This window comes from Ignavibacteriota bacterium (assembly GCA_016218045.1).
GTDB lineage: Bacteria > Bacteroidota > Ignavibacteria > SZUA-365 > SZUA-365 > JACRFB01.
Window position 1 is genome coordinate 1 of the sequence record JACRFB010000059.1, and the last position, 57,671, is coordinate 57,671.

Genomic DNA, 57,671 nt, shown 5'->3' on the forward strand with positions numbered 1-57,671 from the left:
GCTGTACTATCAGTACTACGTGATGAAGGACGGCCAGGACATCCGCGAGTCGTTCTACAACTTCGAGTACACGGGCAGCGACAACTCGCTGGCCGAGCGCCGCGCGGTGACGCCGGCGGCCGCGACCTTCACGGTCGAGGACATCGTCGACAGCAAGACCGTGATGAACCGCATGCCGACCTTCCGCAACCTCTCCGTGCTCGCGCGGAACGTGCGTGTCACGTGGGTCTGTGATCTGCGTCCGGCCTATTACCAGACGCTGAAGGGCGACACGTTGTTCGACATCCAGGGCAGCGATCACATCTACGATCCCGCAACCGTGTACACATCGGGCCTGTGGATGAACGGTCCGGCAACCGGCGGTTGGACGACGTGGGGTCAGACGCTCCGTGACGATGCGCCGAAGCGCATGTACGACGACGGCACCAACGGTGACGCCGTCGCGGGCGACCACTTCTACACCGTGCAGTTCTTGTATGGACCCGATTCCACCGGCAGCAAGAAGTTTGTCGGCCAGGAATTCAAGTTCGGCATCAAGGGCGGCGACAACGAAGGTGGTCAGGGCGGATTCGGTAACAACCACTACGAGAACATCGACGACTCGCAGGCCGAGGTTACCATCAACACCGCGTTCGGATCCATCAATCCGAAGTACTACGACGGTTGGGATTACAACACCGGCACACCGACTTCGGTAGACCGCCTCGGCGGCGCACCTGTCGTGTACCGTCTCGACCAGAACTATCCGAACCCCTTCAACCCGAGCACCAACATCACGTACTCCGTGCCGGCTTCCGGCTGGGTGACGCTGAAGGTGTTCAACGCCCTCGGGCAGTACATGACCACACTCGTCAGCGGTCCCGCCGAAGCGGGCGATTACCGCGTGCAGTTCGACGCCTCCGGCTTCGAGAGCGGCGTGTACATGTACGAACTCAGCGTGAACGGCTTCCGCCAGACACGCACGATGACACTCGTGAAATAAACGAGTCCATCACCGATCGACACTGGCGCCCCGGCAACGGGGCGCCTTTTTTTTCAGTCCCCTACCCACCTGCCAATGTCACGCCTGCCATCAGCCTTTTACCCGTCCACCTTTTGAAGCTCCGCCCAGGCCCGCGCGATATGTTCCGGTGTTGTACCGCAACAGCCGCCGACATACGAGGCGCCCGCATCGACGAGGGCACGGATACCAGCAGCGAAAGATTCAGGCGTCGCGGAATACAGGATACGTCCATCCGATATTTCGGGCAGACCCGCATTGGGTTTCATCCACACGGGGCGTGTGGTACCCGCGCGCAGGATACGGCACACGGGCAGCGCATCGGTGATGCCGGTGCCGCAGTTTGCGCCGATAATGTCGGCTCCCGCGCGTTCGAGTTCCGCTGCGGCATCACGCGCATGCAGGCCCATCATGGTGGACGCGCCGTCCTCGCCGCTGTCGAACACCATGCTCACAGCGACCGGCAGCCCCGTGCTTTTTGCCGCCGCGAGGGCGATGAGCGTCTCGTCGAGATCCGTCATGGTCTCGAGAAGGAGTGCATCAACGCCGCCCTCGGCGAGTGCGCGCGCCTGCGTGAGATAGACTTCCGCCAGTTCCACCTCCGACACTTCCCCCATTAAAAGCAGGGCACCCGTCGACCCCATGGAGCCGAACACGCGCACTTCCGAGCCGGCTTCCGCGCGGCTGATCTCGGCGCCCGCGCGTGCAAGTTCCGCCGCCCTATCGCTCAAGCCGTGACGCGCGAGCACGATGGCATTCGCGCCGAACGTATTTGTCAGAATGATGGCACTGCCCGCCTGCACATACGACCGCGCCACACCCGCGACAAGCTCGGGAAATTCCACATTCCATAGATCGGGACATGCGCCGACAGGCAAGCCGCGCTTCTGCAGTTCCGTGCCCCACGCGCCGTCGAGAAGGACGGGGCCGCTGTTGGATTGAGTGTTGAGGTTCATGCCCGCAATGTAGCAGGCATGACACCGAAAGGCCAATGACGGACAGCGGGAGAGCGGGACAGCGGGAGAGCGAGACAGCGGGACAGCGGGAGAGCGGGACAGCGGGAGATCGGGACAGCGGTGTACGTGTGGCCGCGTAGCACGTGCAGTTCACATGTCAGGATACTCGTACATCAATTGTCTGGTGTATGACCAGCAGGAAATCTGTATGCGCACTTCTTCGCTTTCTTCCACCTTCGTTGTGTTCACCTTGTTGTGGCTGTGTATCGGATCCCAGTCCGGGAACCTGCACGCGCAGCCGAAACTGCGTGTCATGCGCATTATCAACAACTGGCCCACGATAGAAGTATATATTCGGTCGACGTGCAACGGCGAACGTATCTTTCCGAGCAACAGTAAGCAGTTTCGGATATCCGAAAACGGTAGGGATATCCGAGATTTCGAGCTCTGGTGCCCGGAACCCACAACACGCGACCCTCTGACCTGCGTGATACTGCTGGACGTGGATCCCAGGATGGACGCGAATGCACAACGGCTGATGAAACAGCGCGCCAGGGAACTCATCTCGTCGCTCGATCTGAAAAGAGATAACGCCACGATTCTCGCCGTCAGCGCGACACCGTCCGTCGTGCAATCGAAAACATCAGATACGACACTCCTTTTCGCTGCAGTGGAATCGGTACAACCGGCTGCAACGGCACGACTTTGGGACGGCCTGTTCCAGGCCATGGACCTGCTTCACGCTGAACGGTTGTACCCCGCCGCCGTCTACTATTTCGGATCAGGCCGGGACAGCGCGTCTCAAAAAACACCCGGCGACTGTTTGCAACATCTGTGGGCCCTCTGGCGCACGATGTTGTACTCCTTCACATTCGGTACACCGCATGCTCATGATTCCCTACGCATCCTGACGGAGCGAAGTTCCGGAAGAGACCTCCACAATCCCGCCGCCGGCTGGATGCAAACGGCAGTCACAGAAGCAGCCACGATCGTCTCCCGTTGGATAGAAGATTGCCTCATCACGTATCAGGCGACGTGTATGGACCGCACTGAGCGCATCGTTCGCGTGACGCTGCTGGACACATGCAATGGCACCGATACCGAAGTGAAATCTTACAGGGCTCCAGTCGATACCAGCACGTTCACTCCACTGCGTGTTGGTCCGGGAACCGTGTTTCATGCCCTCGAAGGAAGCGTGGTGGAAGTACCAGTTCTCCTCCATGATTACCCGAGTGCATATCCCGGCAATCTCGTGGGTGCATGTACATTTTCAATCCTATTCAATGACACGCTGCTTTCGTGGCGTGGCGCCGATATTCCCGAGGGTAGCATCTACAGCGGAGTTCCGGTAAGAACCACGCTTGATGAGGGGCGTGTCATCATTTATCTCGACGGGCCCGCCACCGCCTGGCCTCAGACGATGCCCACTACGCTTTTGCTACTCCGCTTCCGTGTCCGCACCGCTCAAGACCGGAGCGTCGTACGAACGCCGGTACACCTTGTCGATTGGAAATTCCATGAGGGCTGTCACTCCGCGTGGACGCGCGATGGTGCGGTGTTAATTCCGCAACGCCGGCCTGCACCCGTGCACACGCTCGCGATAAATGGACAGAGCATCCGCTGGGATGAAGCACTGGCACGCTACACCCCGTCGCCACTTCAGTTCTCATGCCTGGTCGCGAACAATGGAGCAGAAACAGCACGTCATGCAATGGTCACCCTGTCCTTCACGGATTCGCTCATCACACCGACTGCACCACGTTTCTTACACACCGCGACTTCACCGCCAAACATCGAATTCAACACCGTCAGTGAGGCCCGATGGGATCTGTTCCTGCATCCGCGCACAACCGGCGACACAGTGTTACTCTCTGCTGAAATGATATTCGATAATGCCGACACACTCCGCGGATCGCTCAAGCTGTGGATACCGCCCGCGCGCGTAACAGGAATCGATGTCGCGGAGAAGGCCGCGGCGCGGCTGTTTTCCGTGTATCCCAATCCCAGCGATGGATTCGTCACACTTCGCTTTCCAGATACGGATGCCACATACCCCGTATCGGTACACGACGCACTCGGACGACTGGTTTACACCGTCACCTCCGCACAACACGGGAGCAACACACTGGATCTCTCCGCAGTGCCGCCGGGGCTGTACATCATTAATGCCGGCGGCTTCCGACAGACACTGCTGCTCACACGTTGAACAGCGGGACAGCGGGACAACGGTACAACGGGACAGCGGGACAGCGAGACAACGGGAGATGACCGACACGCCTCCCGCTACATAGAGTCTCCATTTTTTCGCACATTGCCGCATGTTCCACCTCACACCTGCGAGAAGATGAGCCGCACGAACCGACTCCCCAGCCCTCTTGCCTCCGTGGAGGCCTATAAGACTCCCGGAGAAACGTTACACACATCCACGTTCCTCGCGACACTGCGCTTTTACCCGCGGCTCGCGGTGGTGGTTGTACGTGCATCGCGGCGGGCGAAACACGGACGGTACGGACGCCAGGACTGGGAGGACAGCAGCATCGCCACCATGCTCTGTCTCGAAGCCGCGGGCTGCCGCTTCAACATCGAGGGACTGCGCAACATCACGGCGTGTGAAGGTCCGGCGGTGTTTGTCGGCAATCACATGAGCACACTCGAGACGTTCTCGCTACCGGGCATTATCGATCCCGTGAAACCCGTGACCTTTGTCATCAAACCGAGCCTGATGGACTACCCGCTCTTCGGTCACGTGATGCGCTCACGGAATCCCATCGTCGTCTCACGCGACAATCCGCGGCAGGATCTCGTCACCGTACTCGAAGAGGGACGGCGGCGACTCGAAGAGGGCATCAGTATCGTGCTTTTCCCGCAGACCACGCGACGGCTCGACTTCGATCCCGCGCAGTTCAACTCCCTCGGCGTCAAACTCGCAAAAAGTGCCGGTGTCCCCATCATCCCTGTCGCCCTCAAAACCGACGCCTGGGCCAACGGCCGCATCGTCAAGGAATTCGGACCCATAGATCCGAAAAAGACCATACACCTCGCTTTCGGCTCCCCCATACACATCGAAGGCAACGGCCGCGCCGAGCACGAATCCGTCATCGCCTTCATCGAGAAACACCTGCGGCAGTGGCGGTGAGCGGGACGGGGGAGTAAGGAATTGGGGGTGGGGAGTAGGGAGCAGAACAACAAAGTGGGGTCACGCTGAGTCCCGCGAAGCGGGAAAGCACGACGAGAATCGGATCGATGGGGCGTTTTATCGTCCAATCGTCTGAGCGTCCGATCGTCTAATCGTCTAATCGTCTGATCATCCAATCGTCTAATCCAGTCATCGCGTATGGTGTTGCTGTTGTACGGGATGGGTAGTAGTTTGCACACCTTATGCAGTAATACGCGGAGGTAAGTGATGGCGAAGCGAAGGGGTGAAAAAGCGGCGGAAACTGCGTCAGCACCTGATTTGAGTGGACGAAGCAGGATGTGGATAGGCCATACGACTGCAGTGATGACAATGGGTATGATCGTCCTTCTCCTCGCGGGATGCGGAAAAGACAAGAACGAGGATGGCATCGTCGCCCCTCAGGACGGCCTCCGCATCACGAGCGTTCATGCGACAACGGCATGGCCGCGCGATAGCATCGTCTTGAGCGGTCAGCTTCCTCCGAACCCCGGCCTGATCCGCGTGCTCTTCGAGGTTGGAGGCGTTCTCGCCCCCGACACGGCGCTGCCACTCTGGTACACGCCCACCACGGGTTTCGCAATCCGTATACCCGTCGCTGCAATGCACTGGACGCAGCCGGTAACCGTCGTGCTCCTCTGCGACGCCGCGCGCTTCCGTGCCCCGAGCGCCATCGAGATCATGCACATGCCCCCCTACCGCGCCCTGCAATGGAAGGTTTCCGGCGTTGTCGCACGTGTACAGATTACCGATTGGATCGACGTCGACGGCGTGCGCACTGAGAAGACCAAGGACTCGGTGATGACGATCCCCGACTTCTCGTCCACGGCCTACGGCTCGAACACGATCGCGGTGAACGATACACAGCGGACCTTTGCCGACTCGGTAACCAGTCAGCCGTATCAGGTGCCACCTTATACTCTGATGCTCCAGGGATACTTTTCCACGCCTCGCCGTCTGGGTCGGCTATACGGGTACTCCGCCACCTACACCGTGACGGGACGGCCACGCCTTATTTTGAGTACGACTATTGCGACACTCACAATACACGACGTCCCCCTCGCCGAGGCAGCGCCGTGGCTGGATACAGTCACCAAGCTGAACCACGATCAATTCACCGCATGCGCCCCGTCCCTGTCCTATCGCGCCGAGTACTGGAACTACATCAACGGGGGGTTGCTGAACGGGGGGCGTCTCATCACGCTGACCGAGGTCCTGAGCTATGTGCCGGGCACGGTTTGCACAATCGTTGCCTGGAAATGACCGCACAATGCGCGGCATGATCGAGGCCGCGGCGCCTTCATCGCTTCCGGGCTGACGACTCCCGTGACCGCACGCATAGGAACATCGTCGCGGCGGTTCTAACTTCCGCGCTGTGACACCGCGAGGAAATATCATCCGACGCTTCGCACGGCCGCTCGCGCGCGGCGTGCTCCTGTTTGCCGCACTCCTGCCCTTGCTCGCACGGGCGCAGAGCGACACGGCACGTTTCCGTGCAACGGAGTACACCGAGACGCTGGCAGTGACAGATACGCTGCGACTTGCGCGGCAGTTCGTGGAACTCGGAAGTGTGTCGATCGGCACGGAGAACGGGACCATCCTGCCAGACAGCGGATGTTTCAGTCTCGATTTGCGCCTTGGAATCGTTGTATTGACGGCGCGTGGACGCGGCATAGTCGATTCGTTACACACGACACGGCTGCGTGTCACCTATCGTGCCCTGCCCTTCCGCTTCCCGCCGGTGTACCGCGCACGCGAACTGGTGCTGCGCACCGATACCGCGCGCGGCGACACGCTGCGTGTGTTTGCTCCGTCGGCGCCGCTGACGATGGAGAATATTTTCGGTGCGGGACTGCAGAAGAGCGGGTATATCGGACGCGGCTTCACTGTGGGCACGAATCGCGACCTTACCCTCAACAGCGGCTTCCGGCTGTCACTCGCGGGCAAGCTTGCCGAAGACATCGACATCATGGCCGCGCTCACCGACGAGAACACTCCGATTCAGCCCGAGGGCAACACACGCACGATACAGGAACTGGACAAGGTGTTCATCCGCATTTCGAGCGGTCCGCTTGCGGCGACACTCGGCGACTTCTCCCTCTCCTTCAGCGGCACGGAGTTCGGATCATATAACCGCAAGTTATCGGGCGTGCTCGCGGAGGGCAGCTCGCCGCTCGGCAGTGCGGCCGCGTCGTACGCAACCATGAAAGGCAGCTATCGCACCGTACAATTTGCAGGTATCGACGGCGTGCAGGGGCCCTACCGCCTCACCGGAAAAAACGGCGAACAGCGCATCGTAGTGCTGGCCGGCACCGAACGTGTGTATGTGGACGGTGTCGAAATGACACGCGGCGAAACCTTCGATTACATCATCGAGTACGCAAGCGGAGAGATCACCTTCCGGCCGCGACGGCTCATCACCGCGGCGTCGCGGATCACGGTGGACTTCGAATACGCCGACAGGCAGTACGCACGCGCGCTCTTCGCTGCCAACGCCACGGCCGACATCATCCCGAAAGCGCTCGCGGTGACAGCACGGTACATGCGCGAGGGTGATGATCCCGATTCGCCCATCGACTTCGAATTGAGTGCGGAAGACCGGCGCGTGCTGGCCGATGCGGGCGACGATCCGCGCAAGGCCGCGACATCGGGCGTGGTGTACGCGGGCATCGACACCGCGCGCGGCAATGGCGCGGGCCAGTACGTGCGCATCGATACCACCATCGGCGGCGCTCCGATGGCCGTGTACCGTTACGCGCCTGGCGACGACAGCGCGACGTACACCGTCACATTTTCCTATGTGGGAACAGGGTCGGGCGACTATTCACGGAAGACGCTGGGCTCCTTCGCTTTTGTCGGCGTCGGTCAGGGCGACTATGCGCCGCTGCGCCTGGTGCCCGTGCCGCAGTTGCATCAGACGGGCAATCTGCTGCTCGCGGCAACACCGTTCGAGGGCCTCACGGTGCGCGCGGAGGGAGCGGTGAGCGACCTGGCGCGCAACCGCCTCTCGGAGGTCGATGCCGCCGACAATGCCGGCAGCGCCGTCAACACCAGCGGCGTGTGGACCTTCGGCACACCCGTCGGAGATGTGGAAGTCGCCGGGCGTTTCCGCGCGACGGCCTCGACCTTTGCTCCGATCGACCGCATCAACGACATCGAATTCTCGCGCCGCTGGGACGTGGCCGCCACCACGTCCGCAACGGAGACAATACGCGAGGGCAGCTTCGCGCTGAAACCCGCGTCCTTTGCGCGCGCGTCCGTCGGCGCGGGCAGTTACACACGAGGCGATTTTTCATCGCGGCGCATTGAAACACAACTCACACTGTCGGAGAGCGCGGCCGAAGCGTGGATCCCGCAACTGTCGTGGCGCGGCGAACACATCACAAGCGACGACCGCGCGGCGCGCGGCAGCGGCACATGGCTGCGGCAGCGCGGCGAGGCGCGGTACACGAAGGGATTCATACAACCGACGCTGCGTTTCGAAAGCGAGGACCGCTCCGCATCCGCAGCCGACACCCTTCTGCCCGTGAGTCTGTCGTTCGTCGACGTGCGTCCCGGCTTTATCCTGCCCGCGATCGGCGCCATGAGTTTTGCCGCCGAGATCGGCTACCGCAGCGACAACGCGTGGCAGCGTGGATCCGTCGTGAAACAGTCCGACGACATATACCAGCAGTACACCTTGACGCTGCGACCCTGGAACGACCTCAGCGCCAACGCGGCCGTGACATTGCGCGACAGGCGCTTCAGCGAGAGTTTCCGCAGCGCGGGCAACAGCGATCTGCAGACCATCCTGACCAAGACCCAGATCCAGTACACGCCCTTCAATCGCGCCCTGGCGGCGGATGTGCTGTACGAAGTGTCCACCGAAAAGACGTCCAAACTCGAACGCGCCTTTCTGAAGGTTCCCTTCGGACAGGGCAACTACGTGTACAAGGGCGACGTGAACAAGAACGGTGTCGAAGACGAGAGCGAATTCGAACCAACACGCTTCGATGGCGACTACGTGGCCATCACCGTGCCCACCGACCGACTCTTCCCCGTGATCGATCTGCGCAGCAGCGTGCGCCTGCAGGTGCGTCCCGCGCGCGTCCTGGGCCGCGACGGCGGCGGCTTGCTCGCCGCGCTGGGACGCGCGCTGTCGAGCGAGACCTCGGCGCGCATCGAGGAGAAAAACAGCACGGCCAACACGGCCGACGTGTACCTCCTGCGTCTCGCGCGGTTCCTGAACGACACGCTCACACTGCGCGGCTTCCAGAATTTGCGCCAGGACTTTTTCCTCTTCGAGCAAAATTCGGAGCTGTCGCTCCGATTCCGCTACGAACAGAACCGCGGCTTCAGCCAGTTCGCGCTTGCGAACGAGCGGAGTTTCCGCGCCGAGCGGTCGCTGCGCCTGCGCACACAGCCCGTGCGTGAAATCGGCGTGCAGGCCGATCTTGCCTTCACCAACGACAACGTATCGACCACGCAGGCCAGCAATCGCGCGCGTGCGCTCGACGCCGTGGTGTTCACCGCCGATTTTTCATACCGGCCCGCGGCGCGCGTCGAGGTGGGTTTTGTCCTCGGCGCAAAGGACGCGCGCGACCGCTATCCCGGCCAGGAGACCGAGGCCAGCATCAATACGCAGGCCCTTCGCACCACGGTGACCTTCGACGGACCCGGCCGTCTGCGCATTGAGGCCGAGCGCGGCGAGGTGCTGTTTTCGTCCGCCGTCGCCCGCTTTCCGTTCGAACTCACCGACGGCAAGGCCGAGGGAAAAAACTGGGTGCTGCGCAGCAACTTCGACTACCGCATCACGGCCTTTCTTCAAGCCACGCTCAGTTACCTCGGACGCAGCGAAGGCGGCGGAACGTTTGTGCATACTGCACGAGCCGAAGTGAGGGCGTTCTTTTAACGAGGAGATGGGAGAGAGGAGTTAGAAGTTGGGAGATGAAATATGGGCCGTGAACCAATTCAGTCCGCAATGGGAGAGTCAACTGTTCAAAGACACAATTCTACCAGATTCTCACTCCCAGCTCCTAGCTCCTCATGCTTCACATCCAGTTATTTCCCTGCATCGGCGGTCATCGGAGCCCACGTCATACCCATCTGCTCCATCATCTTGCCCATGTCGAAGTAGCCCCAATGCTCGACACCCTTTCCATCCTTGAAGCGGACGATGTCGACTCCTTCCACATCCATGGCCTTGCCGGTGGCGGGCATGCCTTCCACTGACCCCGTGTTTGTGCCGGTCCATCGATAGTGCGACATGACCAGATCACCCTCGGCGATCATCCAATTGACCTGCACCTTGAAATCCGGAAGCATGGTTTCCGTGGCTCTCATGGACTCGAGCAGTCCTGCGAGACCTTTGCTCTTCATCATGGGATCAGGCGTGTGTTCCGTGTAATTGACGTCGACAAAGTCGCCAAGTTTGTCGAAGTTCCGATTGTTCATGGCGTCGACGAAGGCCTGCATGGTCTTTTTATTCTGTTCCTCCATTGCGGCATTGGGGTCGGCCGGCTTGCAGGCCGACAATAACGACACGATCGCGACAAGCGCGCACAGCGTGGTGGTGCGATGCATGAGATCACTCCTCAGAATATATGTGAAGGGAATTATGGTCGGAAAGTAGCGGACAGACTGACATAATGCAACAAGTTTCATCCGAATTATATATACCGATTTTTCAAGATGATCGAACCGTCCCTCCGTAATCCTGACCCCATGTCGCCGATAAAGGAATAGAGGATAATGGGATTGTTTTATCCCATTCCTCAATGCCGACCTCTTCTCCCCTTCCCCGTACACCGTTCACGTTCCCCGTTCCTCGTTCACCGTTCCCCGTTCCTCATCCCGCGCAACTGGAGCACAGCCAGACCGAGCATGTACGCCGCGAAGAGAAACGACACAGCCATGGACCCGTAGGCAACAGGCAGCCCAAATGAAGGTTTGGACAGTTCGTTCAGACCCAGAGGGAAGATCACAAAAAAGCCGAGCAGCATGATGGCGGGACCTAGCAGCGTGCCGATCGGCTTTCCACGCAGTGTCATTACACCCGTTATGAAGAAGGCGGGCATGATGAAACACAGGTCGAGTATGTAAATCGAGTACAGATATTCGATACGTATATGCTCGCGCATGATCGGCACGAGGGCGGCTGTCCACAGTGCGGTGAAAATAACCGCGATGACGATGGACGACCATGCGGTGACACGCCCGATGCCCCTGGGCAGCGTCCACCCAGCAAGGTTTTCCTCGCGCAAGGTCGAGAGACCGTACACCAGCGACCAGAACGACGAGGCGAAGATGAGAGCATACACCAGGTACAGGGCGTTATACACACGTTCGATGGTGAAGATGCCGTAGAGATACAATAGCGAACCGATCAGCCCGGCGATCACCACCTGCCTCCGCAGTTCGCTGCGCTGCACGCGCACAATGTGCAGAAAGAGGAAAGGACAGAGCAGCAGCGTCAGAATATCCTGCGGCAGCGCGCCCGGCAGGAACTCCGGAGCAAAGAGACCGACGTAGATGTCGCGCCAGATCACGCCGCACAGAGAAGCCACAAATGCTCCCGCGACGGGGATGGTCCAGAATATTTTTGCAAGACGGAGGTTCGGCATCATGATTTATTGCTCTTTTTTGGACTAATATACGGACATCGGTCCGCTTAGCACACATCTCCTGTCTCCTTCCTCCGGTATCCTCACGCGCATGAAAGGAGACAGGATGCAGGAGACAGGAGACATCGGTCCGCTCAGCGCAGATCTCCCGTCTCCTTCCTCCTGTATCCTCACACGGATGTAAGGATACAGGAAGGCGGTATGTCACTTCGCAATATTCGAAGGCACAGGAAACGGATTCCCTTTACGTGGCACACGCTGCGCCATCGCTTTTCCCTCGGGCGTCGTCCAGGGGAGCCCGTAGAATAACGACGTTGAAGGCCCCGCAAGACGTCCATCGAGCGGACTGCCGCCCGCCGGTATCTCCATCTCGACCAGATAGGTGTTGTACCCGAGATTCACATTGGCGCGCTGTTCGGGATGGAGGTTCGGCCGTCCGTCCTGGCCCACCGTGAAACGCCAGGTGCGCCACACCTCGCCATTGTTCATCAGTGCGCACTCCCATTCGCCCGGATAATCCTCGAGCGCGATGCGGTTCTCGTCGCGGTTGGCTTTCTCTCCCCAGGTGAGGGGCGCGTGCACCTTCACCATACGAAAGCCGATTTCGTCGCGATACTCAGTGCCGCGCTTGTACTGCGCCGCGATGCGGTCCTGATGAATGACCACATACGAGTGTTTCACCTGGCTCACCACCTGATCCGCATACGGCATCGGACCGGGAAGCGACAGGCGCTTCCCGTTTACCGTGACGCGCATGTAACAGTGCGGCAATTCCTTGCCCTTCTCCGAGGGCGAAAGACTGTAAAAGAACTCCACGTGGTTGGCGCCGAGCCGCTCGGGGCTCGAAGTCCAGTCGAAGTATCCGGCGTATTCACGCGGACGCAGCATCATAAAACTCGCGGCCGCCTCGTTGTGCCGGTTGATGTAATACTGCGGCGGCGCGAGACCCGCCTCCTGCCCCGAACGCACGCGGTTCACGGTCCGTACCTCGAAACGATATGTGCGTACGAGCGCCTCCGCGTCGGTCTGTCCGTCGACGGTGTACACCTGCACCTCGAAGTCGCCCGTCTCCTTTGTTGCGGATTCCTTGTTCCAGCAGTCGGCTGTCATCATAAAACTTTCATCGAGCGCATTGTTCCGGTTCACGTACACGTACGTCTCGCAACGGGTGGTGGCAATGGTTTTACCGCCTTTGCGAAGCACCAGCTTGATCGCGCTCCGGTTCGGATATTCTCCGAACACACGAACGAACGACTTCAGATACCATCCCGTGCTGACAGGGACGTTGTTGGGTCCGAGCGCCTCCCCATTGACCGCCTCGAACCAGGTGAAGCCGTCGTCCACCACCCCTTGGCGCGCCTTCTGCGCAATCATGTCGCCCGTGACGGCCAGCATTGACAGCAGCAGAATCGCGTGTATTGTCAGTGTCCTCATGAATCGTCTCTTTGATAATGAATGATGGATGTTCGTATCGTATCCATCCGGCGGATGTATGCGGACCGCTCGGACTATACTCGGCCATGCCGGGCAGATTCCTGCGCGGCAATATTAAGACCCCGTGATCCGATACTATGGGGGAAGTCGCTTGGTGTATTGCGGCAAGTATACGATGCGGCGGGATGTGATGCCACACCAGAGCGGTTGGGGTGGAGCCGTGCGCCTCAGCCGTCCATGCAGCCGCGTCCGCATGCGTGTCACTTTCTTCTTCGCCAAGTTTTACGCAGATTCTGAAGACCATACAGTGAGCATCGACATGAGACTTGTATACGGAACCATTGCAGGATTACTGCTGCTCGTCGGATCCGCGGCGGCACAGCTCGAGGAAGTGCTTGTCCCTTCCTTCTCGCCCGAACTCCCCTACGCCGCGATCGAGTGGGCCGATTCGAGCACGGGCTTCGTGTTCGACGAGGGCGGCAGGTATATCAAGACCTCCGACGGAGGAGCGACATGGAAGGCGGATTCGCTTCCCTTCTCCTTCATCGGTCCGAACACCATCGGCTACCGAAAAGTGCACGAGGTAGATTTCCGCACGCGTGATTTCGGAGTCGTCGTTTTTTCGCGCAGACATGACACTCTCTTTTACGCGTGGACAGAAAACGGCGGCAGCACTTGGACGCCGATGCAGACGCGCATTCCCGGACGTTACGGCGGCTGGGTACGGCCCAACGTGTACCTGCGTCCGTTGCACAGGAATCTCTGGTTTCTGCAGTACGGACTCGATTCGCTTTCGACACGCCTCTACAATCCCGCGCTGTTTCAATCCACCAATCAAGGCCAGAGCTGGGAACGCATCAGCGTGGATCCCGAGGTGGTGATCTCCTACCCCGATGTGGTCGAGATGCACACCTACGTGATGCTCGACGCCATGCGCCACATCGTGTTCATCGGCACCACCGGGCGGCTCAGCGAGGAGATCCCGCGCTTCTGGGCGCGCGGCACTTTCGACGGCGGGCGCACGTGGATCACGCAGGAGTGGAACAACGGGCAGTCCTCGCCACTCGAGTTCCGCGCCATCCGTATGACAAGCGACACAAGCTTTTCCATGATCTTTAATGCGGGCAGCGCCACAACGAGGGCCTGGACGCCCGGCCCTGACGCCGGCACCGCTCCCACCATCACCGTCGCGTGGCCCGACCGTTCGATCTGGACATCACGCGCCGAAGTGCTCCCGCGTCCCGGCCGGCTCATGCGCGACTTCCTGAGTGTCGCGGGAAACGACTACGCCATCATCAGCACGCAGGTGTTGCCGAACGTGTTCACCGATTCGTTGTACGCGCGGAAATCACTAGCGCCCACAGCGCCGTCACGCGTACTCGCGCTGCCCGGATTTGGTTGGCTTTTGAGCGCGCGCACCAACAGGGAGATCTGGATCGCAACCGCGAGCAAGCCGAAGCAGACCGCCGCGCCCGCACCCATTGCAGGAGTGGAAACAAAACTCCTCCGTTACCGCCACACACTCGTCGGAATCGACCGCCCCGTGTCACCCTCGCGCGGCAGCATCGACGTGTATCCTCAGCCCGCCCGCAGCGGAGCAGTCATGCACCTCAGCACCTCGATTACATCCGCCGACACACAGCTCTCCGTCCACGACGTACACGGCCGCACCGTCTTTGCGCAGACCATCGCCGCCTCCTCCGCGACGGAGGAAAACAGTTTCACCCTTCCCACGCTCCCCGCCGGCATGTACATGCTTCGACTCAGCAACAGCCACGACGCACGGATGGGAAGGGTGGTGGTTGTTCGGTAGATGGGTAGATGGGTAGATGGTAGATGGTAGCTGGTAGATGGGTAGGCGAGGGATCTGCGCTGCGACAGTGAGGACACAGGAGACAGGAATCAGGAGACAGTCATCCGGTTGATCAACCCGTGATTTCTGTCTCCTGACTCCTGTCTCCTTTCGCGATTTTCGTAGATCGATCTACCTATCTACTATCTACTATCTACTATCTACCCATCTACCCAGTGAACGGAAATCACGCGACCGTCCACAGGCCGTCACGCATGATCTCCTGCGTTGCGCCATCGGGATACGTGAGCGTGACGGATTTGACCACGATATCCGGCTGGAGTGATGCGACGTAGACGCGGTCGATATGAATGACGTTCTTGAGATCGTTGAAAGACGCGGGAGAGACGATGCCGCCGAAGTGTTCGCTGCGGCCGAAGGCCACATGCAGACCAAGCTTTTCGTCCATCAACAGACTCCCGACGGCGGTGCAGCCGAATTCGCCCAGCACGCCGTGACCGATTTCTGCGATATTGCCGTAGGCCGGTTCGAGCGCGAGCATGGCGCGTTCCTTTTCCGACTGCGGACCCTCACTCAGCACTTCCACCGCGCGGTTGTTTTCGATGCGGTACACAACGATCTCGCCGCCGAACTGCACGGGCAGCAGACCCGAGCTGCGGCTCGGATCGCCGTCCTTCTCGCCTTCGTACGGCACGATGTACGTTTCCCCTGAGGGAAGATTGCCCACGACCATATCGTCGTGAAACATTCCGCTGGAGGGCGTCGCGGTGCGATGACGCAAATCCACATCAAATACGTATTCGCTGCCGCGCGCCTCGAACACGATCACCTCGCGCTCGGCGCGATCGAGCAACACCTTTAACGCCATGATCCGTTCGTGCACCTTCGCATAGTCGAGATTGAGCGACGGCAGCATCGAGAGCACAAAGCCGGGCATGGTGGTGCCGCGGAAGTTGTATTTCTTCGCCAGCATCTTGCAGGGGGCTGTCGCGGAGAACTCCGTAAGCGCGATGATGAGATTTGTCCCGTTCATGATCTCGGCCAGACGTGTGGCCATTCCGTCGGCGCGCAGTGTATCGGCGTTCAGATCCCCGGGCCGACCGCCCCAATGGTACAGATCCGTGGGCAGATCGTTATTGTTACTGCCGACGTTCGGATAATAATAGATCTCGACGCGTTTGAGACCGAGTTCGTTCTTGAAGCTGATGGCCTTGATCCACCAGTCGTAGGCCAGCTCGCGCCGCTCGCGCCACTCCTGCGTGTCGGGCACCTTCGCGTCGGGGACATCCACAAGGATGGTCAGTACCTGGTCGCTCTCGCGAATCTTGTACACGGTGCGGAACAATGATTTTAATTCGTCGGCTGTGAGCATGTCCATGGCGATCCTTGGTATGTGATAATGTTCAAGATCGGTCGGATGTACGAGAGAAACAAAAAATGCACGATTTCGGCGGCTACGGGTGCATCCATATGTCTCGCCGCACCGACTGATTCATACCGCAATACTATCAATGCCTGTTTGAAGACGCCCGCCCGCGGAGCCGATCAGCCCGCCATCCTTCCTTGCGGCGGAGTTTTTTTCCTCCGGATATTATCGTAATTTCATGGACGAATTCGATAACGGATTCACGAACACGCACCTCCTGTCCCATGCCACACCGCCGAAGCGCGCACGGCGCTTCCCTTCCAGACTCCGACACAGCCGTTCTCCCGACTTCCCGGAAAGTATTCCGCCCCCGCCGGGTCGGCCAGTTTCATTTTTCCCGTCTTTCCCCCCTTCCTCACATCGCACAAGGACCGAGCGATGGCTCATCCATGATGCACCCCCTGTCTTTCACCTTCAGTGTTTTCCATATCTGATCCACGATACAAGGACCCACCATGAGCACGCGAAAGAAAATCACCATCGACGGCAACGAGGCGGCGGCATTCGTCGCGCACAAAACCAACGAGGTGTGCGCCATCTATCCCATCACGCCCAGCTCGAACATGGGCGAGTGGGCCGACGCCTGGTCGGCGGCGGGACACAAGAACATCTGGGGCACGGTTCCGACCGTCGTCGAGTTGCAGAGCGAAGGCGGCGCCTCAGGCGCGGTGCACGGCGCGCTGCAGACAGGCGCGTTGACCACCACGTTCACGGCCTCGCAGGGATTGCTCCTCATGATCCCGAACATGTACAAAATCGCGGGCGAGCTGACCTCGACCGTGTTCCACGTCTCTGCACGCTCGCTCGCCTGCCAGGCCCTGTCGATCTTCGGCGATCACAGCGACGTGATGGCAGTGCGTCAGACCGGTTGGGCGCTGCTCGCCTCGGCGTCGGTGCAGGAAGTGATGGACCAGGCGCTCATCGCGCAGGCCGCGACTCTCGAATCACGCGTGCCGTTCATGCATTTCTTCGACGGCTTCCGCACTTCGCATGAAGTGATGAAAATCGAGGAGCTGACCGACGACGACATGCACGCGATGCTGCCCTTCGAACTGATCGACGCGCATCGCAAACGCGGACTCACCCCCGAATCCCCCGTGCTCCGCGGCACCGCGCAGAATCCCGACGTGTATTTCCAGGGCCGCGAGACCGTCAATCCCTTCTACACCGTCTGTCCCGAGATCGTGCAGAAGGCGATGGACAAGTTCGCCACTCTCACGGGCCGCCAGTATAAGCTGTTCAGCTACATCGGCCATCCCGAAGCCGATCGTATCATCATCATCATGGGCTCGGGCGCGGGCACGGCCGAGGAGACGATCAACTATCTGCTCTCCAAGGGCGAAAAGGTCGGCATGATCAAGGTGCACCTCTTCCGTCCCTTCTCCGTCAAACATTTTATTGACGCGATTCCCGCCAGCGTGCGCAAGATCGCCGTGCTCGACCGCACGAAGGAGCCGGGTTCGGCGGGTGAACCGCTGTATCAGGATGTGCTCACGGCACTCGCCGAGACGATGGCAGAAGGCACGCTTCCGACGGGCACGTTCCCGCACGTGATCGGCGGCCGCTACGGCCTTTCGTCGAAGGAATTCACACCGTCGATGATCAAGTCGGTATTCGACGAAATGACGAAGAGCAACCCGAAGAATCACTTCACAATCGGCATCGTCGACGACGTGTCGCACACGAGTCTCGAGTGGGACCGCAACTTCTCGATCGAACCCGACGAAGTGTTCCGCGGCATGTTCTACGGCCTCGGCGCCGACGGCACCGTGTCCGCGAACAAGGACTCGATCAAGATCATCGGTGAAGAGACCGACAATTACGCGCAGGGATACTTCGTGTACGATTCGAAGAAGTCCGGCTCCATCACCACCTCGCATCTGCGTTTCGGCCCGCGCCCGATACAGTCGGCGTATCTGATTTCGACCGCGCAGTTCGTGGCCTGCCATCAGGCGGTGTTCCTCGAGAAGTACGACATGCTCCGCAACATCACCGAGGGCGGCACCTTCCTGCTGAACACGTCCTACGGACCCGACGAAGTGTGGAACACGCTGCCGCGCAAGGTGCAGAAGCAGATCCTCGACAAGAAGCTGAAATTCTTCGTGATCGACGGCTACAAGGTTGCGGAAGCGACGGGTATGGGCGCGCGCGTAAACCGCATCATGCAGACGTGTTTCTTCGCGATCTCCGGCATTCTTCCGAAGGAGGAAGCGATCGAGAAGATCAAGATTTCGATCAAGAAGACCTACGGCATGAAGGGCGACAAGATCGTGCAGATGAACTACCAGGCGGTGGACGGAACGCTCGCCGGGCTGCATGAAGTGAACGTGCCCGCTGCCGTGACAAGCACGCTGGAACTCGCGCCCACCGTCTCGCCGAAGGCCCCGGCGTTCGTGCAGGAGGTGACCGCGACAATCATCGCCGGCTACGGCGACGACGTGCCCGTAAGCAAGATGCCCATCGACGGCACATACCCGACCGCGACCGCGATGTGGGAAAAACGGAATATCGCACTCGAAATTCCGGAATGGGACATGGCGACCTGCATCCAGTGCGGCAAGTGCGCGATGGTGTGTCCGCACGCCACGATCCGTATCAAGGTGTACGAGGAGAAGGAACTCGCCGGCGCGCCCGCGTCGTTCAAGGCGAGCGACTACAAGGGTCGCGAGTATCCGGGCTGGAAGTACACGATACAGGTCGCGCCCGAGGATTGCACGGGCTGCGCGCTGTGTGTGGACGTGTGCCCGGCGAAGAACAAGTCGGAAGTGCGCCTGAAGGCCATCAACATGGTACCGCAGCCCGCGATCCGCGAGCAGGAGCGCGAGAACTGGGACTTCTTCCTCGGCATTCCCGAAGTGGACCGCCGCACCGCCAAGATCGACACCGTGAAGGGCTCGCAATTCCTGCAGCCGCTCTTTGAATTCTCGGGCGCCTGCTCGGGCTGCGGCGAGACGCCGTACGTGAAACTCGTGAGCCAGCTCTTCGGCGACCGCACGGTCATCGCGAACGCGACGGGTTGTTCCTCGATTTACGGCGGCAACCTTCCGACCACGCCGTGGGCGAAGGATGCGAACGGACGCGGTCCGGCCTGGTCGAACTCGCTGTTTGAAGACAACGCGGAATTCGGCTACGGCTTCCGCCTCACCATCGACAAGCAGAACGAATCCGCGCGTGAAATGCTCGTGGCCATGACCGACGCCCTCGGTGGCGACACCGTGCGCGCGCTCCTCGAAGCGGACCAGAGCAACGAGCAAGGCATCTTCGAACAGCGCGCGCGTGTCGCCGACCTGAAGGTGAAACTCGAAACGCTCGGCACACCCATGGCGGCGCGCCTGCTCTCGCTAGCGGACTATCTCGTGAAGAAGAGCGTGTGGATTATGGGCGGCGACGGCTGGGCATACGACATCGGCTACGGCGGTCTCGACCACGTGCTCGCGTCCGGCCGCAATGTCAACGTGCTCGTGCTCGACACCGAAGTGTACTCCAACACCGGCGGGCAGATGTCGAAGGCGACGCAGATCGGCGCGGTGGCAAAATTCGCCGCGGGCGGCAAGCCCATCGCGAAGAAGGATCTCGGTCTCATCGCGATGGCGTACGGCACCGTGTACGTCGCCACTGTGGCGATGGGGTACAGCGACCAGCAGACGCTGCGCGCCTTCATCGAGGCCGAGGCGTACGACGGTCCGTCGCTCATCATCGCATACAGCCATTGCATCGCGCACGGCATCGACATGGCGCGCGGCATGCAGAATCAGAAGGCGATCGTGGACTGCGGCATGTTCCCGCTGTACCGCTACAATCCGCAGCTCGCCGCACAGGGCAAGAGCCCGTTCAAGCTCGACTCGAAGGCGCCGAACATCAAGGTGAAGGATTTCACCTCGATGGAGACGCGCTTCAGCATGCTGCACAAGAGCAAGCCCGAGGAAGCCGAGCGTCTGAACCGTCTCGCGCAGGAACATGTCGACCGCAAATGGCGCTACTACTCGAATCTCGAGAAGATGTTCGCCGAGGCCGACCGTCCCGCGACCGAGATCCTCAACACACTCACGAACGGCTAGAAACGGAACGGGGAAGGAGCGCCGCGCTCCTTCCCGTTTCCCTTTTCCCTCTTCCCCACCCAGACGAACAGTACTTCCGACCCATACCAGGAACCCGCCATGGATCTCACCACAACCTACATGGGCATGACGCTGAAGAATCCGCTTGTGCCCTCCGCATCGCCTCTGTCGAAGGACATAGGCCACATCAAGGCGCTCGAGGATGCAGGCGCATCAGCCATCGTCATGTATTCGCTGTTCGAGGAGCAGATCACGCACGAGCAGATTGCTCTCGATCATTTCCTCACGCACGGCGCAGAAAGTTATCAGGAAGCCACGAGTTATTTCCCGCCGCAGAGCGACTTCAACCTCGGTCCCGACGAATATCTCGAGCACATTCACGTGGCAAAGGCCGCGACCGACATACCGATCATCGGCAGCTTGAACGGCGTCTCGCCGGGCGGTTGGATCGACTACGCAAAAAAGATCGAGCAGGCGGGCGCCGACGGTCTTGAAGTGAACGTGTACTACATCCCGACAGATCCGCGTTTCAACGGCGCGGAAATCGAGAAGATCTATCTCGAGGATCTGAAGCTGATCAAGTCGAGCATCAAGATCCCCGTGGCAATGAAGTTGAGCCCCTACTTCAGTTCGATGTCGCACATGGCCAAACAGCTCGACGAGGCCGGTGCCGACGCGCTCGTGCTCTTCAACCGATTCTATCAGCCGGACTTCGATCTCGACGCGCTCGAGGTGGTGCCGAGTCTGAATCTCAGCGTGTCATCCGAAGGCCGTCTTCCGCTGCGCTGGATCGCGATACTCTACGGGCACATCAAGGCGAGCATGGCGGCCACCACCGGCGTGCACACACACATCGACGCGCTCAAGATGCTGATGGCCGGCGCCGACGTCACCATGATGTGTTCGGCGCTGCTTCAGAACGGCATTCCCCGGCTCTCGCAGGTACTCGCCGATCTCAAACAGTGGATGATCGACCACGAGTACGAGTCCATCGCGCAGATGAAGGGCAGCATGAGCCAGCGCGCAGTTGCCGAGCCCGCGGCCTTCGAACGCGCCAACTACATGAAAGCGCTCAACAGTTGGAAAGTTCTCGTCTGATCTGATCTGCATCAATTGCGCCACAGAGCAAGCCCCTGCACATTGTGCGGGGGCTTTTTTTGTGGAAAGGAGAAAGTGGAAGGTCCGTCAGCGGCTGTTTCCACCGCAGAATTTTTCCAAGTGATCGACCACGGGTCCGACATGGAAAATAAACAGGCGGTTGCCGATTTCGAGCAGGCGTTCATCGAAGCCGGTTGCATCCTCTTCATAGACGTTGTCGCGCGACGCAACGGATCCCATTTGCGCGACGACCTTGTAGGCATTTACCGAGAGTCCACCGTCCATGTGCTGGGCCTCCACAAAGATCAGCGTGGGCCGACGGTTCGAGATTTCATCAACCGTCTGGATCTTTCGCGCAAAGGTGCGGAGATACCCGGAGTCCGGTAAAAATTGCTTCACAGAAAATCCCGATGCGATCACCGCGTTGCGCGCTTCGTTCATCACATCCGCGCGTGGACGGCCGCACGTGATGAACTGTGACTGCGGCAATGTTGACGCGCAGCCGGCCAACAGCATCGAACCCGCGAGAAAAAAGTATGCGCGGGGGTTGTTCAACAGAAATGATGGTCTCATCCCGAGAGTACTCCCGATGGTGTGTGTGATAGTTCCCTTCATGTGAACGTCACCTGCGGTCGACGCTGCACATGTCCGCTCAAACCTACAACGCTTCATCGAACATTTCAACCCACACAATCACACACAAATCTCACCCTTCACATTTCCACCTTCCACTATTCACTTTCCACCTTCCACCTTCCACCTTCCACTTTCCACCTTCCACCTTCCACCTTCCACTTTCCACATTCACGCAACGCACCATCGTCAGAAAAAAAAAGAGCCGCGTCTCATGACGCGGCCCGTGTCGTACATCGATGACGGCCGTGAGGCCGTGTGTGTTATTTCTTCTTTGCGGCCGGCTTCTTTGCAGGAGCGGCTTTCTTCGCCGGGGCGGCCTTCTTGGTCGCGGCCGGTTTCTTCGCTGCGGCGGGAGCTGCCTTCTTCGGGGCGGCCTTCTTTGCCGGAGCGGCCTTCTTCGCCGGGGCGGCCTTCTTTGCCGGAGCGGCCTTCTTTGCCGGGGCGGCCTTCTTTGCCGGAGCGGCCTTCTTTGCCGGGGCGGCCTTCTTTGCCGGGGCGGCTTTCTTTGCCGGGGCGGCCTTCTTTGCCGGGGCGGCCTTCTTTGCCGGGGCGGCCTTCTTTGCCGGAGCGGCTTTCTTTGCCGGAGCGGCCTTCTTCGCCGGGGCGGCCTTCTTTGTTGTTTCTGCCATGGTTGCCTCCATGATAGTGGGTGGATGAGTGATACCGGAGGTACGGTGAATCCGTCCCCCCGGATTTTATGCCTGATAGTGTGAGGAGATCAAACGTTTCAAATTTGCTCGCGATGTGATCGTGTTCTGCGCGAATGTGTCGCGGGGCTCGAAGTAAATCTGGTCGTCAATCAGCATGCGGGAGTATTGTGGTTCACCACGATCCGCTATAACTTTCCAAAGCTCCTGTTGCAGAGGCCGCGTTGCCGCGAAATGTTCTACGATGCTGACGCGTGTAAGACGATCACATGTTTCCATGCTTGATGCAAACTAACAAAAAAAAATCGCGCGCAACAAGTTTCGTACACAAATTCGCAGCATGCCTCGCGCATCCTTCCACTCACGCGATTCGTCCGCACTTCGACCACACCGCATGACACGACGTTTTCCGCGCACCCTCCTTCCCGCACTCGTCATCCTCGTCGCCGCACACGCGAGCGCACAACCTCTCGCGCACGATGCTCTGCCGCGTCCCGGCTACGGCGTGCTTGCGGGCATCTCCTTCAACACACATGGCGCAACATTCACGGGCCTCCCCGACGTGCCGAGCTGCTGCGGCGGCTACGACGGTGGAAGCGGCACGGGCTTCTACGCGGGCGCGATGTACGACGCGCGCATCAACACCACGCTCGGCGTGCAGATCGCGCTCGTGTACGCCGATCTCTCCGGCACACTGACGCGCAGACAGGCGATTGGTCCAGTGCTTACACCGACGGGTCCGCGCGAGGCCTTCGTCGAACACGAGATCGTCTCGACGACACACGCGCTGCTGCTGCGTCCGACTCTCGCGTATCAACTTGTCTCGTCGCTGCCCGTGTCGGTGTTCGCGGGCACGCAGCTCGGCCTGCTCACAACGAACGAGTACGCGCAGAAAGAGACACTGGTCGAGCCCGAAGGCGCGCTCTTCAACGACGGCAGCACGGTGCGCAACGCCTACACGGGCGCGGTGCCGGGCGCCTCGGGAATCTACGCGGCGTTCACCGTCGGTATGCGCGCCGCGCTATTTACGAGTCCGTCGTGGTCGCTGCAGCCGGAGGTGTCGTTCAACGCGTCGGTGAATTCGTTGAGCGGCGACGTCTCCTGGAATGCGAGCAGCCTGTGGGCCGGCGTCGCGATCCTGCATCATCCGCAGCCCGCGCCGCCACCGCCTCCTCCGCCGCCACCACCTCCTCCTCCGCCGCCGCCCGCGATCGCCGCGGCGCTCACGGCGCAGGCCCGTGCACTCGACGGCACGCCGCTGCCCGACGTGCGCATCGTGACGCAGCGCCTGACGCGCAGCGAACTTTTCCCGCTGCTCCCATACGTGTTCTTCGAGCAGGACCAGAGTGTGTTTCCGCAGCGCGGTATGCATCTGCTCGACGCGGCGGGCACGGACGCCTTCAACGAGACGGCGCTCCCCAACAACACGCTCGCGATCTACTACGACCTGCTCAACATCGTCGGCTCGCGTATGCGCGCGAAACCCAAGGCGCGCATCACGCTGACAGGATGCAACAACAGCAACGACAACGAGAAGAAAAATCTCGCGCTCTCACGCGCGCGCGCCGAGACGGTGCGCGACTATCTCGTGCACACGTGGGGCATCGAATCAAAACGCATCACCATCGCCTCGCGCAATCTCCCGAAGGAAGCGCCCGATCCGACGACACTCGAGGGTCAGGAGGAGGCGCGGCGCGTGGAAATCGGATCAACGGATCCTGATATCCTTTTCCCTGTCCGCTGGCAGGCGGCCGAGCAGCAGCTCTCGACGCCGCTCGTGGCGCTGCGTCCCGCGGTGACCGCCGAAAGCGGCGTGGCACGCTGGTCGCTCGCGCTCGCGCAGGGGACGCGGGCGCTGAAGGACTGGTCGGGCACGTCCATGCCGCCGCGGGAAGTCGTGTGGGCGATCGATTCGGCCACGATGCCCGTTCCGGGCAGCGCCGTGACGGCCACGCTGCGTGTGCGCGACGGCGCCGGACAGGACAGCAGCGCGGTCTACACACTTCCTGTCGAATCGGAAGTGCGGACAACCGAAATCATCGAGGAACAGGGCGGCCGGCGCATCGACCGCTTCAGTCTCATCCTCTTCGAATTCGAGAAGGCCGACATCGGACCCGAGAACGCGCGCATCCTCGACATCGTGCGCCGCGCCATCACGCCGCGCTCGCGCGTCACCATCTTCGGCTACGCCGACCGCACGGGCAACACCGAGTACAACCGCAACCTCGCGCGGCTCCGCTGCGAGGCCGTGACACGCGTCCTCGGGCGCACGCTCGACGGCATACCAGTAAAACTCGAAGCCGTGGGCAGCGACCGCCTGCTCTTCGACAACGCACTTTCCGAGGGAAGAAATTACTGCCGCACCGTACAGATCGTCGTTGAAACAGGACTGACACAATGAGACAGACCCGCCTTATGATCCGCCTCATCCTCCCCGCGCTCGCGGTGCTCCTCTCCGTGCAGACGCAGGCGCAGATCACGCTGAACCTCTCGGGCGCCGACGCATCGGCGTATCCGACCATCAAGGTGTTCTTCGAGGCGCGCGACCGCAACGCGGCGCAGATACGCTCGTTCGTGCCATCGGATTTTACTGTGGTGGAGGATGGTATCACGCGTCCCGTGCTCAGCGTCAGTTGCCCCCCGCCCACAACTCCACCGTTGTCGCTCACGCTCACGGTCGACATCAGCTACTCGATGTCGATCGCGGGGCGGCTCAACAACGCGAAGACGGCGGCGTCGGTGCTTGTGCGCTCGCTGAACTTCCCGCCGGCGCAAGTGGGCATCACAACATTCACCGACGATTCGTTTATCACGCTGCCCTTCTCCGGCGACACGACACAGATCCTGAGCAGCATCGCGTCCCTCACCACTGTGTCGCGCAGCGGCACCGACTTTCTGGGGGCCTGCCTCGATCCAACAACGGGCGCGCTGGACTTCACGAAGAACCGCACAGGCGACCGCTACATCATCTTCATCACCGACGGCGCGCAGAACCTGCTTGCCGCCGACGAGCAGCGCATCATCACCGCCGCGGTTGCCGCAAATCTGCGCATCTACACGGTGACATTATCACCCTTCATACAGAACTTCTCGCTGCGGCGCATCGCCACCGGCACGGGAGGATTGTGGTTCGAGGACATTACCACCGAGCAGGCGGCCATCGATGCATTCAAACGCATCGGCGACCGCCTCTACACGTATGCGCCGTGTGAACTGACGTATGTGACCAGCGGCTGCGAAACGCGCCGCAATGTGGACGTGACCCTGCGGAAACTTTCGTCCACCGCGACGAAGTCGCTGCAGTACCTCGTGCCCGCGGGCGCCATCGTGTCGCTGGAGTCGTCGAACCTCCTGCTCGACTACGGCGTTGTGGGCGCGGGCTCCTCGCGTCCGCTCAACGTGACGATTACTGCGCGCAACGGCGCGGTGAACGTGACGGGCTTGTCGACGTCGCATCCCGCGTACCAGATCACGTCGTTCGGCGGCAGCGCGCCGCCGTTCACACTCGCGGCGAACGAGTCGCGCGTGCTCCGCATACAATACACCGCGTCCGACACGTCGAAACTCGTGGCACAGCTCAACGTGCAGTGCAACGCGCCTTGTGTGAATCCGCCCGTGCTCTCCGCGGGTTCCTACAAACCCGACGCGCTGCGCCTCGTGCAGCCCAACGGCGGAGAGGTGCTGTACGTGGCGTCCTCGTACATGATCCGGTGGGCGGGCATTGCGCCGAATCAGCAGGTGATCCTCGAATACAGCACTGACGCCGGCGCGACGTGGTATCAGATCTCGCCGAACGCGTACTCCCTCGCCTCGAACTGGGTGGTGCCGAACACGCCGAGTCCCAACTGTCTCGGCCTCGTGCGCACGCCCGAAAAACGCGCGACAAACAAGGATGCCATCTGGCTGCCCTGGCAGCCGGAGGAGGTGGTGGATCTCGATATCGCCGCGGGCGGGGCGTTGTGCGCCACCGCGCAGGGTGACGGACACGTGAAGGTGTTTGCGCCCGACAACAGCGTGCTTATCGATATGCTCGCGGGACACACAGGCCGCGCCACCGCGGTCGCGTTTTCGCCCGACGGCTCGCTGCTCGCGAGCGGCGGCAGTGACGGGCGCGTGAAGATATGGTCCACCGCATCCGGCGCGCTGCTGCGCGACCTTGCCCACGGCGGCACGGTGCACTCGCTCGCTTTCGCGCGCGACGGCGCGACACTCGCCAGCACCGACGGCGGCGCGGTGGTGCTGTGGCGCACGTCGGATTGGAGCGAAGCATGGAGGCGCAACGGCGCGACAGGCACCGATGGGGCGCTCTGCATTTCGCCGAAAAACGCCTGGGTCGCGTCCGCAACCGGCAGCCAGATCGCGATACTGCGTTTTACCGACGGTTCCACGATGCAGACGCTGTCCGGTCACGGCGGCGCTGTCCGCGCATTGTCCATCACCGCGGGCGGACAGATGCTCGCCAGCGGAAGCGACGACCGCAGCATCATCCTGTGGAAGACCGCGACGTGGCAAAACACGGCGACGCTCAGCGGCCACACGGGCGCGGTGACTTCCGTGCAACTCTCGCCTTCGGGCCTGTACTGCCTGAGTTCCTCGCGCGACCGTTCCGTGCGCATATGGGACACGCGCCGCGCGCTTGCGACGCAGACCTTCACCGGCCACACCCTCGACGTCAACGCCGCGCGCACCGACGCGCGCTCGGGCCTCACCCTCTCGGGCGGACTCGACCGCACGATCCGTGCCTGGGGATATTCGCTGCCCCTCGACGACATGAGCGACAGTCTCTGGGCCATCATCGCCCCGAACACCACACTGCGGGTGGATCCGCCCGCGTTCACGACTGTGCTGTGCCCCGGCGAATATTCGGAGTCGGAGATCTTTTTCAAGAACACCGGCAATCAGCCGCTCACGATGCAGACCGCGACATTCAGCGGCAGCCCCGCGTTTTCCTTCGCCCCCGGATACTCGCTGCCTCCCGCCCGCGTGTTGCAGCCGGAGGACACGCTGCGACTGCGTGTGCGTTTTTACCCCGCGTCGCCGGGCGATCACCAGGGCACGATCACTTTCACCACCGATGCGCCGACGATGGCCACGTTCGACGTCCCGCTGCTCGGTCACAAGGACAGCGCCGGATTTTTCGCCCTGCCCGACACGATCGACACGGGCGAGTTGTACGCATGTACGCTCCCCGCGGTCTTTTCCATCGAACTCACAAACGCGGGCACGGTCAATCTGCGCATTGACTCGCTCGATGCCGCTTTCACCGGTTCGATGCAGCTCGAGCCCACACTGCCTCATCCTCTGCTCGCGGGTGAAATCGACACGCTCACTCTCTCGCTGCGGCCCGGGCAACTCGGACCCTTCGTCGGCCGCCTGATTCTGGGCGCGCCCACTTGTGATGTGCGCGACACCATCGTGCTGACAGGATCTCTCGTTGCGACACGGCCCGTTCTTACGCCGGATCCTGTGGCGTTCGGATTCACAACCGTAGGCGATACGAGCCAGCAGGCAGCGTCGCTGCGCAATCCGACACGCGCGCCCATGACCATCGACACGATCACGATTGACAATACCGAGTTTTTCATCACAAGTCCCACGGCATTCCCGCTTGTCATTCCCCCGCTCGACAGCATCCCCGTATCGCTGTCGTTCGCTCCTGTGACGGAGGGTACCGCGTTCGCGCGGCTGACGGCTTACAGTTCCGCGCCGTGCGCCGACACGGTGCAGGTCGGCGTACGCGGCAGTGCCGCGCGCAAACCCGCCATCGCATTCCGCGGAGGAGAATTCGAAACACTGCTGTGCCCCGACCGCCTGTTCACCGACAGCATCGTGGTGCTGCGTAACACCGGCGGCGTTGCGCTTCTGGTGTCGAACATGGATATCCGCGGGACGCACGCGGGCGACTTCAGCATACTGACCAGTACAACCGGCACCATCGCTCCGGGCGATTCCATGACCGTGCGCATCCGCTTCGAGCCGAAGGGCACGGGCCTTCGCACGGCGACACTGCGTGTGACGAACAACTCGTCGCAATTGCCACAGCTCGACATCTCGCTTGTGGGCCGCAAGGATTCCGCGGGCTTCGTGATCGATCCGCCCTCGATCGACGCGGGTGTGGTGCACGTCTGTGATCTCCCCGTGATACGCAAAGTCGTGTTCCGAAACACGGGGACGGTGCCTTTGAGTATCGACCTTGTCGCGGGTTCGCTGCCCGCGTTTGCACGCATCGAAAATCCGCCGCCGCTCTCGCTTCGGAACAACGACACCCTAGAGGTGTTCGTGCGATTTCTCCCCACGCAGTTCGGTCCCGCGGCAGGTGTGGCACGTTTCTCCGCTTCACCCTGCGGCGAGACTGCCGCACTCGCGCTTGCGCTCGTGTACGAACCGTCGACACCGCTGGCGCGTCCCGCACCCGTCGACTTCGGATCGCTGGGCGTGGGCGTGCGACAGACACGGCGTACCTATGTTGTGAATCCGGCGAGCGTGCCGATGCGTGTCACAACGCTCGACCTGCTGCCGCTGCCCGGTCCCACACTCCGCCGTGTGCAGCCGGCCACACTGCCCGCGACAATTGCGGGCCGCGATTCGCTCCTGGTCGAATATGAATACGCTCCGACTGCGGACGAGTTAATCACGGCCACATTGCACGTGGTTACCGACCTGCCCTGCACAGATTCCGTGCGGCTTGCCGTGCGCGCAACCGGTGTCGGAGCGCTGTCGCTCATCACGCTGCCGACACTCAGTGCGGAAATCGGCACACGGGTCCGCATCCCCGTCACGCTCGCAACGAGCAGCAATCTCGCCCTGACATCCACACACTCGCCACGCGCGCAGATCGTGTGGAACAGATCGATGTTGTGGCCCATTTCGGTGAACGCAAACGCAGGCACCGCCACGATGACCTCGCAGGCAGAGGGCGACAGTCTCGTCGTCACCGTTGATGTGCAGCAGACGGGCACTCCGGCGAATGGCGCGCTGGCCGAGATCGAATGTCTGGTCCTGCTCGGCACAAACGATTCAACCGCGCTCACCCTGCGCTCCTTCGCGTGGACCGCGGGCACCGCCGCGGTGCAGACCAGCAACGGCGTCTTCACCGCGCTGGGCATCTGCGATCAGGGCGGCCAGCGTCTGATGTCGATGTCGAACCTCGTCAAACTCTTCGGCAACACTCCGAATCCGTTTAATCCCGAGACGGTCATCGAGTACGAACTCCCCGACGAGATGTACGCAGATCTGCGCGTGTTCGACGGCCTCGGACACGAGGTGGCCATGCTCGCCACGGGCGTCCACACACGCGGGAGACACCGCGCCGTGTTCCACGGTGACGGCCTCGCAAGCGGCACCTTATTCGCCGTCCTCCGTGCCGCGGGTGTCACACGTCTCCTGCCGATGCTGCTCGCCAAGTAAGTCACTTGCCGGCGTCGGCCTGACTTGCTCGGGCGGACGCTCGCGACAGTGAACGAGGAACTGGGAACGAGGAACTGGGAACTGGGAACGAGGACTTGGGAACGAGGAACTGGGACCTGGGAACTGGGAACTGGGATGCGTTCGCTTCAAGACCCGTCTCCTGTCTCCTTCCTCCTGTCTCCTCACACTCCCTTCATAGATCGATCTACCAACTACCAACTACCACCTACCATCTACCATCTACCATCTACCGCGCATCAACTTTCCGAAAACCGATCGCAGTGCGGAATTCGAGCACGTTGCTGCGGGCAGACACACTCGCGTGAGAGAACTCTAAAAGATGCGGGACAAACTCGAAGGACCCCGCATTGACTTTCTGCGACGGCACGGGAAAGGCCACCTCGGTACGGAGCGCGAGCGGGATCACCAGCGGCTGCATAATTTCGGATAACTGGATCGGGATATCCTGATTCCACGGGATTCCCCATTCAAGCAGCGTGACTGTGAAACGCGCCTTGAGCATGAGCGTGCGGGACACGGGTTTCAACACGGCCGTACCGGTGTCGGTGGCGCGCACGTCGAACGCGATGCGTTCGTTTAAAGAGAGGTCGATGTCGGGTTTCGCACTGGCGGGGATGCCGGTGTACCTGCCCGACGCGGCGATGCGGCCGTGCCCCTCGATGACAAGATCCGCCTCGAGGCGATTGTTCTCGAAGCGGTCGAAACGGAATTGCGCAAGATTCAACACCACCGCGCCACTGTCGATATCGAGCGTGTTTGTGTACGAGATGCCCAGAATCGATTTCTCGGCCTTCACGAGCGGACGCGTAGGAAGAAACCGGAGACGCACATCGTCGCTGCGCACATACACGAAGGCGCGGGTGATGCGGTTGAGCGCATCCATACGCACTCGTGTCACCAGATCGGCACCGCCCGGCACAACCGCTCCGGCGGCACGCACACGCGCCTCCGCCGAATCGAGACGCGCGGCATGGCGGACGGTCTCCGCGCGGGACTGTTCGACGGTGGGCAGATGCACCGACGAACACGCGGCGAGATAGCACGTCATGCCGCAGAGCAGGACCAACAACGGCGCAGCGGTGCGCGCGCGACGCGATGCGGATGATTGCGACGCACGGCTGCTCATTTCGCCTCCGCGTTGGCGAGGTTCAACGCCACAAGCATGCGGCCTTCGAAGAACAGCGCCTCCTTGATGCGGAGGGTTGTGCGCAGCACTCTGCGCGGGCTGTCGATGTCGAGATTGATACCGCTTCGCACCTGCACGCGGCTGCCTTCGACAGGGAACGTGGACGCGGATTCGACGGGCAGCACAATGGGCGGGAGATCTTCGCCCAATCGCGCCAGACGCACCTTGATGAGATCGCGGATGATGTCGGACGCGGCTGAGAGGAGTCCGCCCGCCGACACATCGGGAGCGATATTAAACGGTTCGAGACGCGCGACCAGCCCGTCTTTCTCGAATGAGAGTGTGAGCACACAGTCCATGAGCAGACGCACGTCCACCGCGTAGTCCTCATTCCGCGCGTCGAGCGCAAGCGAGACGATGGCGCAGCCGTTGCGCAGCGCTGCCGTTGCTCCGCGCACGACGTAGGGCGTCTGTTCGTCCAGGCGTCCCGGCACCCCGACAACCTGCGCGAGCGCCTTGTTGACGGCCTCGGTGCCGAAGGTCACCACAACGTCGGCCTGCGTGACGGGCTCCCTGTTCTCGAGCCGGCGTGCGAGAGCCGTCGCGGCGTCGGCGCGGATGCGGGTCACCGCCGCCTCGCGCGATGCGGCGAATTGTTCCGCGTCGATGTCGGCGCCCGCAACGGTGCGGACAATGCCGCATCCGGTGCACCACATCAGGAGAAGGACGGCTGCAGCGATACGCGCCGTATCACGACCCGAAAAAAAAGACACGCAACACCTTTTTATCCTGTTCCACAAAGTACGGTTCACCGGGCAGCGCGAGCGCATGCGTCTCGATGGACCGCACATCCTTCCGTGCCCGGGTCTCGGTCAACTCGTCCGCAATGTCGCCACCCTTCCAGGCGAGCAGCATGCGGGGTCCGTCACGCCGCAGCAGCGGCGAAGCCCAGGCGGCGAGCGCGGGTAACGCGGTGACGGCGCGCGCCACCACGACATCGGCATCGCGGCCGAGTATATCGCGCACGGCCGCATCCTCGACCCGCGCATTGAGGCAATGCACGTTCGCGAGCTGCAGCTCACCCGCCATGGCCTCGACCGCGCGTATTTTTTTCGCGATCGAATCACAGAGCAGGAATCGCGTGTCGGGACGCAGAATCGAGAGGGGTATGCCCGGCAACCCGCCGCCGGTGCCGATATCGATCCAGTACCCGCCCGCGGGCAACTGCAGCACGGCAAGGGGCGCGAGTGAATGCAGCAGATGGTTGCGCCACAGTTCGGCCTCGTCCTTGCGCGAGATCAGGTTGAGACGCGCGTTCCATTCGCGCAGCAACTGCGCGTAGCGTGCCAGCGCGCGCTCCTGCTCGGCGTCCACCGGCAATCCCGCCTCGCGCAGAATGTCGCACGCGTGCGACGCGCCCGCGTCGGGAGCGGGAGGAAAGGCGAGAATACCGGACTCACTCATCCGTCATTCGTTGCGGTAAATGGCTATTTCGACGCGGCGGTTGCGCTGCCGTCCCTCGTCGGTGGTATTCGACGCGACGGGATTCATCTCGCCGTAGGTCCGCACCTCCAACTCGCGCCGGAGCTTCCCCATCCTGCCGACGAGATAGCGTTCGACGTACTTGCTCACTTCGCTCGCGCGGTTGTAGCCGAGCCGGATGTTGTACATTTCGGTGCCCAGAGAATCCGTATGACCCGACACCACCACAGTGGAGTTCGGGTAACGTGTCAGCAGCGCCACGACACTGTCGAGATTGCGCTTCTCCTCGGGCCGGATGTTGAACAGGTTAAAATCGAATTCCACTACAAAGGCGTAAATCTTGCGCTCCTGTTCCATCACCGGTGTCAGCAGTATACGGCGATCGTGACGGCCCTCGGATTCGAGAGGATAAAAGAACGAATCCACGGCGCTGGCATATCCCGGATGTGACGCGGTCACGCGATACTCGACGCCGTCGCGCACACGCGCTTCCGCGCGGCCTTCTGCGTCGGCCCGTATACCCACTTCCTCATCGCCGTCCGCACCAAAGACCACAAAAGCGGGTATGGGATCGAGCGTAAAGGCGTTGCGCGCGGTGTATCGGACCGAGAAGGGCGCGCGTACCGTCGCGACCGGCGGCGGTGCCGCCGTGGCGCTCTCGCGCGTACTCGCCACGTAGAGATCGAAACCGCCGCGGCCGCCGTCGCGCGAGGAACAGAAGTAGAGCGTGTCACCGGCCCCGCGCGCGAGGAACGCGTCGTCCTCGTCGCTGTTGAAAGGTCGGCCGAGATTGAGCGGCGTGCTCCACACTCCGCGCGCGGATCGCGTGAGGAAGATGTCGAAACCGCCGTATCCGGGCAGGTAGTCGGACGAGAAAAACAACGTGTCGCCGACCGCCGAAATGCGCGGCGCCTTCTCGTCGCCGGGAGTGTTCACCGGTTCGCCCAGATTCACGGGCGCGGACCACGCGCCGTCGCTTCCCTTCTTCGCCATCCAGATGTCGCTGCCGCCGTGTCCGCCGTGCCGTTCCGAAGCGAAATAGAGTTTCGTCCCGTCGGCCGTGAGCGACGGGTGGCTGTCCCATTCCTGGCTGTTGAGAGGGGCGCCGGGATTGTGAACGCCGGTGATCATGCCCTTTTCCTCGCGCCCGAAGACGAGGTCACAATCACCCACTCCGCCCGGCGCGTAACACCGCACGAACACTGCTTCGCCGCCGGGAGAGATGGCCAGTACACCTTCGCCTTCAGCGCCGGCTGCTGCGGCCGTGGCGCGCGCGAGTTCCGCGCCGCCTGGTGCCAGGCGGTACAGCCGGTCATGTCCGTCGCCGTCTCCGCTGCTCCTGTTCGATGTAAAATACACGCCGCCATCACCGGACGGCAGCGGAGCCAAATCGTCCGCTTCGCTATTGGCCGGTGTGCCCGCATTCCGGACCGTGTACTCCTTTGTTTTCTGCCAGGTGGCCGAGGGTCCGGCGCCGCAGCCGGCAACCGTGCAATACAGCACGATCGGGAGCAGGGGCAACAGCCCGCGAGCTGCGGAGCGCGAGCGGAAACGTGTCGTCATAACCGCACCTTCAACATCATGTCGCCCTGCAGTGTCAGAACTTTCCACGACGGATCGGACGAGGAAAGCGCCGAGATGGGCAGGCCCGCGGTGAAACGCGGCGTCAGAACGAAACGGTTCGAGAGTCGCACGTCGCCGCCAACACCGAGCGACAGACCGAACTGCACGGCGCGTCCGCCCGGTATGTTCGTCTCACTCAGGAGCACGACTCGGTCGCTTCCGTTTTTATAGACGGTGCCGGGTGTGAGGATCTGCTCGGTGTTGTCGTAGCGCGCGTGCAGGGGGATGCAGATGTCGAGACCCGCGTGCAGGAACACCGCGGTGTACGGGAAATACCATTGTATCGCGGGCACGAGCCGAATCGACCGGTGTGAAACGACCGACGTCTTTTTATACTGCACGAGCGAATCAGGCACGTTTCCGATAAAGGTCGATACGCGCGTTTCTTCGAAGGAAAACGTGGCCGAATAGTCGTGGTACATCACCGTCACCGACAGGGCAAAACCGAGTTTCGGATACTGAATCACCGCCGCGAGGCCGGGAATAAAACGCACGCCCTCCGCGTCGCGGAACGAGCAGTCGCAATTCGGAGTATACGATCCGATATGCCGGTACATGTACCCGCCGAGCACCGGAGCGATGAAGTAGCGGACGGGCCGCGCGATCATGACATCGCTCTCGTACGGTTCCGCGGGCGCCGAGGCCGTCTGCGCACGCAGTGCACCCGCAGCGAACATGAGCGCGGCAAAGGCGAAGGGGACGGCTGAATGCAGGTGCGGTCTCATCGGAGAAGTTTCGGATTGGACACAAGGTACGGGAATTGCCCGTGCATCACCAAGCCGCGTCTCTCCGCTGTGATGCGACGCGGCTTCATCGCGTACGCAATACACGCAATGTGCGCGTGCCGATGCGCGTCTGCAGCATGGCGACATACATTCCCACCGGCACGTCTCGGAGATTCAATTCGCCGGTCCAGGTCCCGCGCAGACTTCTGCCGACAGGGATGGCGGCCACGCGCCTGTCATGGAGGTCGTACAGCACCAGTTCTCCATCCTCGACGTCGGACGGAATATAAAACCGCACGACGCCGCTGCTGGGATTCGGCAGGGCCGCAAAACCGCCGTCAGTCGGCGCAGCCGGATCCGTGAGACCCGTCACTCGCGGCCCTCGGTTCGTTCGATACCCGGCGTTAAACGAATAGGCGTCGTGATAGGAGAAACCGTACGCGGTAACGCCGACGCCGCGCGGGTCGGATGTTTCGACCGAATGTGTCGTGTTGCTCACCGCGAGTCGCGCTGCGCGGAGAGTCGTCAGTGGGACGCGGTGAAACGCAGTGTCGGGCAGGGGAACTCCATCAATCACGACAGCCGACTCGCCTCCCTCGTGTACGGTGAGGTTGAGGAAGGATGTGGCACTGTCGAGCACACCCGAATTCACCACATGACAGGCGCTGAATCTATTGGACGGGACCATTATTGTCATTGATGCATCGCCATATTCATTCGACGGATCGTCCCACGCGGCCGAATTTGCAAACTGCGCCACCGACACGGGTTTTGATGCCGTGATCACGGCCGTTTCCGCGCGCTGGAATTCCATCCAGTCTCCCCTCTGCGCGAGTCGCACAGGGGCATCGGTACCGATGGTCACATCTGTCGAATCGGCCGTGGCTACCACCTTGTATGTGTCGCCTCTCCTCCGCGACAGGAACGGCATCGCCAGAAATTCCTTCCCCAGAAAATCGTCGGGCGGAAGTTGCTCGGCATGATGATTGAGGAAGCCGTAGTTCGGCAGCGAGTTTTCAGGGATCCATCCGGATTGTGCACCGCCAAATACCGTCACCGGTTTGTCCGCTACGATGAAACTGCCTGTCAGACCGCCGAACGCTCCCGTGATCCCACTTTGGACCCGGTAGCAGTCGCCCTGTTGCAACGTGACTTGAAACGGCACGCGCGGCGGCCGACGTGTGGACGTCAGGCCGAAGGGCGTGATGGTGACCGAGGTAGCGTCTTCTGTTGCCACAACGACAAACTGCTCATCCGTCGTGGAGTAGTTGTACCCCGCCGCATGATAGGAGGTACCGAGCGCGTGAAGGGGCAATACGAGCGACGCGTCGCTGTGATTCTCGACGAGACTCGCGATGGTTATCGACACCGGGCGGTCGGAGCGGACAAACACGCCGCGTTTCACGGGGGTCTCCGGCAGGATCTCCTGCGCACTTTCCTCCACATCGAAGTACGCTGTTCCTCCCGCAGGCACCGTGATGTCGTTGCTGCGTCCCAACCAACCACGTGTAATGGTGACACGTGCCGCCTCGACTGCAGAGGCGAACACGCGCAGTGTCAGCGTGCCGCTGCCGTTGTTCGGCGGAAAGGCCAGCCAGAATTCCCTTCCACGAATGGTGGCTGCACTGTCGGTGCAGATCTGTTTCGGAATAATCGCCGGTATCGATATATGTGAAGTGCAGCGCAGTGTGTCGAGCCCCGCGCCACTCACGATGACACTCACTTGTACAAGCGCAGCCTTGCTGCGGGGCAGCGCTTCGAGCACCCATCCCGCGCTTCCCGTCGCTCCGGGTGCAAGTGTGATCGGTGCTATCGGCATCGACGCTGCTCCGCCGACACGTTTCAGCTCCGGAGGGACAGTGATCGTCGCCGTCAGAGACGAAAGGACCGCGGTACCTGTGTTGCGTACCGTCACCGTCAGCGGAATGGTCGTCGGATCGTAGGCACTGCTGTCGGCGTTCAGATTGAGCGAAAGCGTATCCGGACATGAGAGCGCCGCTTCGAACCGGGGCATGGGCGGGATACGCGTTTCAGCAGTGCAGCGCTGTGCCTCCTGTGCCGGATCTGTCAGATCGATGGGGAATGAGAGCACACGAAGCGTGTCCGTCGCATCCGCATGAAATCGCCATGCGACACGCACGCTGTCGCCTGGGAAAAGCGGAACAGAGGAGCTATGTGTCTGATTCTCGCCTGCAGCGAGGCGCGCGCCGGGCGGCACGCCGATACTCAGCGACCACGACGGCAACGGCAGCGATCCCGTGCTTCGAACGACGGCCGACACGGTGAACGGATCCGGCGTGTACGCGTTTTGTGCGGCGTTCACCGCGACCCGTTCCGCGCCGCATACAAGCGCGGCATCAAAATCGGCGAGGTACCCGTAATCCGTCTCGATCGTGAAACTTGCGCCGGGCGCGAGAGCGCGCTGGTCCCACTGCGAGAGAACCGCGGCATCCCAGATACGCAGACCGCTCGCGCGATAGTCCCACGCCGCCGCGCCGAGATAGCCGTTGTCCTGCCACTGGCCTGCCACAAATCGCGACGGTGCATCCGTGCCGCCGCCACGCAGACGTCCGCGCACCACGATGGGACTTCCCGCGACACGTCCGTGCCACTGGTCGGGAATGGCATCACCAAACCATTCACGCTCGAGGCGCACCGTATCGCTCTGCACTGCGAGACTCACAAGATCACTGTGCTCGAGGAACACATCCAGCATGAGCAGAAATCCCGCGTCCAGCACACGTGCACCCAGATTCCTCACACTCGTGCGCACACGGACGAATGCATAATCACTCTCGAGCATGGGGACGAAGTCCATCCGCAGCGACACGCTGTCGCCGCCCGCGTGCAGCACAGCGACAAACACGACGCTGTCTCCCTCCTCCCTTGCGATGCCGGCGGGCATACGCGTTGTGCCGAGCGGGGGCTGCGGACGGTGCAGATCGTTGTTCGTGAACACCGTCGAGCCGAGGCGCACGTTCGCGAACGATGTCGCGTTGTCACCCTGAAAGAAAAGGAGCGGCACACCTTTTTTTGTGCGCACGGCGAACTGCCCGCTGTGCCGGTCGACCGCCACTGTGATCGCCACATTCGAGGCCTGTGCGAAGCCGGCATTGTCAAGGGAGGCGGATGCCCGTGCTCCGCTCTTTATCTGTGCCTCACCCGAGATCATCAGCACAAGACTCAGCAACAACACCGCAGGAACATAGAATCTCATCATGCTCTCCTCTGGCTTTATAAGGTGGTGACCCGGCGTGCACCGGATCACGATCGCTGCCCATGCAGAAAAATATCCGTGTGGCCGGGGAGAAACAACGCCTGCGCCTCGAAAATTTTCCATGGAAAGATTTCCTCTTATTTGTGTCAGGATTTTCCACCTTGTGATGTCTTGATCTGGATGGTTCGGTGAAACATCGACGGTCCCGCGGCGAAATTCTCGCGATTTTGTTTGATCCGTCGGCTTTTTTCTTTCATTGCAACGGTTTTCACGCTATATTTTTTTGATGGTCCAACCACTAGTTGAACGAAAATTGCCTTGATTTCGTCAATAAAGTTGAACAATGTATAGACGCGTAATCAGATCACCCCAGAAGGAGGTCAGCAGCATGAACCGGCGTACTACATTCTTTGCCTTGGCGCTTCTCCCCATGCTCGTTTTTGCAACCCTCGCAACGGCACAGCAGCGAAGCGACAACTCCCGTCACACGGTGCTGAACAGCTCGTCTGGTGGCACCCTGCTCGTCACGCAGGGCGGCGGCGTGGGATTCGATCAGTCACACAGGCTGCTGGACATCGATAAACTCGTGGGCGAGGAAGTGTGCTTCACACTCACCGCGAAAGATCAGAACGGCAATGTCATCCGCAGTTGGAACGTGAACGGCAACCCGACAACAATCACCCTCAAGGGTTCGGACGCGAACACCGACTCGAGCACGCGGTCCTGGAATGCGGATCCCGACGGCTATTCCTGGGCCCGCCTCACACATAACGGCACGCCTCTCACTCAGGTCGGCCCGAACGAGTGGTCCATCCCCAACACGGACTTCGACTCGCTCGGTCAAGCGCGCATCTGCCTCACGCACAGCAAGGCGCTGAAGGGTGTGACACTGATGGTCACCCCGTTTTTCTCGGGCCTGAATCAGGAAACCGAGAAAATGAACTTCACGGAAATCGGCCAGACGAACTACCTGGTCGAAATCACGTCGCACGTGCCCGGGAAAACCGCCGTATATCACATGCGTCAATACGAACTGACCGTCACCCCGCGCGACCGTTACCTGAATGTGACCAACGTCGAAATGGCCACAAAATTCTCGGCACGCTGGCCGGGCGAGTTCGATAACACGATTCCCGGACTGGCCGACATCTTCGCGGGTGAAGTGTTCATCAAGGGACCGACGCCCTATCTGGTCGCCTCGCGCATCATCCGCGAGCTGCCCGGCGACATTCTCCAGTACATCGTCGCCTACGCTTCGTCCGATCCCACGATCAATGGACGTACAAACGACTACGAAATTCTCAGTCATGAGCCGGTGGATTTTGTGCTTCTCACACCGCCCGATCATACGTTCCTGTCGATCGACGTGAACAATGAAAAGACACCGATGGATTTCACGTGGACCAAGCCCTTCCCGTCGGATCCATATTTCCAGATCAAGACCAGCAACTCGAGCAGCGCGGTGTATTCCGACACAGTCGCGTACACCCTCGTGTTCATCGACAGCACCAGTCTCACCTTCTCGCAGCGATATCCGTCGAACAACGTGGGCACCGAGCCCAAGCTGACCATGCTGTATCAGCAGATCCGCGACGTGGCGAACCGCATGGCGGGTCGTACCAATTGGCGCAACTACAATCTGGTGTGGTACGTGGAAGCGACCGACGGCCTGTACGTGACGAAGAGCGGACCGCCCGCCAACGATCCATCGAATCGTCCGGGTTTCTATCTCACACTCGGCATCCCTGTCGGCACTGCTCCCGTTGCCGCTCCTGCGCGTCTCGGCCTGAGCCAGAACTACCCGAATCCGTTTAATCCCTCGACCTCGATTCGGTTCTCGATTCCGACGACAGGCCGTGTGCAGCTCCGTGTCTTTGATCTTCTCGGCGCACATGTCGGAACACTTGTGGACGAAGTCCACGAAGCGGGTGAATACAGCGCATCCTTCGATGCCTCCTCCCTGCCCACCGGCATCTACGTGTACAAGCTGCAGTTCGAGGGCAAGACACTCACACGCCGCATGACACTCATGAAGTGATTCCATTGAAATACAACACAGGCGGCCTTCGGGCCGCCTTTTTTTTTAGTCGCATCGGGGCGCATCCCGGGATGATCGCTGCCAGTGCCGACACGCACGACGGGCGGTGAGCCGCCGGACGAATCGCGATTGTCTCATGATTTCACTTGATTACGGATATGCAAATCCGGATTTTTGTTGCACGCCAGGGTTCATTCAACAGGAGTCAGCAGCATGAAACAATGCAGTGTTATTGCAGGTACGATGCTTACGATGTTTTTCCTTGCACTCACGTGTGCTGATGCGCGGGATGGGAACGGCAGCGCGGCCGCTCGTGGCATCCACGGAGGTGTGGTCTTCGAACGGACGCTCCGCCTCACCGACATCGACAAAAAATCAGGCGAGGAGGTGTGCTTCACACTCACCGCCAAGGACCAGAACGGCAACGTGATCCGCAGTTGGAACACCAGCGGCACACCCACCACCATCACGCTCAAAGGATCCGACGCAAACACCGACTCGAGCACACGTTCCTGGAATGCGGATCCCGACGGCTACTCCTGGGCGCGGCTCACGCACGAGGGCACGCCGCTCACACAGCTCTCGCCGAACGAGTGGTCCATCTCGAACAACGCGTTCGACGCCAACGGCCAGGCGCGCATCTGCCTCATACACAGCAAGGCCTCGAAGGGTGTCACACTCATGATCACACCGTTCTACGCGGGGCTGAATCAGGAGACGGAGAAAATGAACTTCATCGAAGGTGATCAGACAAATTACCTCGTGGAGTTGACCTCGCACGTACCGGGAAAACCGGCCGTGTATCACATGCGCCAGTACGAGATCACGGTGACGCCGCGCGACCGCTATCTGAATGTGACACACGTGGAAGTGGCGACACGATTCTCGGCCCGCTGGCCGGGCGAATTCGACAACACGGTTCCGGGGCTGGCCGACATCTTCGCCGGTGAAGTGTTTATCAAGGGACCGACGCCCTATCTGGTCGCCTCACGTATAATCCGCACACTGCCCGGCGACATCCTCCAGCATATAATTGCATATGCTTCGTCCGATCCCGCGATCAACGGCCACAGCGACGACTACGAGATCCTGAGTCACGAGCCGGCAGACTTTGTATTGATCCAGCCTCGTGATGGTGCAAGAATCATTCTTTGGACGGCAATTCAGACCGAGGATTTTACATGGTCAAAGCCAAGCCCTGCCGATCCCTACTTCCAGATAAAAACGAGCAATACACGAAACGACGTTTTTTCGGACACCGTGTCGTACACACTGGTGTTCCTCGACAGCGTCAGCCTGACTCGTTCCCTTCGCTTTCCATCCAACGGACTCGGCGCTGATGCGAAGCTGACACTTTCCTACGCGCAGTTGGGAAATGTGATACTCTTCATGTCGGGTTCAAAGATGTCCCGGGCCTACACAGTCGTCTGGTATGTAGAAGCGACCGACGGTTTGTACATAAAGCGCAACACACCTCCCGCCAACGACCCAACCAAACGCCCTGGGAATTACCTCTTTATCAGGTACGACCTCTATGACGGGGCCACCCCTGTTGCCGCCCCTGAACGTCTCGGCTTGCAGCAGAACTATCCGAATCCGTTCAATCCTTCCACCACCATCCACTATTCCATCCCTGTGAGCGGCCGCGTGCAGTTGCGGATATATGACCTGCTCGGTGCCCCGGTACGGACTCTTATCGACGACAACCGTGCGGCAGGTGAATACAACGCCGACTTCGATGCGGCTGGCCTCCCTTCCGGCACCTATATCTACAAGCTCAGCTTCAACGGCGAGACTCTCACGCGCCGCATGACGTTGATGAAGTGAGTGCAGTGCCGCAACGGATAAAATGATAAACGCGGAACGCAGAATTCCGTGTTCCGAATTCTGCGTTCCGTGTTCCGTATATCCCGCTCGATCACACCGCGCCCATCACCGCGTTGAAGACCGTAGTAACGACGATGTCGTTCACCGAGCAGCCGCGCGAGAGGTCGTAGGCAGGTTTGGCGAGGCCCTGCACGATGGGTCCGAGCGCCTCCGCGCCGCCGAGACGTTCGGCGATCTTGTATGCGATATTGCCGGCCTGCAGATCGGGGAAGATGAGCACATTGGCCTTGCCCGCGATGTCGCTGCCCGGCGCCTTCTTCGCGCCGATCTTCTCGACGATGGCCGCATCCACCTGCAATTCGCCGTCGATCTTGATGTCGGGCCGGCGTTCGCGCACGAGGCGCAGCGCTTCACGCACCTTGTCCACCAGTTCGTGTTCGGCGCTGCCCTTTGTGGAGAATGACAGCAGGGCCACGAGCGGCTCTTCCTGCATCAGCGCACGGTGATTGTCGGCGGTGCTGATTGCGATGTCGGCGAGTTGCGAGGCGTCGGGCAGAGGGAGCACGGCGCAGTCGGCGAAGCTGTACAGCGTCTCGGGGAATTTCATGACAAAGAAACTCGACACAGTCTTGATGCCGGGTTTCAGGCCGATCGCCAGAATGCCCGCGCGGATCACGTCGCCCGTGGTGGAGAGTGAACCGGCGACACTGCCGTCGGCAAATCCGTTGCGCACCATCATGGCGCCGAAGAAGAGCGGGTGCAGCATCTGCTCGCGCGCCTGCTCGGGCGTCATGCCCTTGGCCTTGCGCAGTTCATGGAGCTGAGCGGCAAAAGTGTCGAGATGTTCGGCCGAAGTCGGATCGACGATGCTGATGCCGTCGAGCGAGGTGCCTGCCGCGTCGGCTGCGGCACGTATCGCAGCATCGTTCCCTACCAGGGAAATGCGAGCGGTGCCCTCGTCCGTGACGATGCGTGCCGCCTTGATGGCCCTCTCGTCGGTGGCGTCGGGATAGACAATGTGTTTGGGATTGTTGCGCGCGCGATCCTTCAGATCGTCGATAAAATGTGCGGGATGCATACAGGTGCCTTGTTTGTTTGTTGATACGCGATATGCGTCTTCAAATGTAGGCCGCACGGCGGGAAGGAAAAAACGGGGGACGGGGGACGGGGGACGAGGGACGGGGGACGAGGGACGGGGGACGGGGGACGGGGGACGAGGGACGGGGGACGGGGGACGGGGGACGGGGGACGAGGGACGGGGGACGGGGGACGGGGGAGTGGGGAGTAGGGAGTGCAATATAAAAGCGAGACACTCTCCCGCTGTCCCGCTCTCCCGCTCTCCCGCTGTCCCGCTGTCCCGCTCTCCCGCTGTCCCGCTCTCCCGCTGTCCCGCTGTCCCGCTGTCCCGCTCTCCTGCTGTCCCGCTCTCCCGCTGTCCCGCTGTTCGGTGATTTTTCCGTACCTTGCATGATTCCATTTCACATTGAAACGCACAACATGAGCGATCTTCTTCTTCAGATACATCCAACGGTGCAGGCGGCGGCAGGACCGCTGCTTCTCATCATCATGGACGGATACGGCATTGGGAAAAACTATCCCGGCAACGCGGTGGCCAATGCGCATACACCACATTTGGACGAGTATTTCTCGCGCGGGCTGTACACACAACTGCGCGCGCATGGACCCGCAGTGGGCCTGCCCAGCGACGACGACATGGGCAACAGCGAAGTGGGTCACAATGCGCTCGGCGCCGGACGCATCTTCGCGCAGGGCGCGAAGCTGGTGAACGCCGCCATCGCCGACCGCAGCATCTTTAGTTCGAAACACTGGCGCGCCATCGTCGAACGGCAGCAGAAGGGCGGTACATTGCACTTCGTGGGCCTGCTCTCCGACGGCAACGTCCACTCGCATATATCGCATCTGTACGCCATGCTCGAACGCGCCGCTGCTGAAGGAGTTGCGACAGTGCGCATCCATACCCTTCTCGACGGCCGCGATGTCGGTGAAAAATCCGCGCTCGACTATGTGCTGCCCCTCGAGCAGAAACTCGCCGAGTATTCGGCGCGCCCGGGATTTTCGTACGCCATCGCGTCCGGCGGCGGACGTATGAACGTGACCATGGACCGCTACAACGCCGACTGGCGCATCGTCGAACGCGGATACCGCGCGCATGTGCAAGGCGTCGGACGCGCCTTCCCTTCCGCATCGGAAGCCGTGCGCACCTACTACGCCGAGGATCCGTCCATGACGGATCAGTACATGGACTCTTTCGTCGTGGCCGATAATACCGGACCTGTAGGTCCGATTCGTGACGGCGACAGCGTCATCTTCTTCAATTTCCGCGGCGACCGCGCGATCGAATTTTCACGCGCATTGACCGAAAAGGAATTCGCGGAATTCGACCGCGGTCCGCTGCCCGACGTCTATTACGCGGGCATGATGGAATACGACGGCGACATGCACATCCCGCCGCATTACCTCGTCGAACCGCCGAGCATCGACCGCACATTGAGCCAGTATCTCTGCGGCACGGGCGTGACGAGTTTTGCGATCTCCGAGACGCAGAAGTACGGGCACGTGACATACTTCTGGAACGGCAATAACAGCGGCTATATCGACGAGCGCCTCGAACGTTTCGTCGAGATTCCTTCCGACCGTATCGAGTTCGACAAGGCGCCGCGCATGAAGGCGGCGGAGATCACCGACGCGACACTCGCGGCGCTCGACAGCGGGAGCTATCGCTTCCTGCGTGTCAACTATGCGAATGGCGACATGGTCGGGCACACGGGCAATTATGCAGCGGCCGTGGAAGCTGTCGAGACCGTGGACGCCGGCGTTGCACGCCTCGTACAAAAGACGCTGGCGCTGGGCGGCATCGTGGTCATCACCGCCGACCACGGCAACTCCGACGAAATGTTCACCGAGAAAAACGGCGTGCGCACACCAAAGACCAGCCACACGCTGAACCCTGTGCCGTTCTGCATTCTCGACTCTCGCCCGCAGCCGCCGTACAGACTCGCGTCCGTGCCCTCCGCCGGTCTCGCCAATGTCGCATCGACACTCTGTAATCTCCTCGGCTATACTGCTCCGTCGGAGTACGAACCGTCGCTCATTCAGCCCGTATAAACCGCGCGGCAGCATCAACAGTGCTGCCGCAGTCGACTCGTTTCCCACACCCGCATCCTACCACAAATCCGGACACGTGCCATGGCCCGTTCCCTCCCCCGCCGCACCTTCCTCGGTCAGATCACACGCGGCCTCGGCGCCACGGCACTCGGCTCCGCGGCATTGGCCGGATTCTTCGACCAATTGCATGCGGCGGGACGCCGCATCGATCATCTCACGCCCGAGCAGGCAGCCGGCGATGAGGATTTCTGGTTCGAGATACAGCGGGCGTTCACCGTCACGCGCGGCATCATCAACCTCAACAACGGGGGCGTCTGTCCCTCGCCGCGCATCGTGACCGAGGCCTTTGTGCGGTACACATGGGAACAGGAGGAGCTGCCCGCATACGTGATGTGGCAGATTCTGGAGCCGCGCGTGGAAAATGTGCGCGAAGGACTCGCGGCCATGTTCGGGACGGACAAGGAAGAGATCGCCATCACACGCAATGCGTCGGAATCCATGGAGACGCTGCTTTTCGGACTCGAGCTGCGTTCGGGTGACGAGATACTTACCTCGGCACAGGATTATCCGCGCATGATGACAACCGTGCGCCAGCGCGAGGCGCGCGAGGGTCTGTCGCTCTCGGTCATCCCGATCGCCACACCACCCGCCGATCCGTCCGAACTGGTCGCCGCCTTCGAACGCGCGATCACAAAAAAAACCAAACTCGTCCTTATCTCGCACATCAATTTCACGAACGGACAGATCATGCCCGTGCGCGAGATCTGCGCCATGGCGCGCGCGCACGGCATCGAAACCGTGGTTGACGGCGCGCACGCGTTTGCTCATCTCAACTTCACGCAGAAGGACCTCGACTGCGATTACTTCGGCACCAGCCTGCACAAATGGCTGTACGGTCCGAAGGGCACGGGACTGCTCTACGTGCGGCGCGACAAGATCGAGCGTGTGTGGCCGCTGATGGCAGCGGAGAAGAAGCAGTCCGCCGACATCCGCAAATTCGAGGAGATCGGCACACATTCCGCGGCACCGCGCCTCGCGCTCGCCGAGGCGCTGCTGTTCCATCAGGGTATCGGACCCGCGCGCAAGGAAGAGCGCCTGCGTTTCCTCGCGCGCTACTGGATGAACCGTCTGAAGGACGTGCCCGGCGTCGTGTTCCATACATCCTTCGATGCGCGCCAGTCCTGCGCGATCGCGACGGTCGAGATCAAAGGCATAGAGCCGGGCGCTCTGCAGGGCTATCTCTTCGACAAGAAGAAAATATTCTGCACCACGATATCGAACGAGTATTTCAAAGGCATACGGATCACACCCAACGTGTACACGACACTCGCCGAACTCGATAGATTCGTGGAGACGATGGAGCGCGTCGCGAAGTCCGGTCTGCCCAGGTGATGGAGCGCCAGCTCCATACACGCTGATACACCCGATGCTTACGAACTGGCTGACGCTGCGCGCAATCGCGGACGAACTCGACCACCGCTACCGCGGCGCGCGTATATCCGGCTGTTTTTCACAGGAGCGCGATGTGCTCATGATCGAGCTCGAGACTGCGTCGGGCATCGAGCATCTGCATTTCTCCGCGGGTCCGCTGCTGTTCCTCGCGCCGCATCCCGGATTCGCCCGCGCGCGGAAGAACAGCGTCGACGTCTTCGATGATACACGCGGCGCGCGTATCGAAAGTGTCGACATCGCGCGCAACGACCGTGTGGTCCGCATCCTGCTCGACACGGGCGCATCGCTGCTCTGCACGTTGTACCGTCGCGGCGCGGGCGCCGCGCTGCGCGATCCGGATGGCGCGTGTATCGCGACATTCAAACACGAGGGTCCGGGCGAAACCTTCGACTTCGACAACACCCTGCACGCGCCGGGACAGGAAGAATTCGAAGCGGCTCTCGACATCGACCCCGCACGCGAGGCGGGGCACGCGTTGCGCGCCCTGCGGCCGTATCTGAGCGGTGTTGCGGCGGCCGAGGTGTTTCATCGCGCGTTTATCGATGCCACCCGCACGTGCGGAGACCTTCGGCCCACCGAACGAATGGCGCTGGCGGTCGAACTCGGTCTCCTGCTTGAGGAGAGCGCGGGCGGGCGGGGCCATGTGTATTTCCGTGACGGTGCACCGGTCCATGTCGCACCATTGCAACTGCGTCATCTCGCGGAGTGCCGCGACGAGACGGCCGACACCCTGTGCGACGCCGTCTTCCTCTTCGCGCGCAAGACACTTGCCGCCGGCAGCGAGGAAGGCCTGCGCCGCCGCGCGCTCGCCGCGCTCGCGCGCGAGACGTCGCGCATCGATCGTGCCATGACACATCTCGCCGAGCCGCGCGAGATTGAGCAGCGTGCCGCCGAATACGAAAAATTCGGCAACCTGCTCATGATCCACATGCACGACTATCCGGAACAACCGTGGCGCATGACTGTGCCCGACATTTTCACGGATCCCCGGCTCGTGGTGAGCATCCCGATACGGGAAACCGAGACCCTCCTCGAAAACGCGCAGCGGTATTTCGAAAAAGCGAAACACGCACGCTCGTCGATTGCATACGTGCGTGCGCGTGTGTCATATTTGCAGACGCGCGCATCCCAATTGCAGTCGCTGGCGCTCGCCATCGAAGGCGCCGAATCGGCGCGCGCGCTCAAAACCGTTTTTTCGGACCACGCGGAGCTTATGCAGAGTCTCGGACTTACCTCGAAGGGCGACACCGACGAACGCCCTTTCCCCTTCCGCCGCTTCGTCGTAAGCGGTGGCTTCGAGGTATGGGCCGGGAAAAACAGCGCGAACAACGACGAGCTGACAGTGCGTCACGCGCGCCCGAACGACCTCTGGTTTCACGCGCGCGGTGTCGGAGGATCACACGTCGTGCTGCGCGTGCCCTCGTCGGGCGCGCCCGTCCCGCGCGAGGCGATTCGCGAAGCCGCCTCGATCGCCGCGTACTACAGCAAACATCGCAACGCAAAAACGGTGCTGGTGGCCTACACCGAAAAAAAATACGTGCGCAAACCGCGCGGCGTACCGGCCGGCACCGTGTATCTCGAGCGCGAGAAAACCATCAATGCGGAACCGCGGCTGCCCGCCTCCGCCGACACCGAACTGGAAGGATAAACCGTGGACATCGATACAACCGTCACTCCCGCCCTTTTGCGCACCGCCAAGGAATACGGATTTTCCGACGCGCAACTCGCCTCGATCTGGGGGTGTACAGCCGACCGCGTGCGCGCCCTGCGCGAGCAGTGGAACATCACGGCCGTCTTTAAAACCGTCGACACATGCGCGGCGGAATTCGAGGCGTACACGCCATACTATTACTCGAGCCACGATCAGCAGAACGAGTCCACACGCAGCACACGGCGCAAGGTGATCATCCTCGGCGGCGGCCCGAACCGCATCGGGCAGGGCATCGAATTCGACTACTGCTGCGTGCACGGAGTGTTCGCCGCCCGCGAGGAGGGTTTCGAGGCGATCATGGTGAACTGCAATCCCGAGACCGTCTCGACCGATTACGACATCGCCGACAAACTGTACTTCGAACCGCTGACGCTCGAAGACGTGATGCGCATCATCGACCTCGAACAGCCCGAGGGTGTCATCGTCTCCTTCGGCGGTCAGACGCCGCTCAAGCTCGCGGCTGACCTCGCCGCGCGCGGGGTGCGCATACTCGGCACGCCCTACGAGGGCATCGATCTCGCGGAGGACCGCGAGCGTTTCAGCGCCCTGCTCCGCGACCTCGGCATACAGTATCCGCCTGCCGGAAACGCGCGCAGCGCCGACGAGGCGGCCGCCGTCGCGAACGAGATCGGCTATCCGGTGTTATTGCGTCCCTCCTACGTGCTTGGCGGACGCGGCATGCGCATCGTGTATTCCGAAAAGGCCCTGCGTGAATTCGTCGACGAGGCGCTTGAAATTTCCGACAATCATCCCGTGCTCATCGACAAGTTCCTCGAGGACGCGATGGAGTTCGATGTCGATGCCGTCTGCGACGGACACGAGGTGATGATCGGCGGCGTCCTGCAGCACGTGGAGGAGGCGGGAATACACAGCGGCGACAGCACCTGCGTGATGCCGCCCATGCTCAAAAAGGAATCGATCATCGAAGAACTGAAGGAAACCACCCGCCGCATCGCGCGAGGCGTGGGCGCCGTCGGCCTGATCAACGTGCAGTACGCCCTGCAGAACGACGTGATCTATGTGCTCGAGGCCAATCCGCGCGCGTCGCGCACCGTCCCCTTTATCAGCAAGGCCTCGGGAGTGCCCCTCGCGAAGATCGCGACCAAGGTGATGCTGGGACGCACCCTCGCCGACCTCGGTGTGGTGGAGCCCGACATCCGCGACTACGTGGCCGTAAAAAAGGCGGTGTTCCCCTTCATCAAGCTCATCGGCTCGCGGCAGTTCCTCGGACCGGAAATGAAATCCACCGGCGAGGTCATGGGCATCGCCTCCACCTACGGTGCCGCCATGGCGAAAAGCCAGCTCGGTTCAGGCGCCACGCTGCCCACCGACGGCACCGTGTTTGTGTCCGTCAACCAGCGCGACAAGCGCCAGCGCACGCTCGACTTCGCGCGCGATCTGCGCGCGGCGGGCTTTGAGCTGGTGGCGACACGCGGCACATCAACCTACCTGTACGAAAACGAGGTCGAGACACGCAGCGTGCTGAAGGTGAGCGAAGGCCGGCCCGACATCGTGGATGAAATCAAGAACGGGCATGTGCAGCTCATCGTCAACACACCCGCGGGCGAGATATCCAAGGACGACGAAACACCCATCGGCATCGCGGCGCTCGCCTACAACATCCCCTATGTCACAAATGTCTCGGCGGGCATCGCCCTTCTCGACGGCATCCGCGAGGCCGGCACCGAAGCGCACGACGTGCGAAGCATTCAGGAATACCACGCGCGATAGTAGAGCAGAGAGCGGGACAGCGGGAAAGAGGGACGTGGATCAGTTCCCGTCCAGCGCCACGAACTCGAGATGTGTGTGGTCGATGAGTTCCTGGATGCGGTGGATCTTGTAGGGCTTGTCGTAGATCACCCGGTGAATGCCGGTGTTCATGATCGTTTTCAGGCAATGATAACAGGGGCTGGCGGTGACGTAGATGTCGGCGCCTTCTATCGCCACCCCGTGTTTCGCGGCTTGCGCTATCGCGTTGATCTCGGCATGGATGGTGCGGAAGCAGTTCTCCTCTTCCTCGCCGTTCGGGTTGCGCGACACATAGATCAGGCAGCCGACGTCGGTGCAATGGGGATGACCCGCGGGCGAGCCGTTGTAGCCGGTGGCGATGATGTTTTTATCCTTCACGATAACCGCGCCGATCTTCGCCCGCGTGCAGGTCGCACGCTCGGCCACGATCTTTGCGATGCTCATGAAGTATGTATCCCAGGATTTGCGAGAGGACATTGGTGAAGGAGTTAGGAGTTGGGATCTAGGAGTTGGATTAGGGACGGGTGAAACCTTTACTTGAAGTATGACACTGGGAATATAGTGGAACGAATGGTCCATTGGTACCCGTCATTTCCGATCTAGCGCCTGATTCCGTATCCTACTGCGAAGACCACCAACAGACTCTTCGATTCTCACTCCCTACTCCCTACTCCAAAGTCCGCCATGGCCCGTCCGCCCGTCAAGCTGTTTGTCATAGACACCAACGTGATCCTACACGACAGTTCCTGCGTGTATCAATTCGACGAACACGACGTGGCGATTCCCATCGCGGTGCTGGAGGAATTGGATCACTTCAAAAAGGGCAATGAAATCCTGAATTTCCATGCCCGGGAATTCGCGCGTTCGCTCGACGCGCTGAGCGGGGAGAAGCTGTTCGAGGACGGTCTGAAAATCGGTCCGAAGAAGGGCCGCATATCCGTGCGTCTCGACGAGGAGTTCCATCCGGACCTGCGCCTGAGCTTTGCGCCCGACAGGCCCGACCACCGCATACTCAACACGGCCTACCACCTTGCGCAGCAGCATCCGAAGCGCACCGTGATATTGGTGTCGAAGGACGTGAACCTGCGCATGAAAGCGAAGGCCGTGGGCCTCACCGCGCAGGATTACAAGACCGACCGCGTCAAGGACATCGACACGCTCTACACCGGCAGGCGCGTGCTGGAACACGTCGACGACGACGCCATCGACCGCATGTACCAGTTGCCCTATGAGGTGGACGCCGCGGAGGTGGAGCATGGATCCACCTTCCGCCCGAACGAGTTTTTTATCCTGCGTAACGGCAAAAAATCGGCGCTCGCCACCTATCACAATCCGAGCGGCATGCTGCGGCGCGTGGACAAGGTGACGGCCTACGGCATCACCCCGCGGAATTCCGAGCAGACCTTCGCCCTGCATGCCCTGCTCGATCCCGATGTGCAGCTCGTGACGGTAAGCGGCAAGGCGGGCACTGGAAAAACCTTGCTCGCGCTCGCCGCGGCACTCGAGCGCAAGAAGCAGTACCGCCAGATCTACCTCGCGCGGCCCATCGTGCCGCTCAGCAACAAGGACCTCGGCTTCCTGCCCGGTGACATTCAGTCCAAGCTCGATCCGTACATGCAGCCCCTGTTTGATAATCTCGGGGTGATTCAGAATCAGTTCCCCGAGACCGACGTCAAACACCGTCGCATCAAGGAACTGCTCAACGAGGAGAAGCTGGTCATTTCACCGCTGGCCTACATCCGCGGGCGCAGTCTTGTGAACATCTACTTCATCGTCGACGAGGCGCAGAATCTCACGCCGCACGAGATTAAAACCATCATCACCCGCGCGGGCGAAGGCACGAAATTCGTCTTTACCGGCGACATCTTCCAGATCGACCATCCGTATCTCGACACACTGTCCAACGGCCTGAGCTACCTGATCGACAAAATGCAGGGACAGCGCCTCTACGCCCACGTCACGTTGGAAAAGGGCGAACGGTCGGAACTCGCGGAACTTGCGTCGGATCTTTTATAGACGACCTATGCGTGGTTGTGAACGAATCCGTTCGTTTGATCTACGCAGCGCGGTGTCAGGAGACAGGATTCAGGAGACAGGAGGGATCACCCGACATTCTCCCTCCTGGATCCTAACTCCTCACTCCTTGCTCCTATGTCCTAGTTCCTAGCTCCTCCTCAATTCCAGACCGCACATGCGCACAGTAAAAAAAATCCTCGTTGTTGGTGATCGTGTACTGATTTCACCGGAAGACCCGAGCGGAATGACCAAGTCCGGACTCTACCTGCCTCCGGGGGTGCAGGAGAAAGAAAAGATACAGGGCGGCTATGTGGTGAAAATCGGACCCGGATATCCGATTCCAAACCCCGACGCAAGCGAGGAGCCCTGGGCGCCGCGGCGCGAACCGATCCGCTATCTCCCCCTGCAGGTGGAGGAAGGCGACTACGCCCTGTTCCTCCGTTCGCAGGGTGTGGAATTGGAATTCGAGGGTACACAGTACCTGGTCGTCCCGCAGGCGGCAATACTCGTACTGGTGAGACAAGAGCTGGTGGAAGACACGGACTGAGATGCGGCGCAAGGCACGGATCTGCCGTGCCTGAGGATGTGGCGGGTGCGGGGAGTAGAACCCGTTTCGAGAGAATTTTCACTATAGGGAGGCGCCGGACTGAACCGCCACAAAACGCTTGGATATTTATCGTCCGATGGGTACATTTCGTGATAGGTAATCGAGAAATATTTCTCGTTAATTCCACAAGAAATCCCTCGACATTGGTCATCACATGCCCACATTAGCCGAAGAGCGGGAAAAACTCAAGAAGCCCGAGGCGAAATCGAACGATAACAGATTCAAGTATCTGGATCGTGCGCTCGCCAAGCACCATTTCCGCGGTGATGCATTGATCGAGATACTGCACACGGCGCAGGAACTGTTCGGCTTTCTTTCGCAGGATCTGCTTCTGTACATCGCGAAGAGTCTGCGCCTGCCGCCGAGCAAGGTGTACGGTGTCGCGACGTTTTACCACTTCTTCTCGCTCAAACCGAAGGGCGAGCACACGGTGACGATCTGCATGGGCACGGCATGTTACGTGAAGGGTGCGGGAGCGCTGCAATCGGCCGTAGAACATCTCTGCAAGTGCCGCGCGGGCGAAACAACCGCCGACGGCAAGGTGTCGGTGCAGACCGCTCGCTGCGTCGGATCCTGCGGCATCGCGCCTGTGGTTGTGTACGACAATGACGTCGCACCGAATGTCGGTCCGGAGGAAATCACGGCCCGTGTGGCCGCCTGGCTGGAGACAACACCATGACTATCGACGAACTATACGAGATCGGACAGAATTTCCGTCGCTCCCTCGAGTCGTTCAGCGCGGAGATCCACGTCTGCGGGTCCGGCGGCTGTTTCTCGTCCGGCGGCATGCAGATCAGGGAAGCGCTCGAGCAGGCCTGTGCCGCGCGTAATCTCGCCTCGGACGTGCGTATCATCAGCACGGGGTGTATGGGCTTGTGCGGCGCGGGACCGCTGGTGCGCATGCATCCGTCGAACACGCTGTACGTCAAGGTCACACCCGCCGACGCCGATCGCATCGTCGAACAGCACCTCGTCGGCAACACACCCGTGGCGGATCTTGCACATCCCACCGACACGCCCTTCTTCACAAAGCAGACGCCGATAGCCCTGAAAAACATGGGACACATCGATCCGGAATCGATCGACGACTACATCGGGCACGGCGGATACGAGGCGCTCGCAAAGGCCATCACCTACTACACGCAGGACGGCGTGATCCTCGAGGTGCGTTCCAGCGGACTGCGCGGCCGCGGCGGCGCGGGATATCCGACAGGGCTGAAGTGGAGCATCGTGCGCAAGGTGAAATCGAACCAGAAGTACGTCGTGTGCAACGCCGACGAGGGCGATCCCGGCGCGTTCATGGACCGCGCGATGCTCGAAGGCAATCCGCACGCGATCCTCGAGGGCATGGCCATCGCAGGATACGCCGTCGGCGCGACGCAGGGCTACATCTATGTGCGCGGCGAGTATCCTCTCGCGATCGAGCGCCTCAAGAAGGCCATCAAGCAAGCCGAACGCACACAGATGCTCGGCAACAGGATCTTCGACTCCGAATTCAACTTCCGTATCGACCTGCGCATCGGCGCGGGCGCGTTTGTGTGCGGCGAGGAGACGGCGCTGATGGCCTCGATCGAGGGACGGCGCGGCCAGCCGCGTCCGCGTCCGCCGTATCCCTCGCAGTCGGGTCTCTGGGGCATGCCCACGCTGCTTAACAATGTCGAGACCTACGCCAACGTTCCCGCCATCATCCTCAACGGCGGCAAGTGGTTCGCGGGCATCGGCACCGAAAAGAGCAAGGGAACAAAAGTGTTCGCGCTCGCCGGACGCATCAAGAACACGGGACTCATCGAAGTGCCGATGGGCATATCGCTACGTGAAATCATCTTCGACATCGGCGGCGGCATTCCCGACGGCGGCGAGTTCAAGGCGGCCCAGACGGGCGGTCCCTCAGGCGGATGTATTCCCGCCCAGCATCTCGACATCCCGGTCGACTACGAGTCGCTCGCACAGGTCGGCTCGATCATGGGATCGGGCGGACTGATCGTGATGGACAAAAGCTCGTGTATGGTGAAGCTCGCGCAGTACTTCATGGAATTCTGCATGGACGAATCCTGCGGCAAGTGCATCCCCTGCCGCGTCGGCACCGTGCAGCTCCATAAGGTGCTCGAGCGCATGACACAGGGACGCGCCAGCATGGAGGATCTCGGCATACTCGAGGAACTCTGCGACATGGTCAAGGACACGAGTCTCTGCGGACTCGGCCAGACCGCGCCGAATCCCGTCGTCAGCACACTGCACTTCTTCCGCAAGGAATACGAAGACCACATACACGCACACGTGTGCGACGCGGGCGAATGCACGGCCCTCGCCGCGGCTCCAGCGCCCGAGCCGCCTTCCGCGCCAGCAGAAAAAACCACCGCAGCCAAGACCAAGCCGGGACGGAGGTCCAATGGAAGAGATTAAAACCCTCACCATCGACGGCGAGATCATCAGCGCGCCGGCGCACGCCACCATATTGAGCGCCGCGTTCGAGAATGAGCTACACATCCCGACGCTGTGCAATCTCGAAGGCCTCGACGCCGTCGGCGCGTGCCGCCTCTGCCTCGTCGAAATCGACGGACAGAACAAACTGCAGCCCGCCTGCACCACGCGCATCGAGGAAGGCATGGTGGTGAACACACGCTCGGCGCGCATACAGAAGTACCGCCGCATGATCGTCGAAATGCTGTTTGCAGAGGGCAACCACATCTGCTCGGTCTGCGTGGCCAACGGGCATTGCGAACTGCAGAACCTCGGCTACGAAGTCGGGATGGACTCGGTGCGCTTCGATTACCTGTATCCCGCGAAGAAGGTGGACGCGACACACGAGCGCTTCATCATCGATCACAATCGCTGCGTGCTCTGCACGCGCTGCGTGCGGGTCTGCGACGAGATCGAAGGCGCGCACACCTGGGACGTCGCGGGCCGCGGCATAGGCACCTTCGTCGTGACCGACCTCGCCGGCGACTGGGGCCGGAGCGGCTCCTGCACTTCGTGCGGAAAATGTGTGCTCGTCTGTCCGACTGGCGCATTGTTCGAGAAGGGAAAAGCGGTGAGCGAGATGACCAAGAACCGCGATTTCCTCCAGTACATCGTGAACGCGAGAGAGAAAAAACAATGGCTAAAATAAAAATCGCCACGGCCTGGCTCGGCGGCTGCTCGGGCTGCCACATGTCGTTCCTCGACCTCGACGAGCGGCTCATCGATCTGCATGGACGCGCCGAACTGGTGTACAGTCCGATCATGGACGTGAAGGTGTTCCCCGCGGGTGTCGACGTGACGCTGGTGGAGGGCGCGGTGGCGAACAGCGACAATCTCGAACTGTTGGAAACGATACGCCGCAACAGCCGCATCCTTGTGGCCTTCGGCGACTGCGCCGTGACGGGCAACGTGACGGCGATGCGCAACGGACTCGACCGCGACGAAATTCTGCGCGACGTGTACGGCGAACTGGGTGTCACCTTTGGGAAACAGGACGGTACCGTGCTGCCCGTGCTGCACGAATCCGTGACGCCCATTCACAAAGTCGTTTCTGTCGACGCCTACCTGCCCGGCTGTCCGCCCGACGCGGATCTCATCTGGTACGTGATCACGGAGCTGCTCGAAGGCAGGCAGCCCGTTCTAACCGAGGACCTTCTGAAATATGGCTAAGCCCACCCGACAGATCGTGATCGATCCAGTGACGCGGATCGAGGGACACGCGAAGATCACCGTCCACTTCAACGACCAGGGTGCGGTGGAAGACGCGCGCATCCACATCACCGAATTCCGCGGTTTCGAAAAATTCTGCGAAGGCCGGCTCGTGTGGGAAATGCCCGGCATCACGTCGCGCATCTGCGGCATCTGCCCTGTCAGCCACCTGCTCACCTCGGCGAAGGCGGGCGACGACATCCTTGCCGTTGAGATTCCCCGGCCCGCCGAGAATTTGCGCCGAGTGCTGAATCTCGCGCAGTGGGTGCAGTCGCACGCGCTCAGTTTCTTCCATCTCTCCGCGCCCGACCTGCTGCTCGGCTTCGACGCCCCGCCGGAGAAACGCAGCATCTTCGGACTCGCCGAGGCGCACCCCGACTTCGCGCGCCGCGGCATACGGCTGCGCAAATTCGGGCAGGACGTCATCGAAAAACTGGGCGGCAGGAAAATCCATCCCGTGTACGCCGTGCCCGGAGGTGTGCGCGCACCCCTCTCGGAGGCGGTGCGCGACGAGATCCTCGCGGGCCTTCCCGAGGCCCACGACACCGCCGCCATGGGCCTCGAGTTCATCAAGGCCTTCATCGAAACCAATCACGGCAAGCTCGACGTGTTCGGCAATTTCCCGACACTGTTCCTCGGGCACGTGACGGGCGACGGTGCGCTCGAGTACTACGACGGATTCATCCGCGTCGTCGACAGCGGCGGCAACATCGTGGCCGACCGCCTCGATCCCCGCAAGTACAACGACTACATCTCCGAGGCCGTCGAGGAGTGGTCGTACCTCAAATTCCCCTACTACGCGCCGCTCGGGTATCCGCAGGGCAACTACCGCGTGGGTCCGCTGGCGCGACTCAACGTGTGTTCGCACACGGGGTCGCCAAAATCGGATCGCGAACTCCTTATCTTCAAGCAGATGGCCGGCACGCGCAATGTGGTGCTGAACTCGTTCTACTACCACTACGCGCGCATGATCGAAATCCTCTTCGCGCTCGAGCGTATGGAGGAACTGCTCACCGACCCCGACACGCTGAAC

The 57,671-nt window shown here is 61.1% G+C and carries 38 protein-coding genes (1 of these 38 running past the window's edge); 23 read left to right on the plus strand and 15 right to left on the minus strand.

Features of this window, described 5'->3' with window-relative positions:
* The coding region (locus HY962_14990) for a T9SS type A sorting domain-containing protein (GenBank protein ID MBI5648235.1) at positions 1–982 on the plus strand (982 nt) is incomplete at its 5' end.
* 98 nt (positions 983–1,080) lie between these two features.
* Here HY962_14990 and HY962_14995 read toward each other — a convergent pair.
* Positions 1,081–1,956, minus strand: a complete 876-nt coding sequence (locus HY962_14995; protein ID MBI5648236.1) for a homocysteine S-methyltransferase family protein — start codon at positions 1,954–1,956, stop codon at positions 1,081–1,083.
* Between the two features lie 208 nt (positions 1,957–2,164).
* Between HY962_14995 and HY962_15000 the strand changes: the two genes are divergently transcribed.
* The 4 genes from HY962_15000 to HY962_15015 all read left to right on the plus strand — a co-directional run bounded on the left by HY962_15000 (position 2,165) and on the right by HY962_15015 (position 10,019).
* The gene (locus HY962_15000; protein MBI5648237.1) at positions 2,165–4,162 is read left to right on the plus strand and encodes a T9SS type A sorting domain-containing protein; all 1,998 of its coding nucleotides are present in this window, start codon (positions 2,165–2,167) and stop codon (positions 4,160–4,162) included.
* Between the two features lie 138 nt (positions 4,163–4,300).
* Positions 4,301–5,092 carry a 1-acyl-sn-glycerol-3-phosphate acyltransferase gene (locus tag HY962_15005; protein MBI5648238.1) on the plus strand — a complete coding sequence of 264 codons (792 nt, stop codon included), beginning with the start codon at positions 4,301–4,303 and terminating at the stop codon, positions 5,090–5,092.
* Positions 5,093–5,467: 375 nt separating this feature from the next.
* Positions 5,468–6,391 (plus strand): hypothetical protein, encoded by a 924-nt coding sequence (locus HY962_15010; GenBank protein MBI5648239.1) that lies wholly within the window; start codon positions 5,468–5,470, stop codon positions 6,389–6,391.
* Positions 6,392–6,503: 112 nt separating this feature from the next.
* On the plus strand, positions 6,504–10,019 hold the full coding sequence (locus HY962_15015) for a hypothetical protein (GenBank protein ID MBI5648240.1): 3,516 nt from the start codon (positions 6,504–6,506) through the stop codon (positions 10,017–10,019).
* Positions 10,020–10,168: 149 nt separating this feature from the next.
* On the opposite strand, the gene HY962_15020 is transcribed toward HY962_15015, so the two are convergent.
* The 3 genes from HY962_15020 to HY962_15030 all read right to left on the minus strand — a co-directional run bounded on the left by HY962_15020 (position 10,169) and on the right by HY962_15030 (position 13,164).
* Positions 10,169–10,690 carry an ester cyclase gene (locus HY962_15020; protein ID MBI5648241.1) on the minus strand — a complete coding sequence of 174 codons (522 nt, stop codon included), beginning with the start codon at positions 10,688–10,690 and terminating at the stop codon, positions 10,169–10,171.
* A gap of 248 nt (positions 10,691–10,938) precedes the next feature.
* A complete protein-coding gene (locus HY962_15025; GenBank protein MBI5648242.1) occupies positions 10,939–11,733 on the minus strand; it encodes a hypothetical protein in 795 nt (264 codons plus the stop codon).
* A 201-nt stretch (positions 11,734–11,934) separates the two neighbouring features.
* The gene (locus HY962_15030) at positions 11,935–13,164 is read right to left on the minus strand and encodes a hypothetical protein (GenBank protein MBI5648243.1); all 1,230 of its coding nucleotides are present in this window, start codon (positions 13,162–13,164) and stop codon (positions 11,935–11,937) included.
* Between the two features lie 319 nt (positions 13,165–13,483).
* Here HY962_15030 and HY962_15035 point away from each other — a divergent pair, with 319 nt between their 5' ends.
* A complete protein-coding gene (locus HY962_15035) occupies positions 13,484–14,977 on the plus strand; it encodes a T9SS type A sorting domain-containing protein (protein ID MBI5648244.1) in 1,494 nt (497 codons plus the stop codon).
* 226 nt (positions 14,978–15,203) lie between these two features.
* On the opposite strand, the gene HY962_15040 is transcribed toward HY962_15035, so the two are convergent.
* A complete protein-coding gene (locus HY962_15040; GenBank protein ID MBI5648245.1) occupies positions 15,204–16,355 on the minus strand; it encodes a hypothetical protein in 1,152 nt (383 codons plus the stop codon).
* A 503-nt stretch (positions 16,356–16,858) separates the two neighbouring features.
* Between HY962_15040 and nifJ the strand changes: the two genes are divergently transcribed.
* Positions 16,859–20,461 carry a pyruvate:ferredoxin (flavodoxin) oxidoreductase gene (nifJ, locus tag HY962_15045; protein MBI5648246.1) on the plus strand — a complete coding sequence of 1,201 codons (3,603 nt, stop codon included), beginning with the start codon at positions 16,859–16,861 and terminating at the stop codon, positions 20,459–20,461.
* Positions 20,462–20,560: 99 nt separating this feature from the next.
* Positions 20,561–21,559: a dihydroorotate dehydrogenase-like protein gene (locus HY962_15050; protein ID MBI5648247.1), complete on the plus strand. Its 999-nt coding sequence runs from the start codon at positions 20,561–20,563 to the stop codon at positions 21,557–21,559.
* An 87-nt stretch (positions 21,560–21,646) separates the two neighbouring features.
* Here HY962_15050 and HY962_15055 read toward each other — a convergent pair whose 3' ends face one another.
* Together HY962_15055 and HY962_15060 are read right to left on the minus strand one after the other, a co-directional pair.
* Positions 21,647–22,132: a hypothetical protein gene (locus tag HY962_15055; GenBank protein MBI5648248.1), complete on the minus strand. Its 486-nt coding sequence runs from the start codon at positions 22,130–22,132 to the stop codon at positions 21,647–21,649.
* Positions 22,133–22,455: 323 nt separating this feature from the next.
* Positions 22,456–22,824 carry a hypothetical protein gene (locus HY962_15060; GenBank protein MBI5648249.1) on the minus strand — a complete coding sequence of 123 codons (369 nt, stop codon included), beginning with the start codon at positions 22,822–22,824 and terminating at the stop codon, positions 22,456–22,458.
* A gap of 412 nt (positions 22,825–23,236) precedes the next feature.
* Between HY962_15060 and HY962_15065 the strand changes: the two genes are divergently transcribed.
* Positions 23,237–25,243, plus strand: a complete 2,007-nt coding sequence (locus tag HY962_15065) for an OmpA family protein (GenBank protein ID MBI5648250.1) — start codon at positions 23,237–23,239, stop codon at positions 25,241–25,243.
* Positions 25,240–30,249, plus strand: coding sequence for a choice-of-anchor D domain-containing protein (locus HY962_15070; GenBank protein MBI5648251.1), 5,010 nt, complete (start codon positions 25,240–25,242; stop codon positions 30,247–30,249). The genes HY962_15065 and HY962_15070 overlap by 4 nt, the downstream gene beginning before the upstream one ends.
* A 247-nt stretch (positions 30,250–30,496) precedes the next feature.
* Here the strand turns inward: HY962_15070 and HY962_15075 are convergent, their stop codons facing one another.
* The 6 genes from HY962_15075 to HY962_15100 form a co-directional block, all read right to left on the minus strand.
* A complete protein-coding gene (locus HY962_15075; protein MBI5648252.1) occupies positions 30,497–31,396 on the minus strand; it encodes a hypothetical protein in 900 nt (299 codons plus the stop codon).
* Positions 31,393–32,169 (minus strand): hypothetical protein, encoded by a 777-nt coding sequence (locus HY962_15080; protein ID MBI5648253.1) that lies wholly within the window; start codon positions 32,167–32,169, stop codon positions 31,393–31,395. The genes HY962_15075 and HY962_15080 overlap by 4 nt, the downstream gene beginning before the upstream one ends.
* A complete protein-coding gene (gene rsmG / locus HY962_15085) occupies positions 32,147–32,860 on the minus strand; it encodes a 16S rRNA (guanine(527)-N(7))-methyltransferase RsmG (GenBank protein MBI5648254.1) in 714 nt (237 codons plus the stop codon). Before rsmG ends, HY962_15080 begins: the two co-directional genes overlap by 23 nt.
* Before the next feature lie 3 nt (positions 32,861–32,863).
* Positions 32,864–34,441 (minus strand): PD40 domain-containing protein, encoded by a 1,578-nt coding sequence (locus HY962_15090; GenBank protein MBI5648255.1) that lies wholly within the window; start codon positions 34,439–34,441, stop codon positions 32,864–32,866.
* Positions 34,438–35,226 carry a hypothetical protein gene (locus tag HY962_15095; GenBank protein ID MBI5648256.1) on the minus strand — a complete coding sequence of 263 codons (789 nt, stop codon included), beginning with the start codon at positions 35,224–35,226 and terminating at the stop codon, positions 34,438–34,440. The genes HY962_15090 and HY962_15095 overlap by 4 nt, the downstream gene beginning before the upstream one ends.
* Before the next feature lie 85 nt (positions 35,227–35,311).
* Complete coding sequence (locus tag HY962_15100; GenBank protein ID MBI5648257.1) at positions 35,312–38,446, minus strand: T9SS type A sorting domain-containing protein; 3,135 nt, start codon at positions 38,444–38,446, stop codon at positions 35,312–35,314.
* A gap of 340 nt (positions 38,447–38,786) precedes the next feature.
* Here HY962_15100 and HY962_15105 point away from each other — a divergent pair, with 340 nt between their 5' ends.
* Together HY962_15105 and HY962_15110 are read left to right on the plus strand one after the other, a co-directional pair.
* Complete coding sequence (locus HY962_15105) at positions 38,787–40,481, plus strand: T9SS type A sorting domain-containing protein (protein ID MBI5648258.1); 1,695 nt, start codon at positions 38,787–38,789, stop codon at positions 40,479–40,481.
* 213 nt (positions 40,482–40,694) lie between these two features.
* Entirely contained in the window at positions 40,695–42,308 is a 1,614-nt protein-coding gene (locus HY962_15110) for a T9SS type A sorting domain-containing protein (protein ID MBI5648259.1), read from the plus strand.
* Between the two features lie 91 nt (positions 42,309–42,399).
* Here HY962_15110 and pta read toward each other — a convergent pair whose 3' ends face one another.
* Positions 42,400–43,386, minus strand: a complete 987-nt coding sequence (gene pta, locus HY962_15115) for a phosphate acetyltransferase (GenBank protein MBI5648260.1) — start codon at positions 43,384–43,386, stop codon at positions 42,400–42,402.
* A gap of 419 nt (positions 43,387–43,805) precedes the next feature.
* On the opposite strand from pta, the gene HY962_15120 reads away from it, so the two are divergent.
* The 4 genes from HY962_15120 to carB all read left to right on the plus strand — a co-directional run bounded on the left by HY962_15120 (position 43,806) and on the right by carB (position 50,328).
* Positions 43,806–45,434: a 2,3-bisphosphoglycerate-independent phosphoglycerate mutase gene (locus tag HY962_15120; GenBank protein ID MBI5648261.1), complete on the plus strand. Its 1,629-nt coding sequence runs from the start codon at positions 43,806–43,808 to the stop codon at positions 45,432–45,434.
* Positions 45,435–45,515: 81 nt separating this feature from the next.
* Positions 45,516–46,826 (plus strand): aminotransferase class V-fold PLP-dependent enzyme, encoded by a 1,311-nt coding sequence (locus HY962_15125; GenBank protein MBI5648262.1) that lies wholly within the window; start codon positions 45,516–45,518, stop codon positions 46,824–46,826.
* Positions 46,827–46,860: 34 nt separating this feature from the next.
* A complete protein-coding gene (locus HY962_15130) occupies positions 46,861–48,534 on the plus strand; it encodes a DUF814 domain-containing protein (GenBank protein ID MBI5648263.1) in 1,674 nt (557 codons plus the stop codon).
* Positions 48,535–48,537: 3 nt separating this feature from the next.
* Positions 48,538–50,328, plus strand: coding sequence for a carbamoyl-phosphate synthase large subunit (gene carB, locus HY962_15135; protein MBI5648264.1), 1,791 nt, complete (start codon positions 48,538–48,540; stop codon positions 50,326–50,328).
* A 39-nt stretch (positions 50,329–50,367) separates the two neighbouring features.
* Here the strand turns inward: carB and HY962_15140 are convergent, their stop codons facing one another.
* Positions 50,368–50,823, minus strand: a complete 456-nt coding sequence (locus tag HY962_15140; GenBank protein MBI5648265.1) for a dCMP deaminase family protein — start codon at positions 50,821–50,823, stop codon at positions 50,368–50,370.
* A 207-nt stretch (positions 50,824–51,030) separates the two neighbouring features.
* On the opposite strand from HY962_15140, the gene HY962_15145 reads away from it, so the two are divergent.
* The 7 genes from HY962_15145 to HY962_15175 all read left to right on the plus strand — a co-directional run.
* Positions 51,031–52,362 (plus strand): PhoH family protein, encoded by a 1,332-nt coding sequence (locus HY962_15145; protein MBI5648266.1) that lies wholly within the window; start codon positions 51,031–51,033, stop codon positions 52,360–52,362.
* 175 nt (positions 52,363–52,537) lie between these two features.
* Positions 52,538–52,909 (plus strand): co-chaperone GroES, encoded by a 372-nt coding sequence (locus HY962_15150; protein MBI5648267.1) that lies wholly within the window; start codon positions 52,538–52,540, stop codon positions 52,907–52,909.
* A gap of 214 nt (positions 52,910–53,123) precedes the next feature.
* Positions 53,124–53,648 (plus strand): bidirectional hydrogenase complex protein HoxE, encoded by a 525-nt coding sequence (gene hoxE / locus HY962_15155; GenBank protein MBI5648268.1) that lies wholly within the window; start codon positions 53,124–53,126, stop codon positions 53,646–53,648.
* Entirely contained in the window at positions 53,645–55,372 is a 1,728-nt protein-coding gene (nuoF, locus tag HY962_15160; GenBank protein MBI5648269.1) for an NADH-quinone oxidoreductase subunit NuoF, read from the plus strand. Before hoxE ends, nuoF begins: the two co-directional genes overlap by 4 nt.
* On the plus strand, positions 55,359–56,078 hold the full coding sequence (gene hoxU / locus HY962_15165) for a bidirectional hydrogenase complex protein HoxU (GenBank protein MBI5648270.1): 720 nt from the start codon (positions 55,359–55,361) through the stop codon (positions 56,076–56,078). Before nuoF ends, hoxU begins: the two co-directional genes overlap by 14 nt.
* Positions 56,066–56,599: an NADP oxidoreductase gene (locus HY962_15170; GenBank protein ID MBI5648271.1), complete on the plus strand. Its 534-nt coding sequence runs from the start codon at positions 56,066–56,068 to the stop codon at positions 56,597–56,599. Before hoxU ends, HY962_15170 begins: the two co-directional genes overlap by 13 nt.
* A protein-coding gene (locus HY962_15175) for a Ni/Fe hydrogenase subunit alpha (GenBank protein MBI5648272.1) crosses the window boundary here: on the plus strand, positions 56,592–57,671 show its 5' portion. 369 nt of this gene lie beyond the right edge of the window; the window shows 1,080 of its 1,449 coding nt (coding positions 1–1,080); the start codon lies at positions 56,592–56,594; the stop codon falls past the right edge of the window. The genes HY962_15170 and HY962_15175 overlap by 8 nt, the downstream gene beginning before the upstream one ends.

Bases quoted from the DNA above. Each gene is read 5' to 3' on its own strand.
- HY962_14995 (MBI5648236.1), bottom strand. From the start codon at position 1,956: ATGAACCTCAACACTCAATCCAACAGCGGCCCCGTCCTTCTCGACGGC.
- HY962_15000 (MBI5648237.1), top strand. From the start codon at position 2,165: ATGCGCACTTCTTCGCTTTCTTCCACCTTCGTTGTGTTCACCTTGTTG.
- HY962_15005 (MBI5648238.1), top strand. From the start codon at position 4,301: ATGAGCCGCACGAACCGACTCCCCAGCCCTCTTGCCTCCGTGGAGGCC.
- HY962_15010 (MBI5648239.1), top strand. From the start codon at position 5,468: ATGATCGTCCTTCTCCTCGCGGGATGCGGAAAAGACAAGAACGAGGAT.
- HY962_15020 (MBI5648241.1), bottom strand. From the start codon at position 10,690: ATGCATCGCACCACCACGCTGTGCGCGCTTGTCGCGATCGTGTCGTTA.
- HY962_15025 (MBI5648242.1), bottom strand. From the start codon at position 11,733: ATGATGCCGAACCTCCGTCTTGCAAAAATATTCTGGACCATCCCCGTC.
- HY962_15030 (MBI5648243.1), bottom strand. From the start codon at position 13,164: ATGAGGACACTGACAATACACGCGATTCTGCTGCTGTCAATGCTGGCC.
- HY962_15035 (MBI5648244.1), top strand. From the start codon at position 13,484: ATGAGACTTGTATACGGAACCATTGCAGGATTACTGCTGCTCGTCGGA.
- HY962_15040 (MBI5648245.1), bottom strand. From the start codon at position 16,355: ATGGACATGCTCACAGCCGACGAATTAAAATCATTGTTCCGCACCGTG.
- nifJ (MBI5648246.1), top strand. From the start codon at position 16,859: ATGAGCACGCGAAAGAAAATCACCATCGACGGCAACGAGGCGGCGGCA.
- HY962_15050 (MBI5648247.1), top strand. From the start codon at position 20,561: ATGGATCTCACCACAACCTACATGGGCATGACGCTGAAGAATCCGCTT.
- HY962_15055 (MBI5648248.1), bottom strand. From the start codon at position 22,132: ATGAGACCATCATTTCTGTTGAACAACCCCCGCGCATACTTTTTTCTC.
- HY962_15060 (MBI5648249.1), bottom strand. From the start codon at position 22,824: ATGGCAGAAACAACAAAGAAGGCCGCCCCGGCGAAGAAGGCCGCTCCG.
- HY962_15065 (MBI5648250.1), top strand. From the start codon at position 23,237: ATGACACGACGTTTTCCGCGCACCCTCCTTCCCGCACTCGTCATCCTC.
- HY962_15070 (MBI5648251.1), top strand. From the start codon at position 25,240: ATGAGACAGACCCGCCTTATGATCCGCCTCATCCTCCCCGCGCTCGCG.
- HY962_15075 (MBI5648252.1), bottom strand. From the start codon at position 31,396: ATGAGCAGCCGTGCGTCGCAATCATCCGCATCGCGTCGCGCGCGCACC.
- rsmG (MBI5648254.1), bottom strand. From the start codon at position 32,860: ATGAGTGAGTCCGGTATTCTCGCCTTTCCTCCCGCTCCCGACGCGGGC.
- HY962_15090 (MBI5648255.1), bottom strand. From the start codon at position 34,441: ATGACGACACGTTTCCGCTCGCGCTCCGCAGCTCGCGGGCTGTTGCCC.
- HY962_15095 (MBI5648256.1), bottom strand. From the start codon at position 35,226: ATGAGACCGCACCTGCATTCAGCCGTCCCCTTCGCCTTTGCCGCGCTC.
- HY962_15100 (MBI5648257.1), bottom strand. From the start codon at position 38,446: ATGATGAGATTCTATGTTCCTGCGGTGTTGTTGCTGAGTCTTGTGCTG.
- HY962_15105 (MBI5648258.1), top strand. From the start codon at position 38,787: ATGTATAGACGCGTAATCAGATCACCCCAGAAGGAGGTCAGCAGCATG.
- HY962_15110 (MBI5648259.1), top strand. From the start codon at position 40,695: ATGAAACAATGCAGTGTTATTGCAGGTACGATGCTTACGATGTTTTTC.
- pta (MBI5648260.1), bottom strand. From the start codon at position 43,386: ATGCATCCCGCACATTTTATCGACGATCTGAAGGATCGCGCGCGCAAC.
- HY962_15120 (MBI5648261.1), top strand. From the start codon at position 43,806: ATGAGCGATCTTCTTCTTCAGATACATCCAACGGTGCAGGCGGCGGCA.
- HY962_15125 (MBI5648262.1), top strand. From the start codon at position 45,516: ATGGCCCGTTCCCTCCCCCGCCGCACCTTCCTCGGTCAGATCACACGC.
- HY962_15130 (MBI5648263.1), top strand. From the start codon at position 46,861: ATGCTTACGAACTGGCTGACGCTGCGCGCAATCGCGGACGAACTCGAC.
- HY962_15140 (MBI5648265.1), bottom strand. From the start codon at position 50,823: ATGTCCTCTCGCAAATCCTGGGATACATACTTCATGAGCATCGCAAAG.
- HY962_15145 (MBI5648266.1), top strand. From the start codon at position 51,031: ATGGCCCGTCCGCCCGTCAAGCTGTTTGTCATAGACACCAACGTGATC.
- HY962_15150 (MBI5648267.1), top strand. From the start codon at position 52,538: ATGCGCACAGTAAAAAAAATCCTCGTTGTTGGTGATCGTGTACTGATT.
- hoxE (MBI5648268.1), top strand. From the start codon at position 53,124: ATGCCCACATTAGCCGAAGAGCGGGAAAAACTCAAGAAGCCCGAGGCG.
- nuoF (MBI5648269.1), top strand. From the start codon at position 53,645: ATGACTATCGACGAACTATACGAGATCGGACAGAATTTCCGTCGCTCC.
- hoxU (MBI5648270.1), top strand. From the start codon at position 55,359: ATGGAAGAGATTAAAACCCTCACCATCGACGGCGAGATCATCAGCGCG.
- HY962_15170 (MBI5648271.1), top strand. From the start codon at position 56,066: ATGGCTAAAATAAAAATCGCCACGGCCTGGCTCGGCGGCTGCTCGGGC.